The following is a 53,913-nucleotide window of genomic DNA, read 5'->3' as shown; positions in this document are numbered from 1 at the left end:
TCGCTATCCAGCGCCTTTTCCAGATTGCGCATCTGCTGGCTGACCGCAGGCTGGCTCAGGCCCGTCAACTCGGCCGCCTGTGCCACCGAACCGGTCTTGGCCAGTGCTTCGAACACCTCCAGCCCGCGCAGGGTCACGCCCTTCATCAACATGCAAACACTCCAAATCGCTTGGACCCGTTTGTTCCGCGTTGCAGCATGCCGGTCAAGAGGGCGGGCGTTGACGTGCAAAATGTCGCAAAGCCGCCGGGTGCGGTGTCGGCTGCCGTGCAGGCAGCCTTCAGCCCGCGTCGCCAGCGGTCATGCCGGGCGGTCTGGGGAGGTGATCGCAGGCTCAGCCGCAGCTGCGGGCGGCGTTTTCACCAAAGGCCTTGTAGCGCAGCCACAGCCGCTCGTCGCTGCGACGGTCGGACTGGCGCACCACCTGCGCCCGGTGCGGGTCGGCGAAAAATTTGGCGACGGTGCGTTGCTCGCTGCGGGTCAGGCTCTGGTCGGCGACCTGCTGAATGCAGCGGCACAGCCGCGGCGAGGCGGCGGTCCGGTCGGATTGGCGACAGGCGCGTTCAATCGTGCCAGCCTGCGATTCTACGGGCATCAGCCCGGCCAGAAATGCAGCGCAAGCTGCGGCGGTCAGGAAGTGTTTCATCTGCTCGTGCCCTGTTCATGCGGCGCGGGCTTGCTGCCCGCAATTGCACCGCAGTATGCCGCAAGCGCGGCTTCGTTTCAATCACGGTGACCTGGGGTGAGAGAGGGGCGGCAAGCCTCCGCCACAGCGCGGCCCGCCACCCCGGACGTTACGGTTCCTGGTTGGCCTCAGGCCTGATTTGGCCCGCGCATCGCGCGCACGGCCTGGCGCACGGCTTTCCAGTCTTTGGCTTCGCTATCGCGCCCGGCTTCGGCGCATTGGCGCATCTTCTGTGCGGCCTCGGCCTCGGCCTTGTCGCCATGCGCCGAGTAGAGCGCACGGGCGTATTCACTGGCTTTGATTGCGTCCATTCCGGTTGTCCTCCTGTGCTTGGTTCGTCACCCGCAAGGGGCCGCGTGAGCCGCGGAATGTGGGCAGTATAGCGGATTTTTCCGGAAATTGCAGCGGCTGGCGCTGCATCGGCGGGATCGGGCCGGGGCCGCGTTGAGCCTGTGGGCGGGCGGCCCTGCCGCCGGGCGCACAAAAGTCAAGGGCGGCAGCGCGATGCGCGCCGCCGCGACAGGCGATAAAAGCAGCGCCTGAACCGCTCAACGCCGGAGCCGCAGAGCGGAGATGAAACGCCCGGTTTGCCGCCGGGCGTTTTTGAAGGCGTGATGCCTGAAGGCGCCTATTCGAGTCCCAGCAGCCCCTTGGCTTCGGCCAGGGTTGCGACCGAGGCATCATGATCGCCGCTGTCATGCAGGCTCTGCCCCTCGTCGCGCAGGTCCTGGACCTTTGCCAGGTCTTCCTCCGACAGCTCTGTCCCGGCGGCCAGCGCGGCGTCGATGGCGGCAATGTCGGCGGGGCACTGCCCGGCCAGAAGCGGCGACGCCAAAAGGGTGATCGCGGCGGCCAAAGTCAGGTGTTTCATGGTGTTATCCTCCCCAGATGAACGGCGGAAGGATAGCACGGAACGGCTGCGTTTTCAGCAGCGGAGTGGTGGCCTGGCTGCGGATGGGCGGAGAGTGGCGCATGGGGGTACTAAAGCCCAGAGGAGCAGGCGAAACGCCGGACGTGCGCGCGGGGCGCGCGCCGGTCTGTGAAGGTGGAAGGGGTGGGGCGGCAGCAATAGCAGAAAACAGAAAACGGAGCCGAAGCCCCGTTTTGCAAGCGTTTTTATCGGCGTAGCGTTGCAGAACTATGCCGTCCCGCGAAAACGGACAGTCTCAGTTGTCCATTTTGAGGGCGGAAATGAACGCCTCCTGCGGGATGTCCACCTTGCCGAACTGGCGCATCTTCTTCTTGCCCGCCTTCTGCTTGTCCAGCAGCTTCCGCTTCCGGGTGGCGTCGCCGCCGTAGCATTTGGCGGTCACGTCCTTGCGCAGCGCCGAGAGGGTCTCGCGGGCGATCACCTTGCCGCCGATGGCAGCCTGGATCGGGATCTTGAACATGTGGCGCGGGATCAGGTCCTTCAGCTTCTCGCACATCGCCCGGCCACGCATTTCGGCGCGGTCGCGGTGGACCATGGTCGACAGCGCGTCCACCGGCTCGTCGTTCACCAGGATCGACATCTTCACCAGGTTGTCCTGGCGGTAGCCGGTCATCTGGTAGTCAAAGGAGGCATAGCCCTTGGTCACCGATTTCAGCCGGTCGTAGAAGTCGAACACCACCTCGTTCAGCGGCAGGTCATAGACCGCCATGGCGCGGCTGCCGGCATAGGTCAGGTCTTCCTGGATGCCGCGACGGTCCTGGCACAGCTTCAGCACGTCGCCCAGGTATTCGTCCGGCACCATGATGGTCGCCTTGATGCGCGGCTCCTCCATGTGGTCGACCTTGGACATGTCGGGCATGTCGGCAGGGTTGTGCAGCTCGATCATCTCGCCGTCTTTCATGTAGACGTGATAAATCACGCTCGGCGCGGTGGTGATCAGCTCGATGTTGTATTCGCGCTCGATCCGGTCGCGGATCACCTCGAGGTGCAAGAGGCCGAGGAAGCCGCAGCGGAAGCCGAAGCCAAGCGCGGCCGAGGTTTCCATCTCGAAGCTGAAGGACGCGTCGTTCAGCGCCAGCTTGTCGATGGCGTCGCGCAGGTCCTCGAACTCGGCGGAATCGACCGGGAACAGACCGCAGAACACCACCGGCTGGGCCGGTTTGAAGCCCGGCAGGGCCTTTTCGCAGCCGTTTCGGTCGTTGGTGATGGTATCGCCGACGCGGGTGTCGCGCACCTGCTTGATCGAGGCGGTGAGGAAGCCGATTTCGCCGGGCCCGAGCTCGTCCACCACCTGCATGGCGGGGCGGAACACGCCGATGCGGTCGACGTGGTGCAGGGTGTTGTTCGACATGAACTTCACCCGCATGCCCTTTTTCAGCACGCCGTCCATGATGCGGACCAGAACGATCACGCCCAGGTAGGCGTCGTACCAGCTGTCCACCAGCATTGCTTTCAGCGGCGCGTCGCGCTCGCCCTTGGGGGCGGGCAGCTGCGTGACGATGGCTTCCAGCGTCTCGCGGATGCCCTGGCCGGTCTTGGCCGAAACCTGGATCGCGCCCGATGCGTCGATGCCGATCACATCCTCGATCTGCTCCGCCACCCGGTCGCAGTCGCTGGCGGGAAGGTCGATCTTGTTCAGCACCGGCACGATCTCGTGATCCGCTTCGATCGCCTGATAGACATTCGCCAATGTCTGCGCTTCGACCCCTTGCGTCGAGTCGACCACCAGGAGCGAGCCTTCGACCGCGCGCATCGAGCGGGAGACCTCATAGGCAAAGTCGACGTGGCCGGGGGTGTCGATCAGGTTCAACACATAGGTTTCACCGTCATTCGCGACATAATCGATGCGCACGGTGTTGGCCTTGATGGTGATCCCGCGCTCGCGCTCGATATCCATCGAGTCGAGCAGCTGCTCCTTCATGTCACGGTCCTGCACCGTGCCGGTCTCCTGGATGAGCCGGTCGGCGAGGGTGGATTTCCCGTGGTCGATATGGGCCACGATGGAGAAATTACGGATTTTGGCGAGATCAGTCATGCTCAGGCATATGATTTGGATTCGGGGTTTGGTCAAGCCGCCACGTGTGCCGCGCGGCATAATACGCGCGCGGGCGTGCGCGTGCTTCCGCTCGGACGGTGGTCGAGCGGTGGTCGGGCGGTGGGGCGCGCCGGGGGCGCAAGGCTGGCTCGCGGGTGTCGGCGGTGCCCTGTCGGCGCGCCGCCCGGGCTTACATGGTGTTCTGTACGTCCTGCGCCGCGCCGCTGATCGCTTGCCCGGCTTTCTGGATGTCGCGCCCGGCGCCCTTGGCGGTTTCGCAGGCGGACAGCCCCCAGACGGCCAGCCCTATCACAATAATTCGGAACATTTCCCTCGCCCCTTGGTTTGGAGTGTAATGGATTGATAATCTGACAGAGTTTTTAACAAGCACCCCCTCTTCAGGCCAGCGGTTTCGGCGCATGCTAAAAACCGCCGCCACTTGCCGTGGCCAGAGGGGAAACTTGTGCAACCTCTGGATGAGTGCTATCCTGTAAATGCAATATAGGCTTGGGTCGGCGCTGCCGGTGCCAGGTCGGCCCCGGCCTGACCGGCGGCAAGGGAAGGCGGAGGTTGAGCCTATGGATTTTACTGCGAGGAAACAAACGCTTGGGGCGCAGAGCGCGCGGCTGTCCGGGGCCGTGTCCGGTGCCGTGACCGAGAGTGCCCGCAGTCAGCCGGACGCATCGCATTCGCGGCAGGGGCTGGCCATGGCCTCGGCCTGGCCGGATCCGGTCGCGGTGGCGGGACCTGCCGCGACCGGCGCGGTCCGAGCGGAGGACCTGCGGCAGGTCGAAGCGGCGCGGGCGCGGCTGCGTGAAGGCTCCGACGGCTTCTGCCAGATTTGCGGCGACGAAATCGGCGCGGATCTTCTGGATCAAAGCCCGCACACGCCGTTCTGCAAATCCTGCGCCCCCTAGCGCCCCGCGGGCAGCCCCTGCGTGGGGAAGACGTCAGGGCAGGCCCTCTCGCCGTCGGTCGCATGGGGCGGCGAGGAGGGGGCGTGACGTGCTGCCGGTCTGGCCCGCGGTGCCGCAGGTATTGATGTGGCATCCGGCATCCCTTCTGCGCGACAGGACCTGTGGCTCGCAGAGGGTCTGACCGGGCCCGGAAGCGAGTGCTCCACCATCATCGGCAGTTGCCTCATGGCAGCACTGCACGACTTTAATTGCGCGCGCCAACGCCACCGTTGCCGTGCCGGGCGGGATATGTCACAACCGGCCTGACCGACTGAACACATGAGTTTAGCAGATGCCAGATTTCACTGAGCGCCGCCGCATGATGGTGGATACCCAGATCCGACCGTCGGATGTCACCAAATACCCGATCATCGCCGCCATGCTGGACGTTCCCCGCGAGCAGTTCGTGCCCGATTCCCAGGTCGAGGCCGCCTACGCCGATCAGAACGTGCCGCTTGGCGGCGGTCGCGTCCTGCTGGAGCCGCGCACGCTGGCCAAGATGCTGGATGCGGTGGACCTGCAGAACGACGAGCTGGTGCTCGATGTTGCCTGTGGGCTAGGCTACTCCACCGCGGTTGCCGCTCGCATCGCCCAGATGGTGATCGGCGTCGAGGAAGACGAGGACCTCGCGGCGGACGCGCAAACGCTGCTCTCGGATGCGGGGGCCGACAATGCCATCGTGCACACCGGGCCGCTGGCCGAAGGCGCGGCGGAACATGGCCCCTATGACGTTATCCTCGTGCAGGGCGGCGTCGAGGACCTGCCGCCCGCGCTGCTCGACCAGCTCAAGGACGGCGGCCGGATCGCGGCGCTGCTGGTGCGCGGCGCGCTGGGAGAAGTGAAGATCGGATACAAATCCGGCGACCAGATTTCCTGGCGGTTTGAATTCAACGCAAATGCTCCGGTCCTGCCGGGGTTTGCGGCGGCGCGGGAATTCGCGCTCTAGACCATCCCCGGATGGTCGCCACGGTTCTTGGGGGTGGCCGTGTGCCAAGATGGATGAGCCGGGCGCCGGATCGTTGTCGGCGGCCGCTGCTCAAGAGGTAAATCACCGCGACTGGCGGCGCGGCAAACGAGCAAGGCAACCTATGCGAATGAAGTTTTCTGCGAGTGTATTCAAGGCTTTTGTGTTTGCCGGCGGGGTCGCCGCCACGGCGCTGATGCCGCTGAAGGCCGCGGCCGACAACCTGTCCGATGCGTTGATTGGCGCCTACAAGACCAGTGGCCTGCTGGAGCAGAACCGGGCCCTGCTGCGGGCCGCCGACGAGGATGTGGCGATTGCGGTGTCGCGGCTGCGACCGGTGATCGAATGGACCGTCTCCGCCACCAACAGCTACAGCGAATTCCGCCAGGACCGGACACAGAATACCCTGTCCACCGGGCTGCAACTGACCCAGCTTCTCTATGATGGTGGGGCCAGCCGCCTGAACAAGCTGGCGGCACAGGAAACGGTTCTGGCCACCCGCCAGGCCCTGCTCAGCGTTGAGCAATCGGTGCTGCTGCGCGCGGTTCAGGCCTATGTCGACGTGCTGCAGGCACAAGAGAATGTCCGGTTGCGCCGCAACAACCTGCGCCTGCTGGGCGAGGAGCTGAAGGCCGCGCGCGACCGTTTCGACGTCGGCGAGGTCACCCGCACGGATGTGGCGCTTGCAGAAAGCCGGGTTGCCGGTGCGCGCGCCAATCTCACCAATGCCGAAGGCGTGTTGCTGACCGCCAAGGCGACCTACAGGGAAGTCGTGGGCCGCGACCCCGGCGTGATCGCAGGGCAGCCGCCGTTGCCGCGCACCGTCGCCTCCTTGCAGAGCGCGCAGGCGGTCGCCATTCGCAACCACCCGGACCTGCTGTCCCAGCAGCATGTGGTCAAGGCCCGCGATTACCAGGTGGCCGCCGCCACCGCCGACATGGGGCCGCGGGTCAGCCTGCAGGCGCAGGTCGGCGTCAGCGATGACACCCATGGCAGCAACAGTTCCGGCAATAGCTCCAGCATCGGTGTCACCCTCGGGCAGGAGCTCTACGCGGGCGGGCGCAACTCGGCCGTGCGGCGGCGTGCGATTGCCAATGCGGATGCGCAGCGCGGCCTGCTCATCAACACGCAGCGGGTGGTCCAGCAAAGCGTCAGCGCCGCCTATTACAATGTCGAGACAGCCCGCGTCAGCCTGATCTCCTCGGCCGAGCGCGTGCGCGCCTCCAAGGTCGCCTTTGATGGTATCCGCGAGGAAGCGACGCTGGGCGCACGGACCACTCTGGACGTGTTGCAGGCCGAGCAGGATTACCTCGATGCGCAGACCGAGCAGGTCAATGCCCGGGCCAACCAGGCCATCGCCGCCTATCAGCTGTTGCAGGCGCAGGGGTTGCTGACCGCGGAACACCTCGGCCTCGCGGTCGAGGTCTACGATCCCACGCTCTATTACAACCTGGTCAAGGACGCCCCCGTTCCGTTGAGCAAGCGCGGCAAGGATCTGGACCGGGTGCTCAAGGCCTTGGGGCGTAACTGACAATTCATCCTATCTGTTGTGTGGAACAGGGAAGGTCGCTACACTCTACCGTAAGAGGCAAGAGTGGTTATCAAAAATGTCCGACCCAGTTACCCACGCCGAGATTGAAGATGTTCTGTCCTCGATCCGCCGTCTGGTGAGCGAAGATACCCGCAGTGATGAGGCTGCGCCGCATCCCGCGGCGCGGCTTGTCCTGACACCAGCCCTGCGGGTGCAGGACGGCCCTGCGACGAGTGAGGATCATCAGGATCAGGACGGCGCCGCGCCTGCGGCTGCCCCGGTCGCCTCGGCGGCCCAATCCGCCGCAGATACCGCTTCCGCAACACTTGCGGAGATCCCGGACCCGGACATATCCGCCCCGGCGCCGGAAGACTTCGCTGCCGAGCCGCCACTGGCCTTCCATCACCGACGTCTCTATCCCGATCAGACCGCCACGGATCAGGCCGCCGCGAGCGAGGATGTCGCCGCTGCCCAACGCGTGGAGGCTGACGCCGCTTCCGTCTCCCAGGCCGACGCCGCCGAGACGGGTGACGGGCAAGCGCCCTGGGGCCGTCCGGGTGCCACCTTGTTTGCCGCTGCTGCGGATGCCGCCGAGCACGAGGAGGCCCCCGAAGGCGAGGGGATCGCGGCAGAGCCGTGTGCGGCCAATCCGTCCCAAGTTTCCGAATTCAACGGCACACATGCGGTTGCCGAACAGCCCGCGGCTGCCGATCCTGCGCCAGAGGCCGCAACCGCCGAAGCGCCCGAGAGTGCTGCCCGGTCCGAGGGCGCTGCCCAGACCGAATCCGTGGCCCATCGTGCCGCCTCCGTCGTGCGCAAGATCGCCGAGATGGAGGCGCGCAGTCAGGGCCAGGCGGCCGGTGCGCCCGAACCGGTCTGGGAACCCGACAGCAAGACCGAGGGGCCCTTTGCCTCGATCGGGCCGGATGTGATCGTGTGGCGCGACGAGCCTGTGCGTGAGAACCCCCTGTCGTCCGTTGCGCCGCAGTCGGCGGAACTGGCCGCAGCGGTGCAGCCCGCCAAGGCGGCGGAGCAACCGGCGCAACCCGCGGCATCGGCCGAGGCGCGCGAGGAAGCACCGGTAACGCAGAGCGCCGAGAGCGATGAGGTCGAGGCCCTGACCGCATCTGCGGCGACCGAGGCTGCGATGGATGCGCTGGCCGCCGAAGCAGAGGCCAACGGTGAGGCCTACCTTGACGAGGACGGCCTGCGGGAACTGGTCGCCAGCATCGTGCGAGAGGAGCTGCAGGGCGCATTGGGTGAGCGGATCACCCGCAATGTGCGCAAGCTGGTGCGCCGCGAAATCCATCGCGCTCTGGCCGCGCACGACCTGCTCTGATCCGCGAGTTGCCCAATGTGCGGGGCAGGGGAATTCGGTGCAGTCTCAGGGCGGTTCCAGCCCTGGCGCCATCACCGGACCTCCCCTGATTGCGCGCGCGCAGCAGAGGTGCGAGGCAGGCGGGGCAGGGGTGCTCAGCCTGGCCTCAGCGCACCACCGGCTGCGCCAGGGTGAGCAGCTGATCCAGATCCATGTACCGCTCCAGGTGGTCGGCAAGCGCATCCAGCGTTGCCTCGACACCATCGTCATATCCCGGCTGGCTGGCGTATCCCAAGCTCTCCAGAATACTGGCGCGGAACCGGTCTGACGAGAACAGCCCGTGCAGGTAGGAGCCTTTCACCCGCCCATCGGCAGAGGCAGCGCCTTCAGGGCGTTCCCCGATCGTCAGCCAGGCGCGCGCGCAATCCGGGCCTTCGGTGCGGCCCATGTGGATCTCATAGCCGCTGACCGGCAGCCCGCTGTCACGGGTCAACGCCTCGGTCAGCGTGACCCGCTTGTCGTTGGCCATCACGGTGTGAACATCCAGCAGGCCCAGCCCCTCGACCTTTCCCGGGCGGCCGTCGACCCCTTCGGGATCGTCGATCGTCTTGCCCAGCATCTGGTAGCCGCCGCACAGGCCCAGCACATGGCCGCCGCGGCGGTAATGGGCCAGGATGTCGATGTCCCAGCCCTGGCGGCGCAGGTAGCCAAGGTCGCCGATGGTCGACTTGCTGCCGGGCAGGATGATCAGGTCGGCGTCGCCGGGCAGGGCGCGACCCGGCGGCACGATCTCGACCGTGACCGCGGGCTCGGCGGCCAGCGGGTCGAGATCGTCGAAATTCGCCATCCGCTCCAGCTGTGGCACCACGACCTTGCAGGCACCGCCCCGATGCGAGGCAATATCCATCATGTCCTCAGCGGGCAGCTTCCAGGCATCCCAGAACCAGGGCACCACCCCCAGGCAGGGCCAGCCGGTGCGCGCGGCAATGTCGTCGCGGCCGCCGTCAAACAGGCTGAGGTCACCACGGAAGCGGTTGACCAGGAAGCCGACAACGCGCTCCAGGTCCTGCGGTTCCAGCACCGCATGGGTGCCGACGATCTGCGCGATCACCCCGCCGCGGTGAATGTCGCCGGCAATCACCACCGGCACCTCCGCGGCGCAGGCAAAGCCCATGTTGGCAATGTCGGTCTTGCGCAGGTTCGTTTCCGCCGGGGAGCCCGCGCCCTCGATCAGCACCAGGTCGGCGTCTGCCGCCAGCCGGTGGTAGCTTTCCAGCGCCGCCTCCAGCAGGCCGGACTTGTCACGCAGGAACGACCCGGCGCCCTGGGTGCCGCGGCGCTTGCCCTGCACGATCACCTGCGCGCCGGTGTCGGTTTCCGGCTTCAGCAACACCGGGTTCATGTCGGTATGCGGCGCGCGTCTGGCCGCCCGCGCCTGCAGCGCCTGGGCGCGACCGATCTCGCCGCCCTCGGGCGTCACGGCGGCATTGTTGGACATGTTCTGCGGCTTGAACGGTGCCACCCGCAACCCACGCCGCACATAGGCCCGCGCCAGTCCGGCCACCAGCAGGGATTTCCCGACATTGCTGCCGGTGCCCTGGATCATGATTGAACGCGCCATCCGCTGCTCCCTGGTTGCGCCTGTTGTTGCCGCCATGGATAGCAGTTTAGCCGCCGCCGTCCATGGGGCGTGCGCCGGAACCGCCGTGGTTTGGCCCCGGCACGACCTGTTGCCGTCTGGTCAGATTGTCACGGGGGGCACAGAAGCGCGCGGCCGGAGGAGGGGGGCGCGCAAAAGAAAACACGCCCCATCTCTGGGGCGCGTTTTTCATCTGATAGATCTATCAGACAGGCAGGGGCCGTCAGGCGGCTTCTGCTTGGGCGGCGTTGCGACGCTCGCTTTCCTCGCGCGACAGCGCGACCGAGGTCCGCACCCCACGACCGACAAAGTCCATCAGACCTTCCACAACCCGCTCGTTCGGGTCGATACCGGCGCAGGACAGCACTTCGCGACCGTCGCGCGAGCGCGCCCAGCGGGCGATCTGTTCGGGGCCATTACCATATTTCTTGTCGTCGGCGATGGCATCATCCAGTGCGGCCAGGACAACAGCGGCAAAGAGTTTGCGGGCGCGGTTGCCTTGCTCGTTATTGTAAGCGGTGCCGTCTACGAAATCTCGCATCTCGTATCCCTTGTTGTTCTTGCTATTGCAATTTTCGGCGTAGCGCTGCTTATGGCGGAATTGTGACGATTCGGATAGAGCGCAGATGCATAGCATTCATGCAATTTGCGCATAGCTTTTTCATCCTTTCTACACACCATATCCTTGTCTTGCCAGCGATCAGCCTGCCAGATATAGGGTCTTACAAATTATCATCAACCATCTGAAAGGCATTTTCCCATGCCCAAGATCAACGGCAATGAAATCCGTCCTGGTAACGTCCTGGAACATAATGGCGGTTTGTGGGCAGCGGTGAAGGTCGATCACGTCAAGCCCGGCAAGGGCGGCGCCTTTGCCCAGGTCGAAATGCGCAACCTGCGCAACGGCTCCAAGCTGAACGAGCGCTTCCGCTCCGCCGACAAGGTCGAGCGCGTGCGCCTCGAGCAGAAAGACCAGCAGTTCCTCTATGAGACCGACGGCATGCTGGTGTTCATGGACACCGAAACCTACGAGCAGATCGAGCTACCCGCGGATCTTCTGGGCGAGCGTCGCCCGTTCCTGCAGGATGGCATGACCATCGTGGTGGAATTCTACGAATCCGAAGCGCTGAACGCGACCCTGCCGCAGAAGGTGACCTGCAAGGTTGTCGAGACCGAGCCGGTCGTCAAAGGCCAGACCGCAGCGAACTCCTTCAAGCCCGCGATTCTGGACAACGGCGTCAAGGTCATGGTGCCGCCCTTCGTCGGGCAGGACGAGATGATCGTCGTCAACACCGAGACCATGGAATATTCCGAACGCGCCTGATCCAGGACGACCCGGAAAACAGAAAGCCGCCCTCCCTCGGGGCGGCTTTTTTGATGGTGGACCTTTTGGGCTGTGGACCTCTTTGGCCGTGGACTGGCAGCCGACATCCTTCAGACCGGTCTTGCGGGCATCAGCTCGGAGAGCTCTTGCGCAGACCCCGCCGGATCACCTTGGCGGCAGCGCGAGGTCAAAGCCGCAGGCGTCCATCATCTTGCCGTAGGCGGCGGTAAAGCCGCTGAGAGACGCCTCGTATAGCATGTCGTTGCCCGCCCAGATCTCCACCCAGCGGCCCTGCTTCATTGCCTGCAACATCGGCAGATGGTCCTGCGGGCGCAGCTGGGTTTCGGCGGTGGCGATCCCTTCGGAGTCAAAGCCGGCGGAGGCGGTGGCGGTGATGGCAAAGCCGCGATCGAAGTCGAACAGGAAATCGACCGGCTGGTTCTGCTGCATCGCGGTTCCGTAGCCGCGCGGCGCGCGTTCGATCACCTGGGCCATGGGATAGCTGTAGGGCGGGCCGACATCGCCGGAGTAGACCGACAGCGCCAGCACCGGATCGCCGTCGCCGCCGGTACTGGCGCGGCAGGTGAGGTGGCGGTCCTCGGTCGTTTCATGCACGGTGACGGAAACGCGCCAGTCCTTGTGGCTCCAGTCTGTGGCGAGGGCAGGGCAGGCGGGTATCGCGGTCAGCGCGACGGCGGTGATCAGGCGCATGGGAAGTCCTTTGGGTGTACAGCACTCGCCTGCACCCTACGGCGCGCGCGTGAACCGCTGGTGAACACGGCCAGCCATGCGCGTAGATCGCGCGTCAGCCCTTGTCGTCGGCCTCCGCCTCTGGGTGCCAGGTGACGCGCGCCTCACCGGCCTGCATGTCGCCGGTGGCCCGATCAAGACGGAGATAGGCGATGCCGCGACCGCCGGACTGGGTGTAGAGCGTGCCGACGCTCTTGCCGTTCGCGGTGATCTCGGTGCCCACCGGGGCAGTGCCTGCGACCTCCACGACCCTCAGCCCCTTGCGCAGGGTGGTCTTGTGCTTCATGCGGGCGGTGACCTCCTGGCCGACATAGCACCCCTTGCGGAAATCGACGCCGCCGAGGCGCTCGAACCCGGCTTCCAGGATGTAGGTGTCGGGCCCCAGTTCAATGCCGCTTTCGGGGATGCAGTGGGCCACCCGGATGGCGTCCCAGTCGCTGCCGTCATCGCCGCCTTCGGGGCCATACAGCCGCCAGCCCATGTCCGGGTGGCGGGGGTCGGCCAGCGCGCCTTCCGGTGCCGGGCCGGTGCCGCGCCGCACCTGCAGCTCGGTCATCTCCACCTGCACATCGGCGCGCAGCCGATACATGGTCAGGCGTTTCATCAGCCCCTCGGCCAGGCTGGCCTCCACGTCCAGCAGGACGGACTCGCCGTCCTCGGCGAGGAAGAAATCCGCGAGGTATTTGCCCTGTGGGGTCAGCAATGCGGTATAGACCAGGCCGTCCTTCAGACGGTCCACGTTGCTGGTGACCAGCCCTTGCAGGAAGCTGCGTGTGTCAGCGCCGCTCAGGCGCAGAATGCGACGGTTGCTCATGCTTGTGTCTCCGCTGGAACCGGTCCGTTGGCCGGGGCGTTTAACTTTGCCGCACAGTGATATAGGAAGTGCGGCGGAAGAAAACCGCAAAACCACACAGGAGGCGTTCATGCCCGCGCCGGTCAGCATCGTGATCCCCACCCTGAACGCGGGGGCAGAGCTGCCCGCCTGCCTCGAGCACCTGATGGAGGGGCTGAGCGCCGGGCTGATCTGCGAGTTGATCATCTCCGATGGCGGTTCGCAGGATGAAACCCGCGCCATTGCCCAGGCTGCCGGGGCCGAATGGATCAGCGGTACGCCGTCGCGCGGCGGTCAGCTGCGCCGGGCCTGCGCCGTGGCACGCGGCGAGTGGCTGTTGGTGCTGCACGCCGACACCCGGCTGGCGCCGGGCTGGGCCGACGCGGTGGCGCAGCATCTGGAGACGGGGCAGGGGCTGCCCGCCTATTTCCGCCTGCGCTTCCGTGCGTCCGGGGTGATGCCTGCGCTGGTGGCGGGCTGGGCCAACCTGCGCTCGCGCCTGTTCGGCCTGCCCTATGGCGACCAGGGGCTGCTGATCCGCCGCGATACCTATGTGGCCGCGGGCGGCTACCCCGACCAGCCGTTGATGGAGGACGTGGCGCTGGCGCGCCGCCTCAAGGGTCTGACCGCCTTGCCTTCGGCGGCGCTGACCAGTGCCGTGCGCTACCAGCGGGCCGGATGGCTGCGGCGCGGCGGGCGCAACCTGTGGACGCTGGCGCGGTATTTCCTCGGCGCCACGCCCGAGCGTCTGGCAAAGTCCTACAGCAAATAACCCGTTCCGCGCGCCCCTCCCGCGGGAAGGGTGCGGCCCGCAACCGGCCCGATGCACTGCCGGGCGTCAGCCGAACAGCTTGCGGGCAAACCGGCGGAACCAGCGCTCGCGCGAACCGCTGCGGCCTTTGGTCAGATGCTCGGTCTGCGCCGTGATGGCGGTGGTGTCGACCACGGCCTTGCCGTCCTGGAACTGCAGCCGGTAGAGGTCGGCATAAATGCCGCCGCGCGCCAGCAATTCCTCGTGGCTGCCCTGGTCCACCACCCGGCCGCGGTCCATCACCACGATCTTGTCGGCGTTGCGGATGGTCGACAGCCGATGCGCGATCACCAGCGTGGTGCGCCCGCCCGCCAGCTTGTCCAGCGCCGCCTGCACCACCTTCTCCGACTGCGCGTCCAGCGCCGAGGTCGCCTCATCCAGCAGCAGGATCGGCGTGTTGCGCAACAGGGCCCGGGCAATCACCACCCGCTGCCGCTGACCGCCCGACAGGGCTGAACCGCGCGGTCCCACCCGTGTCTCCAGCCCATGTTCCAGCTTGGGCAGGAAGTCCGCCACATGCGAGGCTTCGAGCGCCGCCTGCAACTCCTCGTCACTGACGTCGGTGCGGCCCAGAACGATGTTTTCACGCAGGGTCTCGTCGAACAGCATCGCGTCCTGCGTAACCACCGAGAACAGGCTCCGCAGATCAGCGGTGCTCAGCTCGTTCACCTGGACGCCGCCGACGGTGACGGAGCCGACCTGCGGGTCCACCATCCGGGTCAGCAGGTTGAAAATGGTCGATTTTCCCGCCCCGGAGGCACCGACCAGCGCGGTGGTCTTGCCCGCCTCCGCTTCCAGCGAGAGGTCGCGCAGGATCCGGGCGTCGCCATAGCTGAGGTCCACCCCCTGCAGCCGGATGTCGGGCAGCCCCTCGGGGGCCGGTTTGGGGTGTTCGGGCTCCTGCAACAGGATCGGTGCGTCGAGCAGCTCCTTGATGCGCTCCAGCGCCGCGGCCGCATTCTGCCAGACACCGGAGATATTCGCCAGCCGCCGCATCGGCTCGAAGGACAGGCCGATCGAGGTGAAGAAGCTCATGAACTGGCCGACGGTCTTTTCGCCTTCGATGATCTCGTTGCCGCCATACAGCAGCACCGCCATGAAGCCGACGCCGGCCATGATGTCGGTCATCCCGGAGATCGAGGAGGTGCCGAAAGCCGCCTTCACCTCGGATTTGACAAACTCATCGGTGCGTTCGGTGAAGCGCCCCACCTGGTAGTCTTCCAGCCGGTTCAGCTTTACCGGCACGATGCCGTGGAAGATCTCGTCCAGCCGCGTCGCCAGATCCGCCCCCAGATCCCGCGCTTTCGATGCCTTCTTGCGCACGTAGCGCTGGATCGTGGCGATCGGCAGCAGCAGCACCGGCACCCCGATCAGCAGGATCAGGGTCCAGCGCCAGTCGATGCTGAACGCCACGCCCAGCACCGCCACCAGCGCGACCAGATCGCGGCCCGCGCCGGTGATCACCGCCTGCCAGACCGCACCGATGGCGCCGACGTCGCTTTGCACCCGCTGCAGGAGCAGCCCCGGCGGGTGCTGCTGGTGAAACGCCGGATCCTGTCGGATCAGCCGCGCCAGCATGTCCTTGCGCAGATGCGCGGCGGAGGTCTGCGAGACCTTGCTCAGCAGCACCTTCTGGGTGACGCTGGACACCCCGCGCAGGGTGAAGATCGCCAGGAACGCCAGGCTGACCCAGACCAGCGCGTCGGAATTGCCATCGACGAAGACAAGGTCGAACATCGGCTGCATCATGTATCCCAGCGCGCCCATTGTCGCGCCCTCGATCAACATGAAGACCACCGCGATGCCCAAAAGACCGATGTAATGGCGCAGATAGCCGCGCCACAGCCAGCCGAACAGCTCGCGCGAGGATTTATGCGGCTTGCTCATCGCGTCAGGGTCCGTCGCAGGGGCAAGGTCCGGCGGTTCGTTGGGGTCATCTCGGGCCTCTTCTGATGGTGTTCGTCCCGGCGGGGGTTGCGCCATTTAAGCAGCTGAGGGCCGTGGTGCAAGCCATTGGCCCCAAAGGCCGCGTCGGCGCAGGGGCGTGGCGCGGCGTCATCCTCGGCGATTGACCCCGCGATCCGGATGACTACTCTGGCGGGCAAAATCACCTGCGGCCCGGCTGCCCGCCCGCCGCAGCACAGGGAGCAGCAGCCATGAAGTCATCCGTCAACCTGTCGGCCGGGCGATCCTACCTGGCCATTCCCGGCCCCTCGGTGGTGCCGGACCAGGTCCTGCAGGCGATGCACCGGGCCTCGCCCAACATCTACGCGGGTGAGCTGGTCGAGATGACCGAAACCCTGATCCCCGATCTGCGCCGGGTGGCCCGCACCCGGCACCATGTGGCGATTTACATCGCCAACGGCCACGGCGCCTGGGAAGCGGCACTGCACAACACCCTGCAGCCGGGCGACCGGGTGCTGGTGCCCGCCTCCGGGCGCTTTGCCATCGGCTGGTCGGAAATGGCCGAGGCGCTGGGGCTGGAGGTGGAGATCCTCGACTTCGGCACCACCGCGCCCTGGGACCTCGCCCGCATCGCCGAGGTGCTGGAGGCCGACCGGGAGCACCGCATCAAGGCGGTTCTGGGGGTGCATGTGGACACCTCCAGCTCGATCCGCAACGACGTGGCGGCGCTGCGCCGCCTGCTGGACGCGGCGGGCCACCCGGCGCTGCTGATGGCCGACTGCATCGCCTCATTGGGGTGCGACAGGTTCGAGATGGACGAGTGGGGTGTCGATGTGATGGTCGCGGCCTGCCAGAAAGGGCTGATGGTGCCCGCGGGGATGAGCTTCGTGTTCTTCAACGACCGCGCCGCCGCGGCCCGTGCCGCGCTGCCGCGCATCAGCCGCTACTGGGACTGGAGCCCGCGCTCCAACCCGGAGATGTTCTACCAGTTCTTCGGGGGCACCGCGCCCACTCATCACCTTTACGGCTTGCGCGCCGCGCTGGACCTGATTCATGCCGAAGGGGTGGAAAACGTCTGGGCCCGCCACGCCCACCTGGCCCGCGCTATCTGGGCCGCCTGCGAGGCCTGGGGCGAGGATGGTCCGCTGCGGATGAACGTGCCGGATCCGGGCTTGCGCTCGAACGCGGTGACCGCGCTGCATATGGCGGCCCCAAATGGCACCCGTCTGCGCACCTGGCTGGAGCAGAACCTGGGGCTGACGCTGGGCATCGGCCTCGGCATGGCGCCACCGGACAGCCCCGAGTGGCACGGCTTCTTCCGGCTTGGCCACATGGGCCATGTCAACGGGCATATGATCATGGGGTTGCTGGGCGGCATCGACGTCGGCCTGAAGGCGCTGGACATCCCCCACGGCCAGAACGCCTTGGCGCGCGCGGCCGCGGTGCTCGCGGCAAGCTGAGGCTCACGCTGAAGCACCCGGCTCGCAAGGGCGCGCCGCGGGGCGGGTAGGGGCGCCCGTATCAGGTACTCGTGTCAGGCACCGTATCAGGCCCCGGTCAGGCAGCAGTCAGGCGTTATGCCCCTTTTGCCCCCGTTGCCCCTTGTGCCCGTTCAGGCGGATTTCCAGCCTGGTGATGAGGTGGTTGATCAGCACTGCCAGCACCAGCACGGGCACCAGCCCGTACAGCACCCACAGCACGAAGAAGATCCACATCAGGTTGATGCCGGCAAAGGTAATGGTCGCAGCAAACATGTCCGGAATGCCGTCCGGCAGGTCAGGGTCACGCATGACAGTTCTCCCGGTGATACCCTGACAAGGGTAGCCCGAAAGCGGGGAAAGTCCGGTAAAAGATCGCGTGAGCACCGGCGACTGGGCAGGTTTCAGCCGCCCCGCGCGACCGCCAGCGCGGCAGGCAGCGCCTCGGCAAAGGCGGCCATCTCGGCCTCCGGTCCGCAGCTGACACGGATGCAGCGGTTTTGCGGCTCCGCCAGCGGCATCCGCACAAAGACCCCGCGGTCCACCAGCGCCTCCAGCACCCGCTTGGCAAAGGCCCCGTCGGCGCCGCAGTCGATGGCAACGAAATTGGTTGCGGATGGCAGCGCCGTCAGCCCGTTCGCGGCGGCAATCTCGCCGAGGCGGCGTCGCGCGCCGTCGATCTGCGCCACCACATGCGCCAGCCACGCGCGGTCCTGCACCGCCGCCAGCGCCCCGGCCTGCGCGGCGCGGTTCATGCCGAAATGGTTGCGCACCTTGTGGAAGGCGGCGATCAGGTCCGGGTGCCCCAGCGCATAGCCGACCCGCGCCCCCGCCATCGCATAGGCCTTGGAGAAGGTCCGCATGCGGATCACCCGCGCGTCATCCGCGCGGATCGGCGCCGCGGTGCCCTCAGGCGCGCATTCCACATAGGCCTCGTCCAGCAGCAGCAGGCAGCCCTCGGGTAGTCCGTCCAGCGCGGCGGCAATATCGGCGCCGCGGTGCCAGCTGCCCATCGGATTGTCGGGGTTGGCCAGGTAGACGATCTTGGCATCCACTTCGGCAGCGCGGGCAAACAGCGCCGCGATGTCCTCGTGGTCCTCGCGGTAGGGCACCTTGTGCAGCACGCCGCCAAACCCCGCCACATGGTAGTTGAAGGTGGGATAGGCGCCCTCAGACGTCACCACCGCATCGCCCGGCGCCACCAGAAGCCGCACCAGGTAGCCCAGCAGCCCGTCGATGCCTTCGCCGACCACGATGTTCTCCATCGCCACGCCATGCTCGGCGGCCAGCGCGCGGCGCAGGTCGTGGTTCTCGGCGTCACCGTATTTCCAGATCTCGGCCGCGGCCTGCGCCATCGCCTCCACCGCGCGGGGCGAGGGGCCAAAGATGTTCTCATTCGCGCCCAGCCGGGCGGCAAACGGCGTGCCGCGCGTGCGTTCCTGGGTTTCAGGGCCGACAAAGGGCACGGTGGCGGGCAGCGATTGCACAAGCGGGGTGTAACGGGGTCCAGTCATGGCGGCAGATAACCGCAAGGCCGGGGCCGGGGCAAGCCTCGGGCTGCCGCCACGTTGCGCTGGCCTGTGCGGCGTGTCCGGGGCAGGCTGCCGCCATCAGCAACATCGGAGCCCCGCCCATGCCGCGCGTCACCATCGACCACAAGGACCACGTCGCCCATGTCACCCTGAGCCGTGCCGACAAGCACAACGCGCTGGATGACGCGATGATCAACGAAATCGTGGCGGCCGGGCAGCAGCTCGCGGACACGGAGGCCCGCGCGGTGGTGCTCTCGGGGGCGGGCAAGAGCTTCTGCGCCGGGCTCGACATGGCCAGTTTCGCAACCCTCGCGCAGCGCGATCTGACGCAGGAGGTGATGCAGCGCAGCCATCACGACGCCAACCGGTTTCAGGAGGTGGCCATGGTCTGGCGGCGGCTGCCGGTCCCGGTGATCGCCGCGATCCACGGCGCCTGTTTCGGGGGCGGGCTGCAGCTCGCGCTCGGGGCCGACATCCGCATTGCCCACCCCGACAGCCGTTTCTCGGTGATGGAGATGAAATGGGGGCTGATCCCGGACATGGGCGGCATGGTGTTGCTGCCGCGGCTGCTGCGCTCTGACATGCTGCGCCGCCTGACCTACACGGCCGAGGTGATCGCGGCCGACGACGCCCAGGACTGCGGCCTGGTCACCGAAGTGGCTGCCGACCCGCTGGCGCGTGCGCAGGCCCTGGCGGCACAGGTCGCGGGGCAGAGCCCCTCTGCCATCCGCGCGGCCAAACGGCTGATCGGCCTTGCCGAAAGCGGTGCCAGCCAGTCCGAGGTGCTGCTCGCCGAGAGCCGCGAGCAACTGGCGCTGATCGGGCAGCCAGACCAGATGGAAGCGGTCGCCGCCCAGCTGCAAAAACGCCCGCCACGGTTTTCCTGATCCCGGTCAACCGCGCTGACGGCCGCCCGTAGAGTCGCGGCTGCGGCACGGCAAGTCGGGCTGGCAAGCGAAAAGGCGGATGGCATCAATTTGACGCAAATTCTTGCCAGATTTTCCCACATCCCGCCGAGGCCGGCAGGAAACCGCCCGCGGCCGGCAGAATGCTGCCGCAGTGCAAGGGGTGCGGGAACTCGTTAACCTTTTGGCAAGGAAATAGCGCAAAATCTGGCCAAGCTCTGCCAGTAAGCGCCCAGATCTAGGTCTGGCGTCAAGACGGCAGGGCAGGCCGTCGCCTCTTGCGTCGGGGCGGGCCGGTCACAAGGCAATGCGAACCCGACCGCGGTCATGGACCTCAGGATCGGGCGTGAAAAGAAGGATTGAGGCTGATGTATCTGGTGCGGAAAAAGTGGTTCATTGCATTTGAAAGTGGTGCGCTGCTGTCGCGCAGCGGCGACCGGATCACCTATTTCTACGACGAGGCGCTGAGCTTTGGAGATCGCGAGTCGGCCCAGAAATATTTGGCAGCAAATGAGAACAGGGTCAGCTGCACCGGCCTGCGCCCCTCCCTGACCGAGGCGGCGTGATCCGGCTGCCCCTCAGCGCTTGCACCGCGCGCAGGTTGGCAGCGTGGCGGTGCCGGTGTGCCTAGCTCCGCCCGTTGGCTGCTGGCGGTCTGCGGCGTGATGATATGCCTGGCCTCGGTGCTGTTCTGGCAACAGGTGGCCAGCAGCCTGACCCCGACCGCCTCGCCGCAATCAGAAAGCTGGTTCAGCGCCGCCGGGCTGCGTCACTTCTGGCCGCCGTTCCTCAGCGGTGCGGGCCTGATCCTCGCGGTCTGTCTGGCGCGACGCCCCGAGGATTGAGCCGGTCCAGCTCGCCGAGCAGCAAGGCGCATGCTGACCAATAAGGCGCATGACGGGTCCACCGGGCCTAAGGCGCAATAATCCGCACGAAGAAAAAGGGCCGCACCCGATGGTGCGGCCCCCTCGAAATCAATCTGGCTTGGCTGCGGCTTACAGCGAGGCCGCGTAGATCTTGCCGATGTTGGCATCCAGCGCCGCATCATATTCGGCATCGGTCATCGACACGTTCAGACCTTCGGTCAGCGCACGGCTGAAGGAGGCGATCATCTTCGGGTTCTGCGCCAGCTTCTCGCAGGCCTCGTCGGTGCTGTAGCCGCCCGACAGGGCCACGACCCGCACCACATTGGCGTGATCGGCCAGATCGTCATACAGGCCCGGCTTGGTCGGGATGGTCAGCTTCAGCGCCACCTTGGTGTCTGCCGGCAGGGCATCCAGCTGCGCGGCGATCTCTGCCTTCAGGATGTCCTCGGCCTCGGCCTTGGTGGCCGAGTGGATGTCGACTTCCGGCTCGATGATCGGCACCAGCCCGGCTGCGGCGATCTGCTTGCCCACTTCGAACTGCTGGGCGACGACCGCCTTGATGCCCTCGGCATTGGCTTCCTTGATGACGGAGCGCATCTTGGTGCCGAAGATGCCCTTGTCGTTGGCGCGCGCCAGCAGCGCGTCGAGGTCCGGCATCGGCTTCATCATCTGCACGCCGTTTTCGGCGTCGGCCAGACCCTTGTCGACCTTCAGGAACGGCACCACGCCGCAGTCTTCCCACAGGTATTGCGCGGTCGGCTTGCCCTTGATGTCGCCATCCATGGTCTTCTCGAACAGGATCGCGCCGAGGATACGCTGCTGGGTGAAGCTGGGCGAGGTGATGATGCGGGTGCGCATCTTGTGGATCTCGGCAAACATCTCGTCATCGTTCGAGTAGGCGTCTTCGTTCACACCGTACAGCTTCAGCGCCTTCGGGGTGGAGCCGCCGGACTGGTCCAGTGCCGCGATGAACCCTTTGCCGGTGGCAATGCGGTCGAATTGAGCCTGCTGGGTGGAAGCGTCTTTTGCCATGATGCGTCACTCTTGTTGGAAATATCTGTCGTCGGGCTGTCTATACCGCGAAATGATGCGAAAACAACGGGTCGATTGCGCTAACGGGTGAAGCTTTTGCGGGCGCTTGCCGACGGGTCGCCGCCGTTGCGCACGCGCGGCCCGCGCCGCTGCGCGCGGCTCAGCCCAGCCAGTCCTTGCGGCTCAGCGCGTCCTGCAAGGCCAGCAGGTCGGCCCGCAGGGCGGGCAGCGGGATCGGCCCGCCAAGGCAGACCCGCAGCGCCTCGGGGGGCGGGCCGCTGACGGTGAAGGCATCGCTGGGCAGAATACCGATCTGGCGCGTGGCCATCCGGCCCATCACCTCGGCGCGGCTGGTGCCCGGCGGTAGCGACAGCCACAGGTTGAAGGCCAGCGGATCGCTCCGTGTCGCCACCCCTTGCGGGGCCCCCGGCGACAGGATCTCCGTCGCCAGGGCCTGCCGTGCGCGCGCGGCCTCGCGCAGGTGGACCTGCAGCTCCGCGGCGGTGCCATCCTCGATCCACCGTGTCAGCAGGGCCAAGGTCAGCGGCGAGACCATCACGTGCAGGGCGCGCAGGGCCTGGCTGAACCGGCCCATCTGGCTTTGCTGCGGCACCGTGGTGCAGGCCAGTCGCAGCCCCGCGCCCAGGCATTTGGACAGGCCGGCGATGTGCCAGCCCAGCTCCGGCACCAGCGTGCTGATCGGCGTTGGCGGCGGGGTCGCCACCAGGCAGTAGGCGTCGTCCTCGATCAGCGGCAGGTCATGCTCGGCCAGCACCGCGGCCACTTGCTGGCGGCGTGTGAGGGGCATGGTTCGGGTGGTGGGATTGTGCAGCGTCGGATTGAGATAGAGCGCCGCGGGCCAATGGCTGCGGATCGCGGTCTCCAGCGCCTGCGGATCGATCCCGTCTTCGTCGCCGGGCAGGCCGACCAGCTGTACGCCCAGCTGTGCCGCGATCGCCCGCAGGCCCGGGTAGGTGACATCCTCGCACAGCACCACCGAGCCGGGTTCGCACAACACCGTCAGGATTGCGTACAGCGCCGCATGGGCACCGGGGGTCAGCGCCAGCCGCTCCGGCGCGCAGGGCAGGCCGTTGGCTTGCAGCCAGTCGCACAGCACCTCACGGTCCTGCGGGCTGCCGGTGACCGACTGGTAGCGCAGCAGGGGCAGCAGGTTGGCAGAGACATGCGCCAGACCCGCCTGCATCCGGGCAACAAGCGCCGGGTCCTCAGGCTCGGGGGGCATGTTCATCATCGGGTCTTCTTCCCGCGCCCGGCGCGGATCGGGGCGCAGGGGCTGCGGTTGCGGGGCTTTGACAAACGTGCCCCGGCCGACGAAGGTCTCGATATAGCCGCGCCGCACCGCTTCGGCGTAACCCCGCGCCACGGTTGAGAAATCCACCCCCAGCCGCTGCGCCACCCGCCGCTGTGGCGGCAGGCGGTCGCCCGGTGACAGCACGCCCGCGTCGATATCCGCACCGATCGCCTCGGCTATCTCCAGATAGCGCGGTCTGCCGCCGTTCAGCGCCCCTGCCAGTCGTTCCGGGCTCCAGTCGTCCATCTGCCTCATCTCCCGTCAGCTGGTCACTTTGTTTCGGAATTGACTGGTTCAATGCCAAACTGCGACAATCTATGCAAGATAAATGACTGCATATTGATTGCATGCAATGACGGAATCACGGTATCAGGCTGCAAAGCCAAGGAGACGCGCAAATGAGTGGCACCGATCTGATGGAACAGGACGTGCGGGCGATGAAGCCTGCGCTTGTGAACGGGCTGCGGTTGCGCTGTCCCGCCTGCGGGCAGGGGAAGCTGCTGCACAGCTACCTGAAGGTGAATGACGGCTGCAGCGAATGCGGCGAGGAGCTGCATCACCAGCGTGCGGACGATGGGCCGGCCTATCTGACCATCCTGGTGGTTGGCCATATTCTGGGCTTCGTCCTGCACATTGTCTACGTGCAGCTGCGACCGGATCCCTGGACGCTGGCGCTGATCCTGTCGGTGGTGACGGTGGTCGCCTCGCTGGTGATGCTGCCGCGCATGAAGGGGCTGGTGGTGGCCTATCAATGGGCCAAGCGGATGCACGGCTTCTGATCCTGCCATTGCATGCGGGGTCCCGGTCGCAGATCGGGCAGAGGTGGCCCCGCGCGCAAGGGAGCTGCACGCCCTATCCCCTGCATGAGCGGACGTCGCAACGGATGCCGGTGGGGAGAATGGATCGGATACCTGTTTCGGAAAACCAAAATGCAAAAGGCGGGCCGATGGCCCGCCTTTTTCCTGTTTCTCCCAGCGCCGCGCAGCGGCGCCGGGCCCAACTGGCAAGGCGCCATCCCGGATGGCGCCGTCGACGGGCGGGAGCGCCGCCGCCCGCCAGCGCTTAGACCAGCCGCGAGGCTTCCTTGGCTGCGCGCACGAAGTCGTCGAACAACGGGTGCGGCGCAAAGGGTTTGGACTTCAGCTCGGGGTGGAACTGCACGCCGATGAACCAGGGGTGGTCCTTCCATTCGACGATCTCCGGCAGGCGGCCGTCGGGCGACATGCCCGAGAAATGCAGCCCGCAGGCTTCCAGCTTCTCGCGGTACTTGATGTCCACCTCGTAGCGGTGACGGTGGCGTTCCTCGATATGGGTGCTGCCATAGACGCGCGACACCAGCGAGCCTTCGCTCAGCGTCGCGTCATAGGCGCCCAGGCGCATGGTGCCGCCCTTGTCGTCATCGGCGGTGCGGCTGACCTTGTGGTTGCCCTGCACCCATTCCTTGAGGTGATAGACCACCGGCTCGAACCGCTTCTTGCCGGCCTCGTGATCGAATTCTTCCGAACCGGCTTCGGCGATGCCTGCGACATTGCGGGCGGCTTCGATCACCGCCATCTGCATGCCAAGGCAGATGCCGAGGTAGGGCACGTTGTTTTCGCGCGCGTATTGCGCTGCCTTGATCTTGCCCTCGGTGCCGCGCTCGCCAAAGCCGCCGGGAACCAGGATCGCGTGATAGCCCTGCAGGTAGGGCGCGGCGTCATCCTTGTCGAACAGCTCGGCGTCGACCCATTCGATCTTGACCTTCACCCGGTTCGACATGCCGCCGTGGGTGAGCGCCTCGGCGATGGATTTATAGGCATCTTCCAGCTGGGTGTACTTGCCGACGATGGCCACCTTCACCTCGCCCTCTGGGTTGTAGATGCGGTCAGCCACATCTTCCCAGCGCGCCAGGTTCGGCTTGGGGGCAGGGGCAATGCCAAAGGCGTCCAGAACGGCCTGGTCCATGCCCTCGCGGTGGTAGGCCAGCGGCGCTTCGTAGATCGATTTCAGGTCCTGCGCGGCGATCACCGAATCGGGGCGCACGTTGCAGAACAGCGCCAGCTTCTCGCGCTCCTTCTTCGGGATCGGCCCTTCCGAGCGGCAGACCAGGATGTCGGGGGCAAGGCCGATCGAGCGCAGCTCCTTCACCGAGTGCTGGGTCGGCTTGGTCTTCAGCTCGCCGCTGGCCTTGATGTAGGGCAGCAGGGTCAGGTGCATGAAGATGCACTGGCCGCGCGGTTTGTCCTGGGCGAACTGGCGGATCGCCTCGAAGAAGGGCAGGCCCTCGATGTCGCCGACGGTGCCGCCGATCTCGCAGAGCATGAAGTCGACCTCATCCTCACCGATCGAGATGAAGTCCTTGATCTCGTTGGTGACGTGCGGGATGACCTGGATGGTCTTGCCGAGGTAGTCGCCGCGGCGCTCCTTCTCCAGCACATTGGTGTAGATCCGGCCCGAGGAGATCGAGTCGGTCTTGCGGGCAGGCACCCCGGTGAAGCGCTCGTAGTGGCCGAGGTCGAGGTCGGTCTCGGCGCCGTCGTCGGTGACGAAGACCTCGCCGTGCTCGAACGGGCTCATGGTGCCGGGATCGACGTTGAGATAGGGGTCCAGCTTGCGCAGGCGAACGGAATAGCCGCGAGCCTGCAGAAGTGCCCCCAGTGCCGCCGAAGCCAGACCTTTGCCCAGTGATGAAACAACACCGCCAGTGATGAAGATAAAACGCGCCATATGTGTTCGGCTGCCCCCGTGAGAAGTCAGATTTCAGCTGCCCGGCGGTGATCGGAATCATCCGAAAAACCGCAGCATCACGGGACTTCATATATAGAGGATTCGCGCATCATGCGCAAGGGAACCGCAAGATGCTGTTGCAGTTCCCGAAAACCCGTCAAGGTATAGTGGTTTAGTCCAGGCTTGGCACCAGCGGTGCGTTGTCGCCTTCGCTCGGCGGCAGAAGATCGCTGCCCAGAGCAGGCGGAGCTGCCGGAGCCTCGCCTTCGGCCTGCGGAACGGTCAGCCGGTCGGCGACCGAGGAGCCCGCGGATTTCTGTGCGGCCAGCACCGTCAGGGTGATCGAGGTGCCGACAAAGGCAATGGCCAGCAGCCAGGTCAGCTTGCTGAGCGCGGTTGCCGCGGCCCGGCCGGAGATCGCTCCGCCGCCGCCGCCGCCCATGCCCAGACCGCCGCCCTCGGAGCGTTGCAGCAGGACAATGGCAATCAGGCCGAGAGCCAGAAGAAGATGGATGATGAGAACAACGTTTTCCATGGGTCCCTGCGGCGGTTGGCTGAGTATCGGGCGGTAAATAGGGAAGATTGGCCGGGGGGGCAAGGGCTCAGTTTGCCTGCGATGCCGGCAATGGCCAAGCTGCATCACGGATCTTGATTTCTCCTATCATCAAAGGGCGCTGGACAGGGCGCGCGGGGCGGCGCAGTCTGCCCTTATGCCGCATGACTTGCCTGACCACCCGCACGCCCATCTGCCCCCGGACCCCGCCCTGCGGGTGAAAGCGCTGGAGACGATTCTGACCGCAAAGGGCCTGGTCGATCCCGCCGCGCTGGAGGAGATCATCGACACCTACCAGAACCGCATCGGCCCGCAGAACGGGGCGCGGGTGGTGGCGCGGGCCTGGCGCGATCCCGCGTTCAAGGCCGCACTGCTGGCGGATGCCGACCCGGTGCTCGCCGAGCTTGGCTACTACGGGCGGCAGGGGGAGCATATGGTGGTGGTGGAGAACACGCCCCAGCGCCACAACATGATCGTCTGCACCCTGTGCAGCTGCTACCCGTGGCCTTTGCTGGGGATCCCGCCCGGCTGGTACAAATCCGACGCCTACCGCGCCCGCGCGGTGCGCGAGCCGCGCAAGGTGCTGGCGGAGTTCGGTGTCACCTTGCCGCCGGAGACTGCGGTGCGGGTCTGGGATTCGACGGCGGAGGTTCGCTATCTGGTCCTGCCGATGCGGCCCAAAGGCACCGAGGGCCTGGACGAGGCGGCGCTGGCGGCGCTGGTCAGCCGTGACAGCATGATCGGAACCGCCCTGCCGGCGGCGCCGGGGCAGGCGCAGCCATGACCCGAGTGCATGACATGGGCGGGCGATTCGGCGACGGGCCGGTAAAACCTGAGACCGCGGACGCGCCGGTCTTTGCGCAGGACTGGCACGGCCGCGCGCTGGCGGTGACGCTGGCCTGCGGCGCGTTGGGCCAGTGGAACATCGACGTCTCGCGTCACGCGCGCGAGCGGCTGTCGCCCGGGGACTACAGCCGTTTTTCCTATTACGAGAAATGGATCGCCGCGCTGGCCGACCTGCTGGTGGAAACCGGCGTGCTGAGCGAGACCGACCTGCAGGGCAAGGGCACGGCCGAGCTGCACGCGCTGGCGGGGCGGGCGCTGCAGGCACAAGACGTCGCGGCGGCGCTGGCCAGGGGCGGCCCGGCGGCACGCGATGGCGGCCCGGCACCGCGGTTTTCCCCCGGGCAGGCGGTGCGCACGCGGCGACCTGCCGAGAATGTGCTGAAGCCGGGCGGCCACACCCGGCTGCCGCGCTACGCGGCCGGGGCCTGCGGCCAGATCCTGCGGCTGCACGGCAGCCACGTGCTGCCCGACAGCAATGCCCACGGGCTGGGCGAGGCGCCGCAGCCGCTCTATGCCGTGCGCTTTGCCGCGAGCCAGCTGTGGGCGCATCCCGAACACCCCGATGACGAGGTGGTGCTGGATCTGTGGCAAAGCTACCTGGAGCCGCTATGAGCAGCTGTGCCGAGGTTTCCGCGCCGGAGCCGGTCTTTGCCGAACCCTGGCACGCGCAGGTCTTTGCCCTGACGGTGCATCTGAACGAGGCCGGGCGGTTCAGCTGGGCCGACTGGGTGCAGCGGTTCTCGGCCACCCTGAAGCGGCACGGGCTGGACCGCGATCTGGACGGCGGCGAGGATTACTTTCGCGCCTGGCTGGAAACGCTTGAGAGCTACCTGGCGGAAGACGGCGCGGTGGCCCCGGCCGAGGCCGAGCAGATGCGCAAGCGCTGGGAGGAGGCCTATCTGACCACGCCGCATGGCGCGCCGGTGCATCTGCCGGAGTGACTCCGGCAGCTCTGGCCGCCGCGGCCGGACGCCGGGGCGGGGGTATCAGCGTCTTTGCTCTGGTTCTGCGCTATACCCTGATAAAGGGGGCGGCGCCGCCGGGTGGAGGATGGACGCTCCCCCGCGGGGGAGGCTCGGACAGGACTTCCTTAACGACCCCCTTTTTATCGGGGCCGGTCTCCGGGTGATGCGCAGGCAGCCGCACAGATGCCTGCGCCACGTATCATGACCCTTGCGCAAGGATCATGGCGGGGGATCGCGATCAGGGGCAGTCTGGCAGGTCGGTCTGAGGATTGCGTGAAGCAGGCGTACGGTGGTTGCGCAACACCCGCTTGGAGACGGCACAATGAGGGCGAGCGCCTGACCGAGGGGGGGCGCTGATTGGGTCGTGTCGGGCAGATTATGTCAGCAAAATCCGTACTAGGCCGCAGTGAAGCGATACCTGTACCAAAGCGCCAGCCCGGTGGGGCGGGCAGGCGCTCGCCCGGCGCCTGCGGCTTGATTACGGACGTGGGGCGGCACGCGTTGCGGTGAAACACTGCCCCCTGCGGCGAAAAACCGGTTCCCCTGCCTGCGCAGCATCGCTATATGAGCGTGGGTTTGAACCAAAGACTGTAAAGGACCGGATATGGCCAATGTCGTCGTAGTCGGCGCCCAGTGGGGCGACGAAGGTAAAGGCAAGATCGTGGACTGGCTGAGCGAGCGCGCGGATGTGATCGCACGCTTTCAGGGCGGCCATAACGCCGGCCACACGCTGGTCATTGACGGAAAGGTCTACAAGCTGCACGCGCTGCCCTCGGGCGTGGTGCGCGGTGGCAAGCTGTCAGTCATCGGCAACGGCGTGGTGCTGGACCCCTGGCACCTGCTGAAAGAGATCGAGACCGTGCGCGCCCAGGGCGTGGAGATCACGCCGGAGACGCTGATGATCGCGGAAAACACCCCGCTGATCCTGCCGCTGCACGGCGAGCTGGACCGCGCGCGCGAGGAAGCGGCAAGCAAGGGCACCAAGATCGGCACCACCGGCCGTGGCATCGGCCCGGCCTATGAGGACAAGGTCGGCCGCCGCGCCATCCGCGTCGCGGACCTGGCCGATGAGGCGACGCTGATCGCCCGCGTTGACCGCGCGTTGCAGCACCATGATCCGCTGCGCAAGGGCCTCGGCGTCGAGGCAATCGATCGCGATGCGCTGATTGCCCAGCTGAAAGAGATCGCGCCGAAGATCCTGCCCTACGCGGCGCCGGTCTGGAAGGTGCTGAACGAGAAGCGCAAGGCGGGCAAGCGGATCCTGTTCGAAGGCGCGCAGGGCGCGCTGCTGGACATCGATTTCGGCACCTATCCCTTTGTGACCTCGTCCAACGTGATTGCGGGGCAGGCGGCGACCGGCGTGGGCATCGGCCCGGGCTCGATCGATTACGTGCTGGGCATCGTCAAGGCCTATACCACCCGCGTCGGCGAAGGTCCGTTCCCGACTGAGCTGCTGGACGCCGAGGGCAAGCCCGATGCCGATGGCGAGCGTCTGGGCACCCGCGGCCATGAGTTCGGCACCACCACCGGCCGCCAGCGCCGCTGCGGCTGGTTCGATGCCGCGCTGGTGCGCCAGACCTGCGCGACCTCGGGCATCAAGGGCATCTGCCTGACCAAGCTGGACGTGCTGGACGGCTTTGAAACCCTGAAGATCTGCACCGGCTATGAGCTGGATGGTGAGCGGCTGGACTACCTGCCCACCGCTGCCGACCAGCAGGCGCGCTGCAAGCCGATCTACGAGGAGATGCCGGGCTGGAGCGAATCCACCGAAGGCGCGCGCAGCTGGAACGACCTGCCGGCCAACGCGATCAAGTATGTGAAGCGCGTGGAAGAGCTGATCGAATGCCCGGTGGCGCTGCTTTCCACCAGCCCGGAGCGGGACGACACCATCCTGGTGACCGACCCGTTTGCCGACTGATGGCTGAGAAGCAAGGCCTGAGCTACAAGGCGCGGCGGCGCTGGGCGCTGGTGATCCTGCTGGTGGGCATGCCGGTTTACATCGTGGCCGCGGTCACGGTGATGAACTGGCTGGACCGGCCGCCGCTGTGGCTGGAACTGGTGGTCTATGTGGCGCTGGGCATCGTCTGGGTGCTGCCGTTCAAGTTTGTCTTCCGCGGCGTCGGACAGGCGGACCCGAACGCGGACGGCGAGTAAGCGGAGGGGCGTTGCCCCGCAGGTTTGCCTTGAAAATGGGCGCTGCCCCTCTTGGCCCTGCGGGCCAATTCACCCCGGAGTATTTTCGGGAAAGATGAAGCGGCAGCGCTGTGTGCTGAATTGAAAAAGGCGGCCCCGGAGGCCGCCTTTTTTGGTTTCTGTTCGCAGGTTCAACCCGCGGCGCGTTTGCCGGGCTGGAAGCCGATCTCGCCGGAGGCGGTGAATTTGCCGTTGCCGGACCGTTCGATCTTGCCTTCGCGCAGGAGCTGGCCAAAGCTGCGCAGCCCGTCCTCGCGGTTGAAGTCGCCGGCACCGCTGCTGCGGACCTTGTTCATCAGCTGCGGACGGGAGAAATGGTCTCGTCCCTCGACGAAGCTGAGATAGGCGGCGGCGGCTTCGAGCAATTCATGCAGTTCCACCGCGCCGCGCTCCTCGGCGTAATCGGCAAAGCTGCTGCCGGTGGCGTCGGTGGCGGTCTCTTCGAGAATTGCCGCGGATACCCGGCGCGGGCGCACCGGCTGCTGTGGCTGGCTGGTTTCGTCGATGCGCTGCTCGGCCACGAGTTTCAGCGGTGCCGGGCGGCTCACCGCGATGCGCGGGCGATCGCCATCGGCGTCGCGGGGCTTGGCGCGGGTTTCCGGGCGGCGCGGGCGCACCACGCTGGCCAGGTCTTCGCGGTAGGGCTGGGCTTCGTCATCGCCGGAGCCGTCGGTCTCGCCGTTCTTGGCTGCTGCGGCGGCGGCGCGCAGATGGCTGTAGGCCTCCCGCGTGGAGGCTGATTCGGGTTCTTCGAGCCGCTCGTCCGCGGCGGCCATCAGCCGCGATACATCGCTGTCGGGCAGGTCCGGCGCAGGCGCGGCGGGCGGGGTTTCCGCGTGCGGCGCAGGCGCAAATCCGGTCTCGGCCGGGGTGTCCGGTGCCGTCTCCTCCTCGGGCTCCTGCCCGGCGGCGAGAATCTCCGCTTCGACCTCGGCCAGTTCCCGCATCAGGTCGGCCTCGTCCTCTTCGGAGAGTTCGGCGGGGGCCTGGGGCGCGGCGTGGTCGGCCTGCTCGTGGTCGCTGTCGGCTGTTTCTTCCAGCTGACCGGCGGCGACGGCTTTCTCGAAATCGGCGCGCTTTATCTTGGCGACGCGGATGCGGGGTGGCGCGGCGGGCGCGGGCTGCGCTTCCGTCTCGGTGGCCTTTTCCGCGTCGGCCTCTGCCTCGGACGGCGCTGCGCTGTCGGCCTCGGCTTCGATGTCGAGCCGGTCCAGCGCGCGGGCGATCTCGTCGTCGCTTTCGTCGTCGAAATCGGGCGCGTCGGACTCGTCGCCGTCCTGCATCGCGCTGGAGATGTCCGCGGCCGCGTTTTCCAGCACGTCGTCGGCGTGTTCGTCCTCGGAGAACTCCTCTTCCGGTTCCGGGGCGCGAGCGACCACGGCGCGGATCCGCTGCAGCTTGGCGGCGATGCTGTCCGGGGCCGGGGTGTCCTCGGGCTCGGGCTGTGCGGCAGTTGCGCCCGACGGGCGGGTTTCTTCCGGCGCGTCGGAGGCGCTTGCACTGGCGAGCACAGCGGCGATCGTGTCTTCGGCTTCGGCTTCGGCTTCGGCTTCGGCTTCGGCTTCGGCTTCGGCTTCGGCTTCGGCTTCGGCTTCGGCTTCGGCTTCGGCTTCGGCTTCGGCTTCGGCTTCGGCTTCGGCTTCGGTCAGGCTCCAGTCCTCGACCTCTTCGGCCACGACGGCGGCTTCCGGGGCGGTTTCAGCCGCGGCGGCAGGTTCGGCTTGCGGCGCGGCCTGCGCGGCCGTCGGCAGGGTCTGCGCCGGGCGTTCGGTGGCCAGATAGGCGGCGGGCGAGGGCTGCGCCGTGGTGTCCGCCTGGGGGGCGGCGGGAGGCGCGGTTTGCGTCGGCGGTTCCGCCGGGGCGGCGGAAAGCGCCGCGGCGCGCAGGTGGATGCCGCCCTCGCTGGTGCGCGCCTCGACCTGGCGGGCGATCTCGCGCTGGGCAATGCGGGCGAGCATGTCGGCATCCGGCTGCGGCGGCTCGGCACCGAAGTACCGGTCTTCGGAGGCCAGGTCGCGGAAATACTCGGCGATGGCCTTCATCGTGCCGAAGGAATCCTCGAACCCTTCCAATGTGCAGGAAAAGGTTCCATAGGAGACGGTCAGGACTTTGTTGTTTTGTACCATCAGCTCGCTCGTCTTCGCCACAGTTGCTTCCATTCACCATATGGGCTGGAAGGACCAATTTTGCTCGAATTCGTGCAATAGATCGTATCATTTTGTGTTCACATTGTGACCTGTTTCCAAAACTGCCAGGAATACCGCCCATGACAGCGAGAATTGTTGACGCATCGGAACCAGTTACCCTCGTCGGGGGCGGCGAGGTGATGCCGGGGGCGCTGGAGGCGGCGCTGGCGCTGGCACCGCGACTGGCGGCGGCGGATGGCGGCGCGGCGGCGGTGCTGGCGGCGGGGCGGATGCCGGAGGCGGTGATCGGCGATCTTGATTCCCTGCCCGCAGCGTTGCGGGAACAGCTGCCGCCAGGCTGCCTGCACGAGGTGGCCGAGCAGGAGAGCACCGATTTCGACAAGGCGCTGCGCTCGGTCTCGGCTCCGGCGGTGATCGCCGTGGGGTTTCTCGGCAAGCGGGTGGATCACCAGCTGGCGGCCTTCAACACGCTGGTGCAGGGGCATGCCACGCCCTGCGTTCTGCTCGGCGCGCAGGAGGTCATCTTTCACCTGACCCATCCGGTCGCCTTGCCGACCGAGGCGGGCGAGGTGGTGTCACTGTTTCCGATGCAGCGGGTGCGGGGGCGCTCGGAGGGGTTGGAGTGGCCGATCGACGGGCTGGAGATGTCGCCGATGGGGCGGATCGGCACCTCGAACCGGGCGCTGGGGGCGATCCGGCTGGAGCCTGAGGGAGAAGGGTTGCTGGTGATCGTGCCGCAGCGGCTGTTGGCGGATGTGCTGGGGCAGATCAGACGGGATCGCTCGCAGGGGTGATCCGGCGCAGGCTGCGCGCGGCCTTGTGTTCGCGCATCACCGCGTAAAGCCCGGCGGCGACGGTCAGCAGGATGCCCAGGGAGGCCAGCGCGTTCGGCAGGTCGCCGAAGATCCACCAGCCGACAAACACCGCAACCGGGATTTCCAGGTACTGCATCGAGGCCAGCGTCGACGTGGGGGCATAGCGCAGGCTCCAGGTCATCAGGAGATGCGCCAGCGTGCCCATGACCCCGGTGGCGATCAGCAGGTTCCAGGTGTGGGCCGGGGGCATGTCCAAAGTCAGCCCGGCAAGGTTGGTGACATCGCCATACCACAGGAGCGGCAGCATCAGCACGGTTGCCAGCAGGCCGGAGACCGCCTGCAGTGACACCGGCTCGGTGTGTTTGGCGATCTTGCGGGTGACCAGCATGAACAGGGCAAAGATCAGCGCGACCAGCACCGGCCACAGCGCGTGCAGGCCGACCGCGGCAAAGCTGGGCTGGATCACCAGGAGGGTGCCGGTGAAGCCGACGACGCAGGCCCCCAGGCGCCGCAGCCCGACCTCTTCGCCGAGCACGAATTTGCCGAGCAGCAGCATGATGAATGGCATCACGAAGGCAATCGCCACCGCATCCGCCAGCGGCAGGTATCGAAACGCGGTGAACATCGCCGCAACCCCGCCCATCTGCAACAGCGTGCGCAGCAGCAGGTAGGGCAGCACATGGCGTGGCAGCCGCAGGCTGTTGCCCAGCAGAAGTGCCAGCGGCAGCAGTAGGGCCGCCTGAAAGGCAAAGCGGGCGAAGACGATCTGCCCCACGGGAATATGATCGCCAAGCAGCTTGGCGATGGCGTCGCAGACCGGGATGGTCACGCAGAAACCCAGCATCAGGGCGATGCCGAGGAGGGGGCGGTCCTGTGTCATGGCGCGACGCTAGGCCCGCCTGTCGGCGGATGCAAGGGAAGGTTGAGGCCGCAGGCCGAAAGCTCGTGGCGCATGCGGACGCGGGGGCTGCGCTGACCCGTGCAAAGTAAGCTGCGCGGCAGGCAGGACCCCATCTGGGGCGTGGGGCGCTAGCCGCACACCCCGCGCCTGACCGTCCCCCAGGGAAGGCACGGGCCTTGTGTAGCGCTGGGATGGCCCGACGCGCGCCTTGGCGGCGTGCGGTCGGTGCGCCCAGCGTCAGCAGTTCGGCACGTTCACGGCGAGGCCGCCGAGCGAGGTTTCCTTGTATTTCTCGTGCATGTCCTCGCCGGTCTGGCGCATGGTCTCGATCACCGAATCCAGCGGCACGAAATGCTGGCCATCGCCGCGCAGCGCGAGGGAGGCGGCCGAGACGGCCTTGATCGCGGCCAGGCCGTTGCGCTCGATGCAGGGCACCTGCACCAGCCCCTTGACCGGATCGCAGGTCATGCCGAGGTGATGCTCCAGCGCGATTTCAGCCGCGTTTTCAACTTGTTCAGGCGTGCCGCCCATCACCGCGCAGAGACCTGCGGCGGACATGGCGGCGGCCGAGCCGACCTCGGCCTGGCAACCGGCCTCGGCGCCGGAAATCGACGCGTTGTATTTCACGAGGCCCGCGATGGCGGCGGCGGTCAGCAGGAAGTCCTCGACATGGCTTTCCGATGCGCCCGGCACGTGATCGAGGTAGTAGCGGATCACGGCCGGCAGCGTGCCCGCGGCACCATTGGTCGGCGCGGTGACAACCTGGCCGCCGGCGGCGTTTTCCTCGTTCACCGCCATCGCATAGACGCTCATCCAGTCGTTGATGGTGTGCGGTGCGGGCTGGTTCATGCCGCGCTCGGCCAGCAACGCCTCGTAGATGCCCTTGGCGCGGCGGCGCACGTTGAGCCCGCCGGGCAGGATGCCGTCACGCGACAGGCCGCGGTTGATGCAGTCGTTCATCACCTGCCAGATGCGGGCGGTGCCCTTGGACAGGCTTTCGGGGCAGCCGCGGGCGATCTCGTTGGCGCGCTTCATCTCGGCGATGGATTTGCCGCTGGCCTTGGCCATCTCCAGCATCTCGGCGGCGGTCTTGAACGGGTAGGGGACCGGCGCGCCCTCATCGGTGGCCTTGCCGGCGGCCAGTTCCTCCTCGGTGACCACGAAGCCGCCGCCGATGGAATAGAACACCTGCCGCAGGATCACGTCGCCCTGGGCGTCGGTGGCCATCAGGATCATGCCGTTGGCGTGGCCGGGCAGAGCCTGGTCGTAGTCAAAGATCATGTCCGCCTTGGGGTCGAAACGCAGCGGCCCCAGCCCCTCGGGCTGCATCTGGTGGGTCTTGGCCAGCTCGGCAAGGAAGGCTTCGGCCTTCTCGTCGTCGTAATCCTCGGGGGTGAAGCCGCCGAGGCCGAGGATGGTGGCCCGGTCGGTGGCGTGGCCGACGCCGGTAAAGGCGAGCGAGCCGTGCAGCGAGGCGCGCAGGCCGTGGAATTCGAACGGCGAGGCGCGCATCATGTCGAGAAAGCGCGCGGCGGCCACCATCGGGCCCATGGTATGCGAAGACGAGGGGCCGATGCCGACCTTGAACATGTCGAAGACGGAGAGGAACATCAGGTGGCTGATCCTTCTGGGGGATTGGCATGAACGGGATTTGTGAACGGGTGCGCCCCGAGACCTTCGGCCTCTTGCGCGGCGACAACGGCAGGGCGGCTTTCCAGCCCGGAGCAAAGCCGTTGCAACATGGGATAGGCGGCAGGATCGAACCAGCTGCGATCACTGTCAACCGGATAGAGCGCCATCCAGCGCAGCTGGCAGGCCAGGTAGTAATCCAGGACCGAGGGTTGCAGCGCGCCAAGCCAGGCGGGGCGGTCGGCCGCGGCGCGCTCCAGGCTGGTCAGATGCTGGTGCAGGCGCTGGCGCAGCGTCGCCTGCAGCTGGGCTTGGTGGGCTGGCTCGGCCCCGATATACTTGTCGGGATAGAACAGCATGCGCAGATCGGCGTGCAGCGTGTTGGAGGCGAAGAACAGCCATTTCAGGAAGGCCGCGCGCGCGGGGCTGGCGGCGGAGGGCGCCATGACGCCGTGGCGGTCGGCCAGCCACAAGAGGATCGCGGCGGTCTCGAACAGCGGCCCGTCCGGGGTTTCCAGCACCGGAATCAGCCCGCCGGGGTTCAGCGCCCGGTAGGCGGCGCTGTCCTGTGCCCGCGCGCGGCGGTCCACCAGCACCGTGTCATAGGGCTGGCCCATTTCCTCCAGCACCAGCCGGATCACCAGCGAGGCGTTGTCGGGGGCATAGTGCAGGCGATAGGTGGCGGTCATGCGTGTCGGGCCGGTTGTTGGGCTTGCTCCTGTTTCAGCATTAGGCCGCAAAAGGAGCGCGCGTGTGTTCATTTCCGGCGTTTCCGATCGGAAACCCGCCTTTCCTGATACATCGTCTGTCCGGCCAGTGCCAGTGGTTGCCTGCAGGGGCGCGGCGGGACGGAAACGATCCGCCTCGCGCATGCGGGCTCTCGCCTGTTGCGGGCAAAGCCGGTATAACGCGGCCGAGGAAAACAGCCGGGGAGCAAGGCCGATGGGCGGAGAACTGTCACCGATCGACAAGGCGAAATTCGTAGCGGCCAAGCGGGCGGCGGCGATGGTCGATGACGGCATGCGGGTCGGGCTGGGGACCGGGTCCACCGCCGCCTGGCTGGTGCGCTGCCTGGGCGAGATGGTGCGCGAGGAGGGGCTGCGGATCACCGCGGTGCCGACCTCCAGCCGGACCGCGGCGCTGGCGCGGGACATGGGCATCGACGTGGTGTCGCTGGATGAGGCCAAGTGGCTGGACATCACCATCGACGGCGCCGACGAGTTCGACGCCGACCTGAACCTGATCAAGGGCGGCGGCGGCGCGCATCTGCAGGAGAAGATCGTCGCCACGGCCTCGGACCAGATGGTGGTAATCGCGGATGCCAGCAAGTCGGTGCAGCGGCTGGGGGCCTTCCCTTTGCCGGTGGAGGTGCTGCCGTTCGGCTGGCAAAGCAGCCAGGCGCTGATCGAGGAGACGCTGGTGTCGATGGACGTGATGGGGCGGATGACGACCCTGCGGATGAACGGCGACGCGCCCTTCGTGACCGACGAGGGCAACTATATCCTCGATCTGCATCTCAAGCGGATCGGCCACCCACGCCAGCTGGCGCTGGTGCTGAACCAGATCCCCGGGGTGATCGAGAACGGGCTGTTCATCGACATCTGCGACACCGTGGTGATCGGCTATGGCGACGGCCACGTCGAGGTGCGCGACATCAACGAGGGCACGGTAGAGAAGGACCGGCTGGAGTTCGCCGAGGAAGACAACCTGTTCACCGATCTGGCGGAGTAGGATGTGCCTTGTTGGGACGGCGTCGCCCGGTCGGCAGGCCGGGCCGTGCCTGTCCGCGACTGTCCGCGCCCGAGGGCAGGGACTGGGCGCGGACTTCGGTTTCGCACTCGGGCGGCCGCGGTCCTCGGCGCGGCGAGGGCTTTCGCCTCACAACCCCGTGCAAATCCGCGCCAAAAGGTTGAATGCGGCGCAATAACGCCCACTTGGGCATATGGCGTTTGGTGGTCCGTTATGGGATACACCTGCACAGGACTTGCAAAGGGCAGAACTTCATGAGCTTTGATTACGATCTGTTTGTCATCGGTGGCGGTTCCGGCGGGGTGCGCGCGGCCCGCGTCGCAGCGCAGGAAGGCGTCAAGGTGGCGCTGGCCGAGGAAGACCGCTATGGCGGCACCTGCGTGATCCGCGGCTGCGTGCCGAAGAAGCTGATGGTCTTTGCTTCGGAATATTCCGGCATGGTCGAGGACGCGCAGGCCTACGGCTGGGACATCAAGCCGGGCGCTTTTGACTGGGACGCCTTCAAGGGCAAGCTGCACGCGGAGCTGGACCGGCTGGAAGGCATCTATCGCAACCTGCTGAAAAACAGCGGCGTCGAGAGCTTTGACAGCCGCGCGAGGCTGGCCGACGCCCATACGGTGGAGCTGGCCGACGGCACCCGCAAGACCGCCAAGCACATCCTGATCGCCACCGGTGGCTGGCCCACGGTGCCGGAGTTCCCGGGCTCTGAACTGGCGATCACCTCGAACGAGATCTTCAACCTTGAGAAGCTGCCGGAAAGCATCCTGATCGTCGGCGGCGGCTATATCGCCAGCGAATTTGCCGGTATCCTGAACGGGCTGGGCGTCAAGACCACCCAGTTCTACCGCGGCGAGCAGATCCTGCGCGGCTTTGACGAAGAGGCCCGCGGCGTGATCGCCGACGGCATGCGCGAGGCGGGCGTCGATCTGCGGGTGAACGTCAATGTCACCGAGATGCGCCGTGACGGCGACAAGATCCGCGTCACCGACACCAATGGCGAAGAGCATCTGTTCGACCAGGTGATGTATGCCACCGGCCGTGCGCCCAATGCCGACAACCTCGGCCTTGAAGCGCTGGGCGTGGAACGCGGCAAGGGCGGCGAGATCGTCGTCGACCAGTACAGCCAGACCACGGTGCCTTCGGTCTATGCGGTGGGCGATGTGACCGACCGGGTGGCGCTGACGCCGGTTGCGATCCGCGAAGGCATGGCCTTTGTCGAGACCGTGTTCAAGGGCAACCCGACCAGCCCCGACCACGAGCTGATCCCGACCGCGATCTTCACCCAGCCGGAAATGGGCACCATCGGCCTCAGCGAAGAGGACGCGGCCAAGCAGGAGCCGATCGAGGTCTATTCGACCTCCTTCAAGCCGATGCAGCAGAGCTTTGCGGGCCGTGCCCAGAAGGTGCTGATGAAGCTGGTGGTCAGCAAGGCAACCCGCAAGGTGCTGGGCTGCCATATCGTCGCACCTGCTGCCGGCGAGATGATCCAGCTGGCCGGAATCGCGGTAAAGATGGGCGCGACCAAGGAAGATTTCGACCGCACTGTTGCGGTGCACCCGACAATGTCGGAAGAGTTGGTAACCTTGAAAACGCCGGTGCGCACCACCTGAGGGCGCCTCGGCAAGCAGATGAACACCCATGCCGCCCGCGGGCGGCAGTAAACGGATAGGAGACAGATGGCTGGCAATAGCGGTGGCCCATGGGGGGGCGGTGGCTCCTCTGGTGGCGGAGGAGGCAACCGGGGCAACAACGGCGGGAACAACGGCGGCGGTGGCCGCAAGCCGGATGACCCCCAGATTCCCGAGATCGACGAACTGGTCAAGAAAGGCCAGGAGCAGCTGCGCGTCCTGATGGGCGGTCGCGGTGGTGCCGGTGGCGGTCGCGGTGGTCGCGGCGGCGGCGCAGGCGGCGGTGCGCCCCTGTTCACCAAGGGCACCCTGGGGCTGGCAGCAGCCGCAGCCGTGGTGCTGTGGGGATTTGCCAGTTTCTACACCGTCAAGCCGGAAGAACAGTCGGTTGAACTGTTCCTCGGCAAATACTCGGCCACCGGTGAGCCGGGCCTGAACATCGCGCCCTGGCCGCTGGTCACCTACGAGGTGATCCCGGTGCAGGTGGAACAGACCGAACACATCGGGGCGGGGTCTCGCGGCGGTGACGCGGGGCTGATGCTGACCGGGGATGAAAACATCATCGACGTGGATTTCCAGGTTGTCTGGAACATCAACGATCCGGCGAAATACCTGTTCAACCTGCGTGACCCCAAGCAGACCATCCAGGCGGTGTCGGAATCGGCGATGCGGGAAATCGTGGCGCAGTCCGAACTGGCGCCGATCCTGAACCGCGACCGAGGCATCATTGCCGAGCGTCTGGGCGAGCTGATCCAGACCACCCTCGACAGCTATGACAGCGGCGTGAACATCATTCGTGTGAACTTCGACCAGGCCGATCCGCCGGAGCCGGTGAAAGACGCCTTCCGCGAAGTTCAGTCGGCGGGCCAGGAGCGGGACCGTCTGGAGAAGCAGGCGGATGCCTATGCAAACCGCAAGCTGGCGGGCGCGCGTGGTGAAGCTGCGCAGACCCTCGAAGAAGCCGAAGCCTACCGGGCACAGGTCGTGAACCAGGCCCAGGGTGAGGCCAGCCGCTTTACCGCGGTTCTGGAAGAATACCTGAAAGCGCCGGAAGTGACCCGCAAGCGCCTGTACCTGGAAACCATGGAAAAGGTTCTGGGCCGGGTCGACAAGATCATTCTCGATGAAACCGGCAGCGGTCAGGGCCAGGGGGTCGTCCCCTATCTGCCGCTGAATGAGCTGCGCAAGTCTCAGGAGGGCAACTGATGCGGAACACCACTCTCATTCTGCCGATCCTCGTGGTTGCGGTGATTGCCGGCCTGTCGTCGATTTTCATCGTCGATGAGCGCGAAAAGGCGCTGGTGCTGCAGTTCGGCCAGATCAAGTCGGTCAAGGAAGAGCCGGGTCTGGCTTTCAAGATCCCGCTGATCCAGAACGTCGTCACCTATGACGACCGCATCCTGAGCCGCGAAGTCGGGCCGCTGGAAATCACCCCTGAAGATGACCGCCGCCTGGTGGTCGACGCCTTTGCCCGCTACCGCATCGCGGACGTGGAGCAGTTCCGTAAGGCGGTGGGTGCCGGCGGGATCGCCACGGCGGAAACCCGTCTGGATTCGATCCTGCGGTCGCAGACCCGCGCCATCCTCGGTACCGTCAGCTCCGATGACATCCTGTCCTCGGACCGGGCGACGCTGATGCTGCGCATCCGCAATGGCGCGATCGCCGAAGCCCGCGCGCTGGGCCTCGAAGTGATCGACGTGCGGCTGAAGCGCACCGACCTGCCGCAGGCCAACCTCGAAGCCACCTTTGCCCGGATGCGCGCCGAGCGTGAGCGGGAAGCGGCGGACGAGATCGCCCGCGGTGAAGAGGCGGCGCAGCGGGTGCGTGCCCAGGCCGACCGGACCGTGGTCGAGCTGGTCTCCGAAGCGCAGCGCGAAGCCGAGATCATCCGCGGTGAAGCCGACGCCGAGCGCAACGCGATCTTTGCGGAAGCCTATGGTCGGGACGCGGAATTCTTCGAGTTCTATCGCTCGCTGAATGCCTATGCGGCCTCGCTGCAGGAGGGCAATTCGTCGCTGGTGCTGTCGCCGAACAACGAGTTCTTCAACTACCTGAAGTCCTCGGATGGCAAGGCGGCTGGCCGGTCCAACGCGCCGTCGAACCGGCTGTCGGACGGTCAGACGGAAGGCGAGTAATGGCCTTCATCCTTCTGGCCCTCGGGCTGGTGTTGATTGCAGAGGGGCTGGTGTACGCACTGGCCCCTTCGCTTGTGGAGCGCCTGCTGGAGATGCTGCGCAGCTTGAGCGAGGAGCAGCGCCGCAACGCCGGGCTGGCGGCGCTGGCGCTGGGACTTGTGCTGGTCTGGCTGGCCTTTCGCCTCGGCGTCTGAGCAGCTGCGCCCGGCGTCCTGCCGGGTGTCCTGACGGGGTGGCGGCAGGAAATCTGCTCACAGGAGCTTGATCGGCTGCAACATTTGTTGCGGGTCGGGCGTAAGTTCTTACATTGGTCGCACGCGACTCCTGCGGGACCGGGGCTGAAAGGCCCGGGTGCGGGCGGGACAGAAGAACGAGAAATGACAAGGAGAAATTCCGTGCAGCCACAGGCAATTGCAATTTCCGGCAAGGCAAGCGGCGGGGGTGCGGTACTGCGCCTGGCTGCGCTTGCGGTTCTCAGCATGGCGGTTCTGCTGATGCAGGCGGTGACCGCGCTGGCCCGTCCCGAGAGCCTGGCGCCGCTGGCCGACAGGGTCAGCCCGGCCGTTGTCAACATCACCACCACCACCGTCGTGGAGGGCCGCACCGGACCGCAGGGGATTGTCCCCGAGGGCTCTCCGTTCGAGGATTTTTTCCGAGAATTTCAGGACCGTAACGGAAACGGCGGACGGCCGCGGCGCTCCTCTGCGCTGGGATCGGGATTCGTGATTTCCGAGGACGGCTATATCGTCACCAACAACCACGTGATCGAAGGGGCCGACGAGATCGAGATCGAGTTCTTCCCCGGCAAGGGCCAGCCGCAGGGGCTGCTGCCGGCCAAGGTGATCGGCACCGATCCCAATACCGACATCGCGCTGCTGAAGGTCGAGGCACCCGGCCCGCTGAAATTCGTCAAGTTCGGCGACAGCGACACGGCCCGCGTGGGCGACTGGGTCGTTGCGATGGGCAACCCGCTGGGGCAGGGCTTCTCGCTGTCTGCGGGCATCGTGTCCGCCCGCAACCGTGAGCTCTCGGGCTCCTACGACGACTACATCCAGACCGACGCGGCGATCAACCGGGGCAACTCCGGCGGGCCGCTGTTCAACATGGACGGTGACGTCGTCGGGGTGAACACCGCGATTCTGTCGCCCAACGGCGGCTCGATCGGCATCGGCTTCTCGATGGCGTCCAACGTGGTCGTCAAGGTGGTCGAACAGCTGAAGGAATACGGCGAGACCCGTCGCGGCTGGCTGGGTGTGAAGATCCAGGACGTGGACGGCGACCTGGCTGAGGCGATCGGGCTTGAGAAGGCGCGCGGCGCGTTGGTCACCGATGTGCCGGAAGGTCCGGCCAAGGAGGCCGGTGTTCTGGCCGGGGATGTCATCGTCAGCTTTGACGGTGTGGATGTGCAGGATACCCGCGCCCTGGTGCGCCAGGTGGGCAATGCCGAGGTCGGTAAGACCGTGCGGGTGGTAGTCTACCGGGAAGGCAAGACCGAGACTCTGCGGGTGACCCTGGGTCGTCGTGAAGACGCTGAACGGGGCAGCTCGCGTCCGAGCCGCGATACGATGCCGGATGTGTCGGAAACCGAGCTTCTGGGCCTCACCGTGGGTGTCCTCAATGACCAGATGCGCGCCGAGCTGAACGTGGGCGACGACGTGCAGGGGCTGGCGATCCTGTCGGTGGACGAAGCCTCGGAAGCCTGGGAGAAAGGGCTGCGCGCCGGTGACGTGATCACCGAAGCGGGGCAGCAGAAGGTGACCGCCATTTCCGAGCTGGAAGACCGTGTCGCCGAGGCGCGTGAAGCCGGTCGCAAGTCGCTGTTGCTGCTGGTGCGCCGGGCCGGTGAGCCGCGCTTCGTGGCGTTGAACCTGGAAGAGTGATCGCGGCCTTTTGCCCTGACTGACAATCACGAGATGGCCGGGCGGAGTGCCCGGCCTTTTCGTTTTGCGGTCCGTGCAGCCCAAGCCTGCGGGCGCGTTGGCGACCCTTGGCGGTCGTCGGGCAAAGCACCTTGAGAGCGAAGCGAGAATGAGAAAGAGCCATGTGCTGGCGGGCACATGGCTCTTTTGGGGGCGGCAGCCATTGGGATGGAACGGATAATGGCTGCCGATGTCTGCTGTTATGGCCGCGCGGGCCGGGGGCTTCTGTAACCGGGATTACAGAACAGGTGAAATTGTTGGGAATTTACAAAAAAAATCGGAGGCGCGCGGTGGTCAGATCGATTCCGGTTCCGCCAGAACGGCCAGGGCGTTGCGGTCCAGTATCTGGACACCGCCGCGGCTGACGCTGATCAGCCCGTTGCGTTTCCAGGTCGCCAGGGTCTTGGATACGGCTTCGCGGGTGGCGCCGACGAATTCCGCCAGCTCTGCCTGTGACAGCGAAATCCGCCCGTCGCTGCCCTCGGGCGCGAGATACGCCAGCTTGCGTGCAAGGCGCACCGGCATCGGCAGGAACACTTGTTCATTGAGCTGGTTGTTCATCCACCGCATGCGCTGACCGGCCAGTCGCAGCAGATCCGCGGCGAGGTCGGGGTGTCGGCGGATCTGTTCCAGCACATCACCGCTGCGCAAGCGTAGCACGAGGCTGGCTTCGGTGGCAATGGCGGTTGCGGTGCGCTCGCCCGGGTCGAACAGGGTGATCTCCCCGAACACTGCGCCGGGGCGCATCATGTCCAGCGACAGCTTGCGCCCGGAGGCGGACAGCACCGAGAATTCCAGCGCCCCCTCAACAATCGCATAGAGCGCATCCCCCGGGTCCCCCTGTTCGAACAGCACCTCGCCCTGCGACAGGCGGATTTCGCTGGCCTGGCTTTCCAGCATGCGCCTGAGCGGGCCGGACGCGCCGGACAGAAAGCCGGTGTCGGGCAGGCGGGTCTTCAGCATGTGTCGGTTCCATCCCTCTGGGGCGGGCACACCTTGGGGGCGGGGCGTGCGGTTTGCGCTAACCATAGCAGAGCAGGCCTCGGCGGAAAACCGCACATGTTTCGCGCTGTCTTGACTGCGGTCAACCCGCCACAGCCACCAGGCCCAGCTTGCGCGCGGATGCCAGCGTCAGGGTGCCGCTGTCCACGCCCAGCGGGGCCTGGTAGCGCTGCACGGCAAGCCGGGTGGCGTGGTCCATGCGGCCATGGATCGGGCCGCGGTAGAGGCCGCGTGCCCCCAGGGCGCGCTGGAGGGTGCGAATGAATGTGGGGGTCATTCTCTCGGGGCAGGGGATCTCGATCCAGTGCTCGCGGCGCGGGCTGACGATCTGCTGGCTGGACTCGGTGCGAAAGCTGGCGGGACGCAGGACCTTGCCGTTGCTGTCCAGCTGCGCGGGTGCGATTTGCACCTGCCGGGTGACGGTCTCGATGACGGCGGGGGTGGTATAACGGCTCCAGCAGCTGTCCGCGGGCGCGCCGGGCGGTGCGTAGCGACCGCCGCGTGCGACGTCATCGCCCCGCGGGGGCTGCACGCAGGCGGCCAGCAGGGCCAACGCCGCCAGCAGCGCCGTGGCCCGGCCTCGACGGGTGCTGGTGAATACGGATGCGGTCATGCCCTGAATGCCTCGGCCCGCGCGGGGCGCTGTTGATTTGGCGGCAGATTAGCCCACATCCGTGGGGGGCGCAAAGGCAGGATCGTCCTGGCGGCCCTGTTCCGCCAGCAAAAGATCCAGCATCGGCGAGATGTCCTCGACCACTTCGGCGATCACATGGGTGACGGAATGGGCCCGCTGCAGCCGTCCGGTGACGCGCAGGAGCCGCCCCGAGATCACCGCCCGGCGGAACGCCTCGTAGATCTTGCGCCAGACGATCACGTTGACGACGCCGGTTTCGTCCTCAAGCGTGACGAAGATCACCCCCTTGGCGGTGCCGGGACGCTGGCGCAGGATCACCAGGCCCGCCGCCGTGACGCGGGCGCCCTCGGGCGGCTCGCCCAGCCGGGCGGCGGGCAGGGCTGAGGGCGGGCGCGGCCACGGGCCCCCTGCAGCAGAGGGCCGCGCGGGGGGCTGTGCGGACGCGGGGGCGGACATGGGTGTGGACATGGGGGGCGACGCAGGGGGAGACGTGGGGGCGGGCATGGCGGTGGCCTGTGGCGGGAAGATTTGGAACATTTGTAGAACATCTGGCGCTGCAGGTCCAGCAGCGACGGCTGGTGGCGCAATTGGGGCTGGCACCGCTGCGGGGGCTTGGCTACACAGTCCTGCAAGTACCGGAAAAGGGAAGAGAGCTGGAAATGGCAAAGATCACTTACATCGAGCACAACGGCACCGAACATGTGGTGGATGTGGCCAACGGGCTGACCGTGATGGAAGGCGCGCGCGACAACAACATCCCCGGCATCGAAGCCGATTGCGGCGGCGCCTGCGCCTGCTCGACCTGCCATGTCTATATCGCGCCGGACTGGGTGGAAAAGCTGCCCGCCAAGGACGACATGGAAGAGGACATGCTGGATTTCGCCTTTGAGCCGGACCCGGCGCGCTCGCGGTTGACCTGCCAGATCAAGGTGACGGACGATCTGGACGGGCTGGTCGTGCATATGCCCGAAAAGCAGATCTGATGCCCGCGGGGGCGGCGGCGCGGCGTCTGGCGTCGTGCCTGCGGCCCCGCTTCACCCGCCGCGCGCGGGGGCTGTTGTGCCTGTGGCTGGCCGGGCTGTCGCTTGCGGCGGAGGTCGCGGCAGAGATTGTCTCGGCGCGCTACGTGGAGCCCACGCGCGCCTACGGTCACGGGGTGCTGCCTGGCGGTGAATACGCCGGGCTGGAGATCCGGCTGCGCGACGGGCGGCGGATCCGATCAACGCCGGAGCGCGCCGTCTATGAGGACACCGCCCCGCGGCTGGTGGACCTGGACGGCGATGGCACGGCCGAGGTCATCACGGTCATTTCCTATTTCGATCAAGGCGCTGCCCTGCGTATCTGGGATGAGGTGTCCACGCCGGACCCTCCCGGGGGCAGCAGGATGGCGATGGTCGCCGAGACCCCGCCGATCGGTCGGCCGCATCGCTGGCTGGCAGTGATTGGCGCGGCGGATCTGGATGGCGACGGCCAGGTGGAGATCGCCTATGTCGACCGTCCGCACCTGGCAAGGATCCTGCGCGTCTGGCGGTTCCGGAACGGTGCGCTGACCGAGGTGGCCAGCCGCGCCGGATACAGCAATCACCGCATTGGCGATGCCGGGATCACCTCGGGCCTCCGCGACTGCGGCCTGGGGCCGGAGCTGGTGGTGCCTGACGGTGACTGGCGGCGGATCAAGGCTTTGCGCCTGCAGGATGGCGAACTCAGGCGCCGCGACTTGGGGCCGCTGCAGCCGGACATCGGCCTGCGGCAGGCGCTGCGCTGCCAATGACGCGCTGCCGCGCCGCGCCGTGGCGCGGCGCCGGGCCCAACGGGCAGCGCCCATCCGCGGATGGGGCGGCGCGGCGGGAGCCCGCCGTGACCTTTGCGGCCGCCCGAGCGTGGGCGGCCGTTTGCGATTTCTTCACCACCTTCGCGTAGCGTGATAGCGGATCAGACCCCGGCGGCCTTTTGGGCAGGGACCGGAATCACAGGAGATTGCGCGTGAGCTTTACACCCTATGTGCTGGGCACGGGGATCAGCGGATGGACCTTCCTGCAGCGGACCCGAGAGCAACAGCAGGACGTTTTCGAAAAGTCCCCTGTGATGACCCGCGAGGTGGAGGATTTCACCCAGCGGATCACTACGATCGAGAACGCCGATCAGCTGCTGGATGACTACAACCTGTTGAAGGTGACCCTCGGGGCATTTGGCCTCGACGAGGACATCGGCAACCGTGCCTATCTCAAGCAGGTGCTGGAATCCGACGTCAACGATCCGAAGTCCTTTGTGAACCGGTTGAATGACACCCGGTATCAGGCGCTGGCGACCACCTTCGGCTTTGGCAGCGCGGACGGGCCGCAATTGCCAAGCGCGCGCGCCGGGGCCGAGTTCGTGGGGATCAACACGCCGGATGACCTGCTGTCCAACGGCACATTGCTGCGCAAGGCGCTGGCGAACGTCGGGCTGGAGGGGATGGAGAACAACCAGTTTTTCCTGCAGAAGGTGCTGGAATCGGACCTGAGTGATCCCGACTCCTTTGCGAACAAGCTGAGCAATCCGAAGTTCGCGGATTTCGCCGCCCAGTTCAATTTTGCCGCGCCGCCGGAATATGACAACAGCATCCAGTCGCTGCTGGCGGAATATGGCAAGCACCCCGACGGGCTGGCCAGTGCCGAGGACCTGCTGGCGGATGAAAAACTGCTGGCGGCGGTGGTCGAGACCTTCGATCTGGAGCGGACGCACCCGGATTTCCTGTTGCGGGTGTTCAATTCGGACACCACCGATCCGAATTCCTTCGTGAACCAGCTGGAGGACACGCGCTATCGCACGGCCTCGGCGGCCTTCGGCTTTGGCTGGCCGGACATCAACACCTTCACCAGCCCGGACCAGCTGCTGCACAACCCGGACCTGCTGGCCCACTCGCTGGACCTGTTCTACCTGAGTGATCGCGGAGAGGACTACCTGCGGCAGGTGCTGGAGTCCGATCTGGACGACCCGAATTCCTTCGTCAACCAGCCCGACAACGTGGCCTATCGCGATTTCGCTGATGCCTTCCAGAACGGCTGGCCGGAATACGTGAACAAGATGGACATCTTCGTGCAGGAGATCGGCGACAAGGCGGCGGACCTGAGCCAGGCCCGCGACGTGGTGTTTGACCTCGATCTTTTTGCCGCGACGCTGGACCTGTTCGGGCAAAGCCGCCGCGAAGACGATTTCAATACGGTGATCAAGGCATTGGATTCCGACCTGTCGGACGAGATTTCCTTCGTCAACCTGCATTACGACAAGGGGCTGCGGGCGATGGCCGAGGCTTTTGCCTTCAACAAGGGTGAGACCGGGCTGACCTATCCCGAGGGCTTTGCGGCGGAACTGGTGGAGCTATACCAGGATCGGCAGTTCGAGATTCAGATCGGCGAATCGGATTCCAACATGCGGCTGGCGCTGGCGTTCGAGCGTGAGATGCAGGGCGTCGTGGATGCCGGCGGCAGCGAAGACGCCCATTGGTACAACATCATGGGATCGCCGCCGCTGCGCACGGTCTTCGAGACGGCGCTGGCGTTGCCCTCCAGCTTTGCCCAGCTGGATATCGAACGGCAGCTGAGCGAACTGAAGGAGCGCTCCTATTCGGCCTTTGGCACCAGCCATCCGGCGGATTATCTGGAGCCGGACCTGATGGACCAGTTCCGTCGCCGCTTCCTGATGATGAGTGAACTGAACCTGTTCTGATCCGGCCGGGCAGGATGCCGATCAACGGCACCACCCATGGAAACCAAAGTGACCGGGGCGCGCCCGCGCTTGACGGGCGGCACGGCCAGGCCCTTGGCCTGACCGGTTCCCGGTCGCCATGACGGGGATGTGCCGTGGTTTGCGTGCCTCCCGCGCCTGTGTCTGTGGCCCCGTGCCGAGGCAGCTACAGGGGAGCGGGAGGGCGCGTTGTGCGCGCGGTTACAGGGCGCGCCAGCCGATGTCGCGACGGTGGAACCCCTGCGGCCAGTCGATTTCGTCGATCATGGCATAGGCGCGGTCGCGGGCCTCTTGCAGGGTGTCACCGCGGGCGGTGACGTTCAGAACGCGGCCGCCGACGGCCAGGATCTTGCCGTCCTCGGATTTGGTGCCCGCGTGGAACACCATGTTGCTGCTGTCCTCGGGCAGGGCGTCCAGCCCCTTGATCTCGGTGCCTTTCTCGTAACCGCCCGGATAGCCCTGGGCGGCCAGAACCACGGTGATCGCGTGATCGTCGGCCCAGTTCACCTGCGCGTCCCCCAGGCGGCCTTCGGCGGCGGCGTGCATCAGGTCCAGCGCCTGCGCGCCCAGCCGCATCATCAGCACCTGGCATTCCGGGTCGCCAAAGCGGACGTTGTATTCCACCAGCCGCGGCTGGCCGTCCTTGATCATCAGACCGGCATAGAGCACACCCTGATAAGGCATGCCGCGCTCGGCCATCACCCGCATGGTCGGCTTCACGATCTCTTCCATCGCTTTCGCCTCGATCTCGGCGCTCAGCACCGGCGCGGGGGAATAGGCGCCCATGCCGCCGGTGTTGGGGCCGGTGTCGCCTTCGCCGACGCGTTTGTGGTCCTGGGCCGAGCCGATGGCCAGCACGTCCTCCCCGTCGACCAGCACGAACAGGGACGCTTCCTCGCCTTCCATGAATTCCTCGATCACCACCTCGGCACCGGCGCCGCCAAAGGCACCGCCGAACATGTCGTCGATGGCGGCGATGGCTTCCTCTTCGGTCATCGCGATGATCACGCCCTTGCCGGCTGCCAGACCGTCGGCCTTGACCACGGTGGGCGCGCCATGCTGGCGCACATGCGCCTTGGCGGCTTCGGCGTCGGTGAAATGGCCATAGGCGGCGGTGGGGGCACCGGCCGCATCGCAGACTTCCTTGGTGAAGCTTTTGGAGGCTTCCAGCCTTGCTGCGGCCTCGGACGGGCCGAACACCAGAAGGCCCGCGGCGCGCAGCCGGTCAGCCACACCTGCAGCCAGCGGCGCCTCGGGGCCGATGATGACGAAATCGATGGCGTTTTCCTCGGCAAAGCTTACCACCGCGGTGCCGTTCTCGATGTCCAGCGCGGCGCAGTGGGCGATCTGCGCGATGCCTGCGTTGCCCGGGGCCACGATCAGCTTGTCGCATTTGGGGTTCTGCATCACCGCCCAGGCCAGTGCATGTTCACGCCCGCCGCTGCCGAGGATAAGGATGTTCATTGGCGCATTCTCCGATCTGCCTGAGCCCTGTGCCCCGCGGTGCCACCCGGGGCTTGCCTTGCTTGCCGCGCGTTCTATGCTGCGCGCGACTTCAAAACAAGACCGGCCAAAGGCCGCAGGAGAGCAGCCCCCCGATGTCCGACCTGTTTGACGACCCGATCCCAGGCCAGAACGCCCCGGAGTTCACCGTTTCCGAGATCTCGGGCGAGGTGAAGCGCACGCTGGAAGGCACCTTCGGCCGCATTCGCGTGCGCGGCGAGGTGGGCCGCGTGTTCAAGGCGCGCTCGGGGCATCTTTACTACGACATCAAGGACGACCGCTCGGTGCTGGCCTGCACCACCTGGAAGGGGCAGATCAGCGGCCTCTCGGTGGTGCCCGAAGAAGGGCTGGAGGTGGTTGTCACCGGTCGGCTGACGGCCTTTGGCGCACAGTCGAAATACAACATGAACGTCGATGAGGTCGCGGTTGCGGGCCAGGGCGCGCTGATGGCGCTGCTGGAGAAGCGCAAGAAGCAGCTGGAGGCCGAGGGGCTGTTTGCGCCGGAGCGCAAGAAACCGCTGCCTTACCTGCCGCATATCATCGGCGTGGTGACCTCGCCCTCGGGCGCGGTGATCCGCGATATTCTGCACCGCCTGCGCGATCGTTTTCCGCGCAAGGTGCTGGTCTGGCCGGTGGCGGTGCAGGGGAAGACCTGCGCACCAGAAGTGGCCCGCGCCATCGAGGGCTTCAACCGGTTGACGCCGGGCGGCGCGCTGCCGCGGCCCGATCTGATCATCGTCGCCCGCGGCGGCGGCTCGATCGAGGATCTGTGGGGCTTCAACGAGGAGATCGTCGCCCGCGCCGCGGCTGCCAGCCAGATCCCGCTGATCTCGGCGGTGGGGCATGAGACGGACACGACGCTGATCGACTTTGTCTCGGACCGACGGGCGCCGACGCCGACGGCGGCGGCCGAGCTGGCGGTGCCGGTGCGGCTGGAGCTGATGGCCTGGGCGGAAAACCAGGGCGCGCGGCTGACGCGGGCAGCGGGGCAGGCGGTGCAGCTGCGCCGCCAGCGGCTGAACGATCTGGCGCGTGCACTGCCCAAGCCCGACACCTTGCTGGAAACCCCGCGTCAGCGGTTGGACCGGATTTCCGACCGGCTGCCCGGCGCGCTGATCTCCGGCGTGCAGCGCCGCCGGGTGCATCTGAGCGAAACCGCCGCCAGCTTGCGTCCTGCCACCCTGCGCCAGCTGGTCGAGGGGCGGCGCAACCGGCTGCAGAACCTGTCTTCGCGTCTCAGCCTGCGCCCGATCCAGCGCGAGATGGCGGCGCAGAAGGACGCGCTGGCGCGGCTGGCGCAGCGGCTGGATGCGGCGCAGGCCGCGCGCATCGACCGTCAGCGCCAGAGCCTTGCGGCCAGTGGGCGGCAGCTTGAGATCCTCAGCTACAAGGCAACGCTTGGGCGCGGCTATGCGGTGGTGCGCGCAGGGGGCGACGTGGTGACGACCCGGGCGGCGGCGGCCGCTGCGGCAGGCCCGCTGCAGGTCGAGTTTGCCGATGGCACGCTGGACGTGACCAGGGACGCGGCGCAAACGGGCGGGGCCTCCGCGTCGGACAAACCGTCGGGTGGCGACCGCGGCGATCAGGGCTCGCTGTTCTGACACGGCCCCGGGCCGACTTCTTTCTGTTCAAAATCGCTCACGGCGCAGGGGTCTGCCTCAGACGCCAACGTCGGGGCCTAGGCACAGCATGTCCTCGCCGATGTCCTCGGCCTCGTACAGCTCGGTCGCGGCAGGGTCGTTTTCAAACTGCGCGGTCAGCCCGCGCGGGCCCAGCTCAAACCGCCAGCATTGCGGGTCGGGGCGGTTTTCATAGATGAAACAGATCTGGCCTGCCTCCTCGTACCAGCGGCCTTCCTGGCAGCGGCCGTCGAGGAAGGACCAGATCACCCGCCGCCCCGGCAGGTAGCGTTCGACCCCGTAGAGATCGCCGCCAAAGCCGTAATAGAGCGTGCGCCCCTGGGTGTAGCGATCAAAAGCCTCGGCGCCCAGTGGTTCGGCCGCGGGGGCAGGGGGCGCGGGCAGCGCCAGCGCGGCAAGCAGGGGAATCAGCGAAGGAAAACGCATGGCCCCACTGTGCCAGAGGGCAGGGCGCGGGACCAAGGGCAATGTCGCCAAAGCCGCGCGCGGCGGCCGTGTCGGCGGCATTTTCGCGGTCCCGGCCCGCCTTGCGCTTTGCACTCGGTGGAAATCCGCATTAGGTGGATGTCAGACCCCGTAGCAATCCCGGAGCGCAGACACCGATGGCGTTTTTCTCAAAGCTGAAAGACCGGCTGTTCAAATCCTCGTCCAAGCTGGAGCAGGGGCTGGACGCCATCGTCGAGGAAGGCGCGGACAGCGCCGCGGATCAAGTGGCCGAAACGCTGGCGCAATCGCCTGCGGTCAGCCCGGAACAACCCGCCCCGGCACCGGTGCCGGATCTCGCGCCCGAACCGCAGCCCGAGCCGGAGACGAAACCTGCGCCTGCCCCGGCACCGGCGCCTGCTGCAAAACCCGCGCCTGCTCCGGAGCCGGAGAAGAAGTCGCCGGGCCTGCTGGGCCGCCTGATGGGGCGCGGCACGGCGGATGAGCCGCGCCGGGCGCTGGATGACGACATGCTGGAGCAGCTGGAGGAGCTGCTGATCGCCGCCGACATGGGGGTGGACACGGCGCTGCGCGTCACCGCCAACCTGGCAGAGGGGCGCATGGGCAAACGGGTGTCCAGCCGCGAGATCAAGGAACTGCTGGCGCAGGAAGTCGCCCGCATCATGGAACCCGTCGCCAAACCGCTGCCGATCTACGCCAAGCGCCCGCAGGTGGTGCTGGTGGTCGGCGTCAACGGCTCGGGCAAGACCACGACCATCGGCAAGCTGGCCAGCCAGTTCAAGGGCGCGGGCAAGAAGGTGGTGATCGCCGCGGGCGACACCTTCCGCGCCGCAGCGGTGGAACAATTGCAGGTCTGGGGCGAGCGCGCCGGTGTGCCGGTGCTGACCGCGCCGGAAGGGTCCGACCCAGCGAGCCTTGCATTCGATGCCATGACCAAGGCGCAGGAAGAGGGCGCTGACCTTCTGATGATCGACACCGCAGGCCGTCTGCAGAACCGTGCCGATCTGATGGAGGAGCTGGCCAAGATCGTCCGGGTGATCCGCAAGAAGGACGAGACCGCGCCGCACAACACCCTCTTGGTGCTGGACGCCACCACCGGCCAGAACGCGCTGAGCCAGGTTGGCACCTTCCGCCAGCTGGCAGATGTCTCGGGGCTGGTAATGACCAAGCTGGACGGCACCGCCAAGGGCGGCGTGCTGGTGGCGCTGGCGGATAAATTCGGCCTGCCGATCCACGCCATCGGTGTGGGCGAGCAGATCGACGATCTGGCACCCTTCGACCCCGAGGAATTTGCCGCCGCACTGACCGGGTTGGAGAAATCCTGACCCGGCTCACTTCTTGCCGGACAATTCCTCCGGGCAACCGGTAAGGAAAACACCCGGCTGATGCGGCGTGAACAAAGGTATTTGATTTGAGCGATTGGCTGATTTCCCTTGAGGGCACCGAGGCCGGGCATCAGATGGCCCTAATCCTGGCGCTGTCGGCGGCCTTCCTGCATGCGGTCTTCGGCGCGCTGCAGAAGGGGCGGCACGATCCCTGGCTGTCGCGCGGGGCGATCGATTTCTTCTATTGCCTGATGGCCGCGCCTTTTGCGTTGTTCGTGGTGCCCTGGCCGGAACCGCATATGTGGGTGATCTTCCTCGGCGCCTTTGTGATCCATCTGCTGTACAAGCTGTTCCAGGCGCTGGCCTATACCAAGGGCGCCTACACGGTGGTGTACCCCGTAGTGCGCGGCACCGGGCCGCTGTTCACGGTGATCGGTGCCTACTGGCTGTTCGGCGAGACCTTCACCGGTACCCAGTGGCTGGGTGTCGGCGTGCTTCTGGCGGGGATCTTCGGGCTGGCGGTCTACAACTTCATCTTCCTGACCGCGGCGCGCGACACGTTGGGGATTGCGCTGGTGCTGGCGGTGATCACCGGCCTGTTCGTGGCGCTTTACACCACCTATGACGCCTATGGCATCCGCGCCACGG

Annotated in this window: 55 protein-coding genes (2 of these 55 cut by a window edge); 29 read left to right on the top strand and 26 right to left on the bottom strand. The window is 66.6% G+C overall.

Annotated elements, in window-relative coordinates:
• The 6 genes from AB9K35_RS15105 to AB9K35_RS15080 all read right to left on the bottom strand — a co-directional run.
• A protein-coding gene (locus tag AB9K35_RS15105) for a LysR family transcriptional regulator (protein WP_369927278.1) crosses the window boundary here: on the bottom strand, positions 1 to 152 show its 5' portion. Its footprint begins 814 nt before the window's first position; only the first 152 of its 966 coding nucleotides appear in the window; the start codon lies at positions 150 to 152; its stop codon lies beyond the left edge, outside the window.
• A 181-nt stretch (positions 153 to 333) separates the two neighbouring features.
• Positions 334 to 645 carry a hypothetical protein gene (locus AB9K35_RS15100; RefSeq protein ID WP_222454073.1) on the bottom strand — a complete coding sequence of 104 codons (312 nt, stop codon included), beginning with the start codon at positions 643 to 645 and terminating at the stop codon, positions 334 to 336.
• A gap of 167 nt (positions 646 to 812) precedes the next feature.
• On the bottom strand, positions 813 to 995 hold the full coding sequence (locus tag AB9K35_RS15095) for a hypothetical protein (RefSeq protein ID WP_222454072.1): 183 nt from the start codon (positions 993 to 995) through the stop codon (positions 813 to 815).
• A 317-nt stretch (positions 996 to 1,312) separates the two neighbouring features.
• Positions 1,313 to 1,555 carry a hypothetical protein gene (locus tag AB9K35_RS15090; RefSeq protein WP_222454071.1) on the bottom strand — a complete coding sequence of 81 codons (243 nt, stop codon included), beginning with the start codon at positions 1,553 to 1,555 and terminating at the stop codon, positions 1,313 to 1,315.
• A gap of 295 nt (positions 1,556 to 1,850) precedes the next feature.
• Positions 1,851 to 3,650 carry a translation elongation factor 4 gene (gene lepA / locus AB9K35_RS15085; protein WP_222454070.1) on the bottom strand — a complete coding sequence of 600 codons (1,800 nt, stop codon included), beginning with the start codon at positions 3,648 to 3,650 and terminating at the stop codon, positions 1,851 to 1,853.
• A 190-nt stretch (positions 3,651 to 3,840) separates the two neighbouring features.
• Entirely contained in the window at positions 3,841 to 3,978 is a 138-nt protein-coding gene (locus AB9K35_RS15080) for an entericidin A/B family lipoprotein (protein WP_369927274.1), read from the bottom strand.
• A gap of 250 nt (positions 3,979 to 4,228) precedes the next feature.
• Here AB9K35_RS15080 and AB9K35_RS15075 point away from each other — a divergent pair, with 250 nt between their 5' ends.
• The 4 genes from AB9K35_RS15075 to AB9K35_RS15060 all read left to right on the top strand — a co-directional run bounded on the left by AB9K35_RS15075 (position 4,229) and on the right by AB9K35_RS15060 (position 8,440).
• A complete protein-coding gene (locus tag AB9K35_RS15075) occupies positions 4,229 to 4,567 on the top strand; it encodes a TraR/DksA family transcriptional regulator (RefSeq protein ID WP_369927272.1) in 339 nt (112 codons plus the stop codon).
• Positions 4,568 to 4,898: 331 nt separating this feature from the next.
• On the top strand, positions 4,899 to 5,552 hold the full coding sequence (locus tag AB9K35_RS15070) for a protein-L-isoaspartate O-methyltransferase (protein WP_222454067.1): 654 nt from the start codon (positions 4,899 to 4,901) through the stop codon (positions 5,550 to 5,552).
• 142 nt (positions 5,553 to 5,694) lie between these two features.
• Positions 5,695 to 7,101, top strand: coding sequence for a TolC family outer membrane protein (locus AB9K35_RS15065; RefSeq protein WP_369927270.1), 1,407 nt, complete (start codon positions 5,695 to 5,697; stop codon positions 7,099 to 7,101).
• A 76-nt stretch (positions 7,102 to 7,177) separates the two neighbouring features.
• Entirely contained in the window at positions 7,178 to 8,440 is a 1,263-nt protein-coding gene (locus tag AB9K35_RS15060; RefSeq protein ID WP_369927268.1) for a hypothetical protein, read from the top strand.
• A 145-nt stretch (positions 8,441 to 8,585) separates the two neighbouring features.
• On the opposite strand, the gene AB9K35_RS15055 is transcribed toward AB9K35_RS15060, so the two are convergent.
• A complete protein-coding gene (locus AB9K35_RS15055; RefSeq protein WP_369927266.1) occupies positions 8,586 to 10,040 on the bottom strand; it encodes a cobyric acid synthase in 1,455 nt (484 codons plus the stop codon).
• A gap of 241 nt (positions 10,041 to 10,281) precedes the next feature.
• On the bottom strand, positions 10,282 to 10,599 hold the full coding sequence (locus AB9K35_RS15050; protein ID WP_008556013.1) for a DUF6280 family protein: 318 nt from the start codon (positions 10,597 to 10,599) through the stop codon (positions 10,282 to 10,284).
• Between the two features lie 219 nt (positions 10,600 to 10,818).
• On the opposite strand from AB9K35_RS15050, the gene efp reads away from it, so the two are divergent.
• Complete coding sequence (gene efp, locus AB9K35_RS15045; RefSeq protein WP_222454063.1) at positions 10,819 to 11,382, top strand: elongation factor P; 564 nt, start codon at positions 10,819 to 10,821, stop codon at positions 11,380 to 11,382.
• A 165-nt stretch (positions 11,383 to 11,547) separates the two neighbouring features.
• Here efp and AB9K35_RS15040 read toward each other — a convergent pair whose 3' ends face one another.
• Together AB9K35_RS15040 and AB9K35_RS15035 are read right to left on the bottom strand one after the other, a co-directional pair.
• Entirely contained in the window at positions 11,548 to 12,093 is a 546-nt protein-coding gene (locus AB9K35_RS15040; RefSeq protein ID WP_369927263.1) for a hypothetical protein, read from the bottom strand.
• Between the two features lie 94 nt (positions 12,094 to 12,187).
• Positions 12,188 to 12,946, bottom strand: coding sequence for a folate-binding protein YgfZ (locus AB9K35_RS15035; protein WP_369927261.1), 759 nt, complete (start codon positions 12,944 to 12,946; stop codon positions 12,188 to 12,190).
• A 109-nt stretch (positions 12,947 to 13,055) separates the two neighbouring features.
• On the opposite strand from AB9K35_RS15035, the gene AB9K35_RS15030 reads away from it, so the two are divergent.
• On the top strand, positions 13,056 to 13,736 hold the full coding sequence (locus AB9K35_RS15030) for a TIGR04283 family arsenosugar biosynthesis glycosyltransferase (RefSeq protein WP_369927259.1): 681 nt from the start codon (positions 13,056 to 13,058) through the stop codon (positions 13,734 to 13,736).
• 66 nt (positions 13,737 to 13,802) lie between these two features.
• Here AB9K35_RS15030 and AB9K35_RS15025 read toward each other — a convergent pair whose 3' ends face one another.
• Complete coding sequence (locus tag AB9K35_RS15025) at positions 13,803 to 15,662, bottom strand: ABC transporter ATP-binding protein (RefSeq protein ID WP_369927257.1); 1,860 nt, start codon at positions 15,660 to 15,662, stop codon at positions 13,803 to 13,805.
• Between the two features lie 269 nt (positions 15,663 to 15,931).
• Here AB9K35_RS15025 and AB9K35_RS15020 point away from each other — a divergent pair, with 269 nt between their 5' ends.
• The gene (locus AB9K35_RS15020) at positions 15,932 to 17,140 is read left to right on the top strand and encodes an alanine--glyoxylate aminotransferase family protein (protein ID WP_369927255.1); all 1,209 of its coding nucleotides are present in this window, start codon (positions 15,932 to 15,934) and stop codon (positions 17,138 to 17,140) included.
• 108 nt (positions 17,141 to 17,248) lie between these two features.
• Here the strand turns inward: AB9K35_RS15020 and AB9K35_RS15015 are convergent, their stop codons facing one another.
• Both AB9K35_RS15015 and AB9K35_RS15010 read right to left on the bottom strand, forming a co-directional pair.
• The gene (locus AB9K35_RS15015; protein WP_222454057.1) at positions 17,249 to 17,470 is read right to left on the bottom strand and encodes a hypothetical protein; all 222 of its coding nucleotides are present in this window, start codon (positions 17,468 to 17,470) and stop codon (positions 17,249 to 17,251) included.
• Positions 17,471 to 17,562: 92 nt separating this feature from the next.
• The gene (locus tag AB9K35_RS15010) at positions 17,563 to 18,672 is read right to left on the bottom strand and encodes a pyridoxal phosphate-dependent aminotransferase (RefSeq protein WP_222454056.1); all 1,110 of its coding nucleotides are present in this window, start codon (positions 18,670 to 18,672) and stop codon (positions 17,563 to 17,565) included.
• 119 nt (positions 18,673 to 18,791) lie between these two features.
• Between AB9K35_RS15010 and AB9K35_RS15005 the strand changes: the two genes are divergently transcribed.
• The 3 genes from AB9K35_RS15005 to AB9K35_RS14995 all read left to right on the top strand — a co-directional run bounded on the left by AB9K35_RS15005 (position 18,792) and on the right by AB9K35_RS14995 (position 20,440).
• A complete protein-coding gene (locus tag AB9K35_RS15005) occupies positions 18,792 to 19,577 on the top strand; it encodes a crotonase/enoyl-CoA hydratase family protein (protein WP_222454055.1) in 786 nt (261 codons plus the stop codon).
• A gap of 386 nt (positions 19,578 to 19,963) precedes the next feature.
• Positions 19,964 to 20,161 carry a hypothetical protein gene (locus tag AB9K35_RS15000; RefSeq protein ID WP_222454054.1) on the top strand — a complete coding sequence of 66 codons (198 nt, stop codon included), beginning with the start codon at positions 19,964 to 19,966 and terminating at the stop codon, positions 20,159 to 20,161.
• Positions 20,162 to 20,218: 57 nt separating this feature from the next.
• Positions 20,219 to 20,440 carry a hypothetical protein gene (locus AB9K35_RS14995; protein WP_222454053.1) on the top strand — a complete coding sequence of 74 codons (222 nt, stop codon included), beginning with the start codon at positions 20,219 to 20,221 and terminating at the stop codon, positions 20,438 to 20,440.
• Positions 20,441 to 20,590: 150 nt separating this feature from the next.
• On the opposite strand, the gene AB9K35_RS14990 is transcribed toward AB9K35_RS14995, so the two are convergent.
• Both AB9K35_RS14990 and AB9K35_RS14985 read right to left on the bottom strand, forming a co-directional pair.
• Complete coding sequence (locus tag AB9K35_RS14990) at positions 20,591 to 21,493, bottom strand: fructose bisphosphate aldolase (protein WP_369927251.1); 903 nt, start codon at positions 21,491 to 21,493, stop codon at positions 20,591 to 20,593.
• A 160-nt stretch (positions 21,494 to 21,653) separates the two neighbouring features.
• Positions 21,654 to 23,051, bottom strand: a complete 1,398-nt coding sequence (locus AB9K35_RS14985) for a PLP-dependent aminotransferase family protein (RefSeq protein WP_369927250.1) — start codon at positions 23,049 to 23,051, stop codon at positions 21,654 to 21,656.
• Positions 23,052 to 23,203: 152 nt separating this feature from the next.
• Between AB9K35_RS14985 and AB9K35_RS14980 the strand changes: the two genes are divergently transcribed.
• On the top strand, positions 23,204 to 23,584 hold the full coding sequence (locus AB9K35_RS14980; protein ID WP_222454050.1) for a DUF983 domain-containing protein: 381 nt from the start codon (positions 23,204 to 23,206) through the stop codon (positions 23,582 to 23,584).
• 283 nt (positions 23,585 to 23,867) lie between these two features.
• Here AB9K35_RS14980 and AB9K35_RS14975 read toward each other — a convergent pair whose 3' ends face one another.
• Positions 23,868 to 25,511 (bottom strand): CTP synthase, encoded by a 1,644-nt coding sequence (locus tag AB9K35_RS14975; RefSeq protein WP_222454049.1) that lies wholly within the window; start codon positions 25,509 to 25,511, stop codon positions 23,868 to 23,870.
• Positions 25,512 to 25,683: 172 nt separating this feature from the next.
• Positions 25,684 to 26,046: a preprotein translocase subunit SecG gene (gene secG / locus AB9K35_RS14970; protein WP_222454048.1), complete on the bottom strand. Its 363-nt coding sequence runs from the start codon at positions 26,044 to 26,046 to the stop codon at positions 25,684 to 25,686.
• 175 nt (positions 26,047 to 26,221) lie between these two features.
• On the opposite strand from secG, the gene nthA reads away from it, so the two are divergent.
• From nthA to AB9K35_RS14945, 5 genes are all read left to right on the top strand, one after another.
• Complete coding sequence (nthA, locus tag AB9K35_RS14965; RefSeq protein WP_369927247.1) at positions 26,222 to 26,848, top strand: nitrile hydratase subunit alpha; 627 nt, start codon at positions 26,222 to 26,224, stop codon at positions 26,846 to 26,848.
• Positions 26,845 to 27,522 (top strand): nitrile hydratase subunit beta, encoded by a 678-nt coding sequence (gene nthB, locus AB9K35_RS14960; protein WP_369927245.1) that lies wholly within the window; start codon positions 26,845 to 26,847, stop codon positions 27,520 to 27,522. The genes nthA and nthB overlap by 4 nt, the downstream gene beginning before the upstream one ends.
• Positions 27,519 to 27,851, top strand: coding sequence for a nitrile hydratase accessory protein (locus AB9K35_RS14955; protein ID WP_369927243.1), 333 nt, complete (start codon positions 27,519 to 27,521; stop codon positions 27,849 to 27,851). Before nthB ends, AB9K35_RS14955 begins: the two co-directional genes overlap by 4 nt.
• Before the next feature lie 628 nt (positions 27,852 to 28,479).
• Entirely contained in the window at positions 28,480 to 29,793 is a 1,314-nt protein-coding gene (locus tag AB9K35_RS14950; RefSeq protein ID WP_222454044.1) for an adenylosuccinate synthase, read from the top strand.
• Positions 29,793 to 30,029, top strand: coding sequence for a DUF2842 domain-containing protein (locus tag AB9K35_RS14945; protein ID WP_369927241.1), 237 nt, complete (start codon positions 29,793 to 29,795; stop codon positions 30,027 to 30,029). The genes AB9K35_RS14950 and AB9K35_RS14945 overlap by 1 nt, the downstream gene beginning before the upstream one ends.
• Before the next feature lie 170 nt (positions 30,030 to 30,199).
• On the opposite strand, the gene AB9K35_RS14940 is transcribed toward AB9K35_RS14945, so the two are convergent.
• Positions 30,200 to 32,215, bottom strand: a complete 2,016-nt coding sequence (locus AB9K35_RS14940) for a chemotaxis protein CheA (protein ID WP_369927239.1) — start codon at positions 32,213 to 32,215, stop codon at positions 30,200 to 30,202.
• Between the two features lie 119 nt (positions 32,216 to 32,334).
• Here AB9K35_RS14940 and AB9K35_RS14935 point away from each other — a divergent pair, with 119 nt between their 5' ends.
• Entirely contained in the window at positions 32,335 to 33,009 is a 675-nt protein-coding gene (locus AB9K35_RS14935) for a thiamine diphosphokinase (RefSeq protein ID WP_369927238.1), read from the top strand.
• On the opposite strand, the gene AB9K35_RS14930 is transcribed toward AB9K35_RS14935, so the two are convergent.
• The 3 genes from AB9K35_RS14930 to AB9K35_RS14920 all read right to left on the bottom strand — a co-directional run bounded on the left by AB9K35_RS14930 (position 32,984) and on the right by AB9K35_RS14920 (position 36,249).
• Complete coding sequence (locus AB9K35_RS14930) at positions 32,984 to 33,910, bottom strand: DMT family transporter (RefSeq protein WP_369927236.1); 927 nt, start codon at positions 33,908 to 33,910, stop codon at positions 32,984 to 32,986. The two genes, AB9K35_RS14935 and AB9K35_RS14930, sit on opposite strands and share 26 nt — an antisense overlap.
• Positions 33,911 to 34,168: 258 nt before the next feature.
• A complete protein-coding gene (locus AB9K35_RS14925; RefSeq protein ID WP_222454039.1) occupies positions 34,169 to 35,542 on the bottom strand; it encodes an L-serine ammonia-lyase in 1,374 nt (457 codons plus the stop codon).
• Positions 35,542 to 36,249 carry a glutathione S-transferase family protein gene (locus tag AB9K35_RS14920; protein WP_222454038.1) on the bottom strand — a complete coding sequence of 236 codons (708 nt, stop codon included), beginning with the start codon at positions 36,247 to 36,249 and terminating at the stop codon, positions 35,542 to 35,544. Before AB9K35_RS14920 ends, AB9K35_RS14925 begins: the two co-directional genes overlap by 1 nt.
• Before the next feature lie 253 nt (positions 36,250 to 36,502).
• Between AB9K35_RS14920 and rpiA the strand changes: the two genes are divergently transcribed.
• From rpiA to AB9K35_RS14890, 6 genes are all read left to right on the top strand, one after another.
• Positions 36,503 to 37,291, top strand: a complete 789-nt coding sequence (gene rpiA, locus AB9K35_RS14915; protein ID WP_369927233.1) for a ribose-5-phosphate isomerase RpiA — start codon at positions 36,503 to 36,505, stop codon at positions 37,289 to 37,291.
• 272 nt (positions 37,292 to 37,563) lie between these two features.
• Positions 37,564 to 38,919 (top strand): glutathione-disulfide reductase, encoded by a 1,356-nt coding sequence (gene gor, locus AB9K35_RS14910; RefSeq protein WP_369927231.1) that lies wholly within the window; start codon positions 37,564 to 37,566, stop codon positions 38,917 to 38,919.
• Positions 38,920 to 38,985: 66 nt separating this feature from the next.
• Positions 38,986 to 40,143 carry an FtsH protease activity modulator HflK gene (hflK, locus tag AB9K35_RS14905; protein ID WP_222454035.1) on the top strand — a complete coding sequence of 386 codons (1,158 nt, stop codon included), beginning with the start codon at positions 38,986 to 38,988 and terminating at the stop codon, positions 40,141 to 40,143.
• Complete coding sequence (hflC, locus tag AB9K35_RS14900) at positions 40,143 to 41,072, top strand: protease modulator HflC (RefSeq protein ID WP_222454034.1); 930 nt, start codon at positions 40,143 to 40,145, stop codon at positions 41,070 to 41,072. The genes hflK and hflC overlap by 1 nt, the downstream gene beginning before the upstream one ends.
• Positions 41,072 to 41,266 carry a DUF2065 family protein gene (locus AB9K35_RS14895; protein ID WP_369927228.1) on the top strand — a complete coding sequence of 65 codons (195 nt, stop codon included), beginning with the start codon at positions 41,072 to 41,074 and terminating at the stop codon, positions 41,264 to 41,266. Before hflC ends, AB9K35_RS14895 begins: the two co-directional genes overlap by 1 nt.
• Positions 41,267 to 41,449: 183 nt before the next feature.
• Positions 41,450 to 42,952 (top strand): Do family serine endopeptidase, encoded by a 1,503-nt coding sequence (locus tag AB9K35_RS14890; RefSeq protein WP_369927227.1) that lies wholly within the window; start codon positions 41,450 to 41,452, stop codon positions 42,950 to 42,952.
• 333 nt (positions 42,953 to 43,285) lie between these two features.
• On the opposite strand, the gene AB9K35_RS14885 is transcribed toward AB9K35_RS14890, so the two are convergent.
• The 3 genes from AB9K35_RS14885 to AB9K35_RS14875 form a co-directional block, all read right to left on the bottom strand.
• The gene (locus tag AB9K35_RS14885; protein ID WP_369927225.1) at positions 43,286 to 43,954 is read right to left on the bottom strand and encodes a Crp/Fnr family transcriptional regulator; all 669 of its coding nucleotides are present in this window, start codon (positions 43,952 to 43,954) and stop codon (positions 43,286 to 43,288) included.
• 121 nt (positions 43,955 to 44,075) lie between these two features.
• A complete protein-coding gene (locus tag AB9K35_RS14880; RefSeq protein ID WP_369927223.1) occupies positions 44,076 to 44,606 on the bottom strand; it encodes a peptidoglycan-binding protein in 531 nt (176 codons plus the stop codon).
• A gap of 48 nt (positions 44,607 to 44,654) precedes the next feature.
• On the bottom strand, positions 44,655 to 45,083 hold the full coding sequence (locus AB9K35_RS14875; protein WP_369927221.1) for an OB-fold nucleic acid binding domain-containing protein: 429 nt from the start codon (positions 45,081 to 45,083) through the stop codon (positions 44,655 to 44,657).
• A gap of 203 nt (positions 45,084 to 45,286) precedes the next feature.
• On the opposite strand from AB9K35_RS14875, the gene AB9K35_RS14870 reads away from it, so the two are divergent.
• The 3 genes from AB9K35_RS14870 to AB9K35_RS14860 all read left to right on the top strand — a co-directional run bounded on the left by AB9K35_RS14870 (position 45,287) and on the right by AB9K35_RS14860 (position 48,335).
• Entirely contained in the window at positions 45,287 to 45,610 is a 324-nt protein-coding gene (locus tag AB9K35_RS14870) for a 2Fe-2S iron-sulfur cluster-binding protein (protein WP_222454028.1), read from the top strand.
• Entirely contained in the window at positions 45,610 to 46,398 is a 789-nt protein-coding gene (locus AB9K35_RS14865; protein WP_369927219.1) for a VCBS repeat-containing protein, read from the top strand. Before AB9K35_RS14870 ends, AB9K35_RS14865 begins: the two co-directional genes overlap by 1 nt.
• Positions 46,399 to 46,610: 212 nt before the next feature.
• Positions 46,611 to 48,335, top strand: a complete 1,725-nt coding sequence (locus AB9K35_RS14860) for a DUF1217 domain-containing protein (protein WP_222454026.1) — start codon at positions 46,611 to 46,613, stop codon at positions 48,333 to 48,335.
• A gap of 219 nt (positions 48,336 to 48,554) precedes the next feature.
• On the opposite strand, the gene purD is transcribed toward AB9K35_RS14860, so the two are convergent.
• On the bottom strand, positions 48,555 to 49,817 hold the full coding sequence (purD, locus tag AB9K35_RS14855) for a phosphoribosylamine--glycine ligase (protein WP_369927217.1): 1,263 nt from the start codon (positions 49,815 to 49,817) through the stop codon (positions 48,555 to 48,557).
• A gap of 134 nt (positions 49,818 to 49,951) precedes the next feature.
• On the opposite strand from purD, the gene xseA reads away from it, so the two are divergent.
• Complete coding sequence (xseA, locus tag AB9K35_RS14850; RefSeq protein WP_369927215.1) at positions 49,952 to 51,457, top strand: exodeoxyribonuclease VII large subunit; 1,506 nt, start codon at positions 49,952 to 49,954, stop codon at positions 51,455 to 51,457.
• Positions 51,458 to 51,514: 57 nt separating this feature from the next.
• On the opposite strand, the gene AB9K35_RS14845 is transcribed toward xseA, so the two are convergent.
• Entirely contained in the window at positions 51,515 to 51,922 is a 408-nt protein-coding gene (locus tag AB9K35_RS14845) for a hypothetical protein (protein ID WP_369927213.1), read from the bottom strand.
• 176 nt (positions 51,923 to 52,098) lie between these two features.
• On the opposite strand from AB9K35_RS14845, the gene ftsY reads away from it, so the two are divergent.
• Together ftsY and AB9K35_RS14835 are read left to right on the top strand one after the other, a co-directional pair.
• Positions 52,099 to 53,265 (top strand): signal recognition particle-docking protein FtsY, encoded by a 1,167-nt coding sequence (gene ftsY, locus AB9K35_RS14840; protein WP_369927211.1) that lies wholly within the window; start codon positions 52,099 to 52,101, stop codon positions 53,263 to 53,265.
• A gap of 86 nt (positions 53,266 to 53,351) precedes the next feature.
• Positions 53,352 to 53,913, top strand: the 5' portion of a protein-coding gene (locus AB9K35_RS14835) for an EamA family transporter (RefSeq protein WP_369927209.1). The gene runs 341 nt beyond the window's last position; the window shows 562 of its 903 coding nt (coding positions 1-562); its start codon is at positions 53,352 to 53,354; its stop codon lies beyond the right edge, outside the window.

The organism is Leisingera sp. XS_AS12, assembly GCF_041224635.1.
Classification (GTDB): Bacteria; Pseudomonadota; Alphaproteobacteria; order Rhodobacterales; family Rhodobacteraceae; genus Leisingera.
The sequence above is the reverse complement of the archived record's forward strand: the minus strand, read 5'-3'. Positions and strand labels throughout refer to the sequence as shown.

Bases quoted from the DNA above. Each gene is read 5' to 3' on its own strand.
- secG (WP_222454048.1), bottom strand. From the start codon at position 26,046: ATGGAAAACGTTGTTCTCATCATCCATCTTCTTCTGGCTCTCGGCCTG.
- AB9K35_RS14955 (WP_369927243.1), top strand. From the start codon at position 27,519: ATGAGCAGCTGTGCCGAGGTTTCCGCGCCGGAGCCGGTCTTTGCCGAA.
- AB9K35_RS15050 (WP_008556013.1), bottom strand. From the start codon at position 10,599: ATGCGAGATTTCGTAGACGGCACCGCTTACAATAACGAGCAAGGCAAC.
- AB9K35_RS15005 (WP_222454055.1), top strand. From the start codon at position 18,792: ATGCCGCGCGTCACCATCGACCACAAGGACCACGTCGCCCATGTCACC.
- AB9K35_RS15065 (WP_369927270.1), top strand. From the start codon at position 5,695: ATGCGAATGAAGTTTTCTGCGAGTGTATTCAAGGCTTTTGTGTTTGCC.
- AB9K35_RS14880 (WP_369927223.1), bottom strand. From the start codon at position 44,606: ATGACCGCATCCGTATTCACCAGCACCCGTCGAGGCCGGGCCACGGCG.
- AB9K35_RS15000 (WP_222454054.1), top strand. From the start codon at position 19,964: ATGTATCTGGTGCGGAAAAAGTGGTTCATTGCATTTGAAAGTGGTGCG.
- AB9K35_RS14945 (WP_369927241.1), top strand. From the start codon at position 29,793: ATGGCTGAGAAGCAAGGCCTGAGCTACAAGGCGCGGCGGCGCTGGGCG.
- efp (WP_222454063.1), top strand. From the start codon at position 10,819: ATGCCCAAGATCAACGGCAATGAAATCCGTCCTGGTAACGTCCTGGAA.
- AB9K35_RS14875 (WP_369927221.1), bottom strand. From the start codon at position 45,083: ATGTCCGCCCCCGCGTCCGCACAGCCCCCCGCGCGGCCCTCTGCTGCA.
- AB9K35_RS15060 (WP_369927268.1), top strand. From the start codon at position 7,178: ATGTCCGACCCAGTTACCCACGCCGAGATTGAAGATGTTCTGTCCTCG.
- AB9K35_RS15075 (WP_369927272.1), top strand. From the start codon at position 4,229: ATGGATTTTACTGCGAGGAAACAAACGCTTGGGGCGCAGAGCGCGCGG.
- AB9K35_RS14935 (WP_369927238.1), top strand. From the start codon at position 32,335: ATGACAGCGAGAATTGTTGACGCATCGGAACCAGTTACCCTCGTCGGG.
- ftsY (WP_369927211.1), top strand. From the start codon at position 52,099: ATGGCGTTTTTCTCAAAGCTGAAAGACCGGCTGTTCAAATCCTCGTCC.
- AB9K35_RS14890 (WP_369927227.1), top strand. From the start codon at position 41,450: ATGACAAGGAGAAATTCCGTGCAGCCACAGGCAATTGCAATTTCCGGC.
- purD (WP_369927217.1), bottom strand. From the start codon at position 49,817: ATGAACATCCTTATCCTCGGCAGCGGCGGGCGTGAACATGCACTGGCC.
- AB9K35_RS15080 (WP_369927274.1), bottom strand. From the start codon at position 3,978: ATGTTCCGAATTATTGTGATAGGGCTGGCCGTCTGGGGGCTGTCCGCC.
- hflC (WP_222454034.1), top strand. From the start codon at position 40,143: ATGCGGAACACCACTCTCATTCTGCCGATCCTCGTGGTTGCGGTGATT.
- rpiA (WP_369927233.1), top strand. From the start codon at position 36,503: ATGGGCGGAGAACTGTCACCGATCGACAAGGCGAAATTCGTAGCGGCC.
- AB9K35_RS14985 (WP_369927250.1), bottom strand. From the start codon at position 23,051: ATGGACGACTGGAGCCCGGAACGACTGGCAGGGGCGCTGAACGGCGGC.
- AB9K35_RS14950 (WP_222454044.1), top strand. From the start codon at position 28,480: ATGGCCAATGTCGTCGTAGTCGGCGCCCAGTGGGGCGACGAAGGTAAA.
- AB9K35_RS14865 (WP_369927219.1), top strand. From the start codon at position 45,610: ATGCCCGCGGGGGCGGCGGCGCGGCGTCTGGCGTCGTGCCTGCGGCCC.
- AB9K35_RS14990 (WP_369927251.1), bottom strand. From the start codon at position 21,493: ATGGCAAAAGACGCTTCCACCCAGCAGGCTCAATTCGACCGCATTGCC.
- AB9K35_RS14980 (WP_222454050.1), top strand. From the start codon at position 23,204: ATGAGTGGCACCGATCTGATGGAACAGGACGTGCGGGCGATGAAGCCT.
- gor (WP_369927231.1), top strand. From the start codon at position 37,564: ATGAGCTTTGATTACGATCTGTTTGTCATCGGTGGCGGTTCCGGCGGG.
- nthA (WP_369927247.1), top strand. From the start codon at position 26,222: ATGCCGCATGACTTGCCTGACCACCCGCACGCCCATCTGCCCCCGGAC.
- AB9K35_RS14870 (WP_222454028.1), top strand. From the start codon at position 45,287: ATGGCAAAGATCACTTACATCGAGCACAACGGCACCGAACATGTGGTG.
- hflK (WP_222454035.1), top strand. From the start codon at position 38,986: ATGGCTGGCAATAGCGGTGGCCCATGGGGGGGCGGTGGCTCCTCTGGT.
- AB9K35_RS15025 (WP_369927257.1), bottom strand. From the start codon at position 15,662: ATGAGCAAGCCGCATAAATCCTCGCGCGAGCTGTTCGGCTGGCTGTGG.
- lepA (WP_222454070.1), bottom strand. From the start codon at position 3,650: ATGACTGATCTCGCCAAAATCCGTAATTTCTCCATCGTGGCCCATATC.
- AB9K35_RS15090 (WP_222454071.1), bottom strand. From the start codon at position 1,555: ATGAAACACCTGACTTTGGCCGCCGCGATCACCCTTTTGGCGTCGCCG.
- AB9K35_RS14920 (WP_222454038.1), bottom strand. From the start codon at position 36,249: ATGACCGCCACCTATCGCCTGCACTATGCCCCCGACAACGCCTCGCTG.
- AB9K35_RS15010 (WP_222454056.1), bottom strand. From the start codon at position 18,672: ATGACTGGACCCCGTTACACCCCGCTTGTGCAATCGCTGCCCGCCACC.
- nthB (WP_369927245.1), top strand. From the start codon at position 26,845: ATGACCCGAGTGCATGACATGGGCGGGCGATTCGGCGACGGGCCGGTA.
- AB9K35_RS15070 (WP_222454067.1), top strand. From the start codon at position 4,899: ATGCCAGATTTCACTGAGCGCCGCCGCATGATGGTGGATACCCAGATC.
- AB9K35_RS14975 (WP_222454049.1), bottom strand. From the start codon at position 25,511: ATGGCGCGTTTTATCTTCATCACTGGCGGTGTTGTTTCATCACTGGGC.
- AB9K35_RS15055 (WP_369927266.1), bottom strand. From the start codon at position 10,040: ATGGCGCGTTCAATCATGATCCAGGGCACCGGCAGCAATGTCGGGAAA.
- AB9K35_RS15035 (WP_369927261.1), bottom strand. From the start codon at position 12,946: ATGAGCAACCGTCGCATTCTGCGCCTGAGCGGCGCTGACACACGCAGC.
- AB9K35_RS15030 (WP_369927259.1), top strand. From the start codon at position 13,056: ATGCCCGCGCCGGTCAGCATCGTGATCCCCACCCTGAACGCGGGGGCA.
- AB9K35_RS14925 (WP_222454039.1), bottom strand. From the start codon at position 35,542: ATGTTCCTCTCCGTCTTCGACATGTTCAAGGTCGGCATCGGCCCCTCG.
- AB9K35_RS14885 (WP_369927225.1), bottom strand. From the start codon at position 43,954: ATGCTGAAGACCCGCCTGCCCGACACCGGCTTTCTGTCCGGCGCGTCC.
- AB9K35_RS14895 (WP_369927228.1), top strand. From the start codon at position 41,072: ATGGCCTTCATCCTTCTGGCCCTCGGGCTGGTGTTGATTGCAGAGGGG.
- AB9K35_RS14845 (WP_369927213.1), bottom strand. From the start codon at position 51,922: ATGCGTTTTCCTTCGCTGATTCCCCTGCTTGCCGCGCTGGCGCTGCCC.
- AB9K35_RS15040 (WP_369927263.1), bottom strand. From the start codon at position 12,093: ATGCGCCTGATCACCGCCGTCGCGCTGACCGCGATACCCGCCTGCCCT.
- xseA (WP_369927215.1), top strand. From the start codon at position 49,952: ATGTCCGACCTGTTTGACGACCCGATCCCAGGCCAGAACGCCCCGGAG.
- AB9K35_RS15020 (WP_369927255.1), top strand. From the start codon at position 15,932: ATGAAGTCATCCGTCAACCTGTCGGCCGGGCGATCCTACCTGGCCATT.
- AB9K35_RS14930 (WP_369927236.1), bottom strand. From the start codon at position 33,910: ATGACACAGGACCGCCCCCTCCTCGGCATCGCCCTGATGCTGGGTTTC.
- AB9K35_RS15015 (WP_222454057.1), bottom strand. From the start codon at position 17,470: ATGCGTGACCCTGACCTGCCGGACGGCATTCCGGACATGTTTGCTGCG.
- AB9K35_RS15095 (WP_222454072.1), bottom strand. From the start codon at position 995: ATGGACGCAATCAAAGCCAGTGAATACGCCCGTGCGCTCTACTCGGCG.
- AB9K35_RS15100 (WP_222454073.1), bottom strand. From the start codon at position 645: ATGAAACACTTCCTGACCGCCGCAGCTTGCGCTGCATTTCTGGCCGGG.